Genomic DNA, 56,114 nt, shown 5'->3' with positions numbered 1-56,114 from the left:
CCCCGGAGCTCTGGGCCGCCGCCGGCCGGGCGCGTCGGGGTCGCGCTGGGGCAGGAAGGCCGTACGGCGGGCCCGGTCGCGTATCGCCTCGCGGACGCGCGCGGGGGGCAGGGCGGGGACACCGCGGGCGGCGAGCAGGGCGCTCGCGGCGAGGCCGGCGGCGACGGTGGCGGTCACGGCGAGGGCGACGGCGGCCGACAGCCCGCCGGTGCCGAGCGACGTGGCCTGGAGCAACAGCAGGTGCACCAGGACCAGCACCACGACGAGGGGACGCGGAACGGCAGCCCGGCTGCGCATCGCCACTCCCCCCTTCCGTGTCGGTCACGTCAGTATGCCCGGCACACAACACCCGGCACCACGACAACGCCCGGCACCACCAGGAGAGTTCCCCGCGCCCCGTTCATTTCGCACGCGGGGCGGAACCGGAGGAAGGAGATACCCGATCGGAGCCGTGAGCTATCCACCCGGTCCGGTACGGCGGCGGAACCGCGCCTGACCGGAAAGCACCCGAGACCAGCCCGCGCCCCCCTTCCACACCCCCACCGCGCCGCACCTCCGTCAGCGGCCGGCAGTACGGTGTCCCCCATGCGCCCCGACACGCCTGCCGAGAACGTCGACCACACCGCCGAAGCGGCACGCCTGGAGCGGACCGCCGGCCTGTACCCCGAGGACGCCGAGGTCCTCCTCCTCCGGGCGGCGGCCCACCTGGAACTGTCCGGTGACCGCCCCGCGGCGACCACCCTGTACGACCGCCTGCTGGCGACCGCCGAAGCCCTGGAGAACCCCGCCCTGGTCCGCGCCCTGAAGGCGTCGAACCTGTGGGAGTACGGTCACGAGGCCGAGGCTCGCGCGATCATCGAGGGCCTGCGCGCCTCGGCCCCGCGCGACCCGGCCCCCTGGGTGATCATCGCCGAGGCGCTGGAGGCCCACGACGAGCTGGAGGCGGCGGAGGACACGTTCACCGAGGCGGCCCGCCTGCTGCTGGCCGACCCGTCCGAGCCCGCTCCCTCCACCCACCCCCTCCTCTACGGCCGGCACCGCGTCCGCCGCATGCGGGGCCTCCCCCACGACGACTGGGACACCCTCGCCGACACCCTCCACACGTCACCGGTCACCCTGGACGAACTCCACGACCCGAAACGCGTGTGGTCCCTGGGCTCGGACAACCCGGCTGAACTGGCGGCGGAGATCTCCCGCCTCCGCGCCGAACTGGGCGCCTACCGCGAGGCCCTCTCCCGCCCCTTCCCGGTGGCCGTCCTGCACTGGCCGGCCCCCGAGCTGGCCGAGCTGCTCGCGGCGTACCCGGCCCTGACCTCGGAATACCCCTCCCACGAGGCCCACCTGTCGACCATAGAGACCTCCCTGCGCGAACTCGCCACCTCCGGCACCCCCAACCTGGGCATCGTCACCGGCACGGTCCCCTCGTACGAGGCCTTCGCGGCGTCGGAGGGCACCTCCCCGCAGGACACCACCCTCCTCCCCCAGTACGCGACCACCCTGGCAGCCCGAGGCCGAGCCATCGCCTGGCCACCGCAGCGGGGGTCGGAGTGCTGGTGCGGGACGGAGGCGGGGTACGCGGAGTGTCACGGGGCGTAGACGGAAGGGACCGAGGAGCCGGTTCTCCTCCCGGGCGCACGAGGCGCGTCGACCGCCGGCAAAATGCTCCCGTGCCAGATGTCACCCCGTCCTCTCCCGCCGTGTCCGCCCGCATGAGCAGGCAGGCGAGCAAGGACACGGCGGCCGAACTCGCCGTGCGACGGCTCCTGCACGGTGCCGGTCTGCGCTACCGCGTGGAATACCCGGTGCCGGGGATGGCCAGGCGCCGGATCGACGTGGCGTTCACGTCCGTCAAGGTGGCCGTCCTCATCGACGGCTGTTTCTGGCACGGGTGCCCGGAACACGCGACGCAGCCCAGGTCGAACGCGCAGTGGTGGCGACAGAAGCTCGACCGCAACATCGCCCGCGACGTGGAGACCACCGAGCATCTCGTGGCCGGCGGGTGGGAGGTCCTGCGGTTCTGGGAGCATGAACCACCCGAAGCGGTGGCGTCGCGCATCGTGGAGGTGGTGCAGCGACGCCGTGCGACCGGCGGACGCGGACGATCCGGGAGGAGGGCTCGATGACCGGGCTGACGTTCGTCGATGTGTGTGCGGGTGCGGGCGGGCTGGCTCTCGGGCTGGAACGGGCGGGCTTCACTCCCCGTCTTCTGGTGGACATCGAACAACGGGCCTGCGAGACGCTCCGGGCCAACCGGCCGCACTGGAGCGTTCTCAACGCGGATCTGCTCGATTTCGATCCGGTGGACCATCCCGAGGCGTACGACGTCGACCTGCTCGCCGCCGGTCTGCCCCGCGTCAGGTCGAGCGCCACGGTGACGGGGCGATCGTCGGACACGGAGATCGGTCTCCTCCGGGCGACCGCCTATCTCGTCCATGCCGTGCAGCCACGCGCGCTGATCATCGAGAACGTGCCGGCCCTGGTCGACGAGCAGGCGTTCGCGCCGGTGCGGGACTTCCTCCGTGAGGAGATGGAACACCTCGGTTACGAGTTGACCTGGTTCGTACTGAACGCATACGACTTCGGCGTACCCCAGGACCGCAGGCTGGGCATTCTCGTGGCCGTCAAGCAGCAGTGGGCGAGCGCCTTCCGACCGCCCCGCCCCACCGTCCACACGCACGTGTCGGTGGGAGAGGTGCTGGCGCCGTCGATGCGTTCGGACGGTTGGCCGGACGCCGACCGCTGGGCCGCCCAGGCGACGGGCGTGGCGCCCACTTTGGTGGGCGGGTCCAAGGCACACGGAGGCCCGGACTTCGGTCCCACCGGGACGAAGGCCGCGTGGCGGCGGATGGGGGTCTACACGAAGTCGTTCGGTGACGACCTGCCCGGTCCCGACTTCAAGTGGAACCCGGCCCTCGGCGACGAGGGACTGGTCCGGATCACCGTGGACCAAACGGCCCTCCTCCAGGGTTTTCCCGAGGACTGGCGCTTCGCCGGTGGCAAAACCGCCCGCTACCGTCAGGTGGGCAATGCGGCACCGCCGCCCGTGGGCGAGGCGCTGGGACGAGTGGTGGCCGATGCATTGCGGGAATCATCACCCGCGCACGCCGGCTACACTTCAAGCCCATGAGCCACATCGCCGAGGAAGACGTTTCACCTGTGGGTTTCCGCATTCTGGATCTTTTTGCGGGCCCCGGTGGGCTGGATGTGGCGGCACACGTCCTGGGTCACGAGGTCACCGGGATCGAATGGGACCCCGGTGCCTGCACCACCCGACGTGCGGCGGGGATGGACACCTTCCGAGGTGATGTCCGGCAGTATCGTGCCGCTTTCTTCCCGCGCGCGCAGGTCCTGACGGGGGGCCCACCCTGCCAGACGTTCACCGTGGCCGGTCACGGAGCGGGCCGCAGGGCGCTGGACCAGGTGCTCGAGTACATCGGGCGCCTGCACGAGGCCGTGCGTGCCGAGGACCAGGAGTGGACGAAGACCTTCGGGGTCTGGCGCGAGATCTCCGAGGAACTCCGTCGCAAGGAGTTCAGGGCAAGGGACGTCAAGGCCGAGAAGCGCGAGGTCGACGAGCTGCGGATCACGAAGCGCAGGGCCATCAGGCACAGGCTGGAACAGCTCGGGAACTCGGCCGACGAGATCAAGCAGGTCCTCAAAGCGCTCAGGAATCCGCAGAAACTGCCGTTCTCGGACGACGAACTCAAGGGACTCCTGAAAGAGTTCAGCGACCTGAACGACGAGCACAACGCGTTGCGGGACAAACTCGAAGAGCTGGGCGACGAGCGGACGGGCCTGGTCCTGCAACCTCTGTGGTGGGTGATCGAGAGAAGCCGTCGGCCAGGTCTGGAACCTTTCGAGGCCGTCGTCCTCGAGCAGGTGCCCGCGGTGATGCCGGTGTGGAAGGCGTACGCCGAGGTGTTGGCCTCGCTGGGTTACCGGACCGGGACACAGATGATGCACACCGAGGCCTTCGGAGTGCCTCAGACCCGACGGCGAGCGGTGCTGATGGCTCGTCTCGACAAGTGTGGCCCCTCGGGCGAGCCGCTCCCGCAGGTGCCCGAAAGTCACGAGCGCTACCGGACGGGAGGCTGCCTCACCGGTCGGACGTGGGCAGCGGGGCAACCGGACACCCTTCCGCTGGGAGTTCCGGAGGAGGACGTCGCGGAAGGCGCGAAGGACTGCTGGGTCTCCATGGAGAAGGCCCTCGCCAGGGCGCGGCAGATCTCACCGGAGAAGGTGCACGAACGTCCCCCCTATACCGTCGTCTCGAACTACGGCACCGGGGGGGATCCGGAGGCGCGCGGCCGACGCGACCACGACGCTCCTTCCGCCACGATCACGGGGAAGGTCTCCCGTAACCGTCTGGTCCGGAAGGGCACCGACGAGGATCTGCCCCGTTTCGATCGCTTCACCTTCGCCGAGGCGGGAGTGCTCCAGACCTTCCCCGTCGAGTACCCCTGGAGCGGCAACGACGTGTCCCAGCAGATCGGCAACGCGGTGCCGCCCAGGCTCGCCCTGCATGTGTTGCGGCACGTACTCGAACCGGAACTGGGCGAGACCGAGGCCAGGGCCAGGCTGAACAAGGCCGTCGAGGATCTGGAGACCTGGAAGCCCGGGCAGCCGGTGGAGAACCGCGGACATCGCCATCTGAAGGGGCACCCGCTGGCGCGGATGCCCCTCGCCGTCACACCTGAAGCGTCCGCCCCCTGACCGGGGCTGTCTCGAACAGTTCGGCGAAGTAGTCGGTGAGTGCGGCCACCGACCTCTCCGGAACGGGCTCCTCGTCGGGCCCGTCCGGCAGGGAGTGGCGCGGCACCGGGGGCGCGGACTCCGCCTCCGCGATCCACCGACGGAGCGCCTCGGGGTCACGGGGCTCGTCCGGGGCCAGTACGTCGTACACCAGGGTGGCACCGGCGGTGTTGATCGCCGTCATGAGGCCGTTGATCTCACGACCGGTGCTGAGGACCCCGCGTTCCAGGACACGCACGAGGGCCTGCGCGGTGGGTCGGTGATCGATCAGGTCCAGGCGCAGGGCGTTGTGGATCAGATCCTGGTTGGCGCAGGCGGCCTGCACCGGCGTGTAGTCCCCACCATTGCGGAACATCTCCGCCAACCACCACAGGCGTGAGAAACACTGCCGGTCCGCCGCCCCCTTGAAACGGTCCCGGTTGATGCGTGGCGGCCCACCGCCACGGCGGGGCGCCGGCGGATGACGGAACGCCACGTAGTCCGGGGCGACAGCCAGCGCCAGGTGGTTCCACAGCCTCTGATCCGCGGCCTCACGACGAGTGAGGCGCAGCGTCGCATGCAGACGAGGCGCGAGCCAGCCGTCGGCGTTCGTCCGGGCGGCCTCGAACTGGTGCATCGCGTCGTCCACCAGGTCCCTGAGCGGTTCCACCGCCCATCGGGCGTCGTCCTCGGGCAGCGGTTCGACGACCTTGGCCAGGTCCACGCCGCCGTGCCCCTGGACCCCCCGGAGAAGATCCTCGGTGAGGAAGGGGTCGGCGGCCGTCGCGGCGAGCAGGCCGAGCCGATCGGGAAGGTGGTGCGGCTTCTCGATCACGCGCTGTCCCTTCGGTTCATCTGCTGGAGTGCGCGCAGGACGTTGGCGAGCGCCTTGCCCGCACCGGCGCGGCGCACCGCGGCGTAGTGGACACGGGTCTGGAGCTCCCCCCATCCCGCGTCGTCGGTCCGACGGCGATGCACCTGCCGGAGCGCCTCCTCGACGCGGAGGCCCGGCGCGACGTCGGGCAGCATCTCCCGCAGCACTTCGCCCCGCCAGTCGCTGGGGAACACGGGTGACCCGTCGGGTTCGACCTCCAGGTCGCCCACGGCGCTGTGGAACACCGCGGTCCATACGTCGGTGGCCATCTGTGAGAGCAACAACTCGTGGACCTTGTTCTCGATCCCCCCGCTGTCACCGGCGAGGAGGTCAGAGAAGCCCTCTATGTCGGTGTTGATCATCACCAGCGGCAGCCGGCCCGAGGCGTCGATCACCCAGGGCACGTCCGAGTACGGGCGCAACCACTCCCGCGCGCTCCTGGAGAAGCTCGCCTGCTTCACATCGAGACGCAGACCACCGAGCGGCTCCTCGGCGACGACATCGACGGTCCAGTCCCCGTCCGTCTCCGTGATCGACCGACCCGGCACGTCGCCGACCGTGGCCACCGCATGGACGGCCAGAGAGGCACGGCCCACATGGTCGTCGCGGAACATCTGGATCTCACCGGACCACTCCTTGCTGTCCGGAGCGTCCTGCCGCAGGTCGAAGGACGAACGCACGTTGGTGGCGCCCTCGGTGAGCACGGCCAGCACCCGCAGGTCGCTCCACGGGGCATCCGGATCGGTGGCCCCGGGAGGCAGTGTGGCCGACAGACCGATCCTGGCCGACACCCATTCCTCGTGCTGCGCCACGCCCAGGGCCACTGTCCGCTGGGGGGTGGAGTACGCCGAGGTGTCCAGACGGTCGCGTGTGCCGTCGGGCAGCTTGAGGGAGGCCGAGGTCACCCTCACGGTGATCGGACGGTTGAGCCGCTTGTACGGATAGAACTTCATGCCTCACTCCCTGTGCCGGCACGGAGTTCGAGAACCAGCCGCGTCAGTTCGGTGCGCACCGGATGGCTCGTGACCTCCGTGGCGCCCCGGAAAACGGCGCGACGGGAGCGGGGCGTGAAACGGAGCACCCCCCTGTCGACCTCGCATCCCTCCACCGCGACGAGCTCCGCCCAGTCGAGCCTGGGGCGACTGCCCGACCGCACGTCGAGGAGGACCACCGGTGTCATCGCGGGCAGTTCCTCGGCGCGCGGCAGCTTCACCTCGGCCGTGATCCGCCACTCCCCACCGACACCGATCTCGGCCTCCAGTGCGTCGAGCTCCGGCAGAGCCGGCCCGGCGGCGCGCTTGGTCGCGGTGCCCTTGGCCGGGACGGTGAGTTTCTTGCGCAGCTTCGCGCTCTCCTGTGACCCGGTGCTGCGAGGCCGGACGACGAGGCCTTTCACCGCCGCGTTGACCTCGGTGGTCAGTCTGGAGATGCGGTGGTGTGCCGTGTGCGACCACCGGAGGGTCAGCTCCTCGGTCTGACCCCAGCGGTCGTGCTCAGGCGGTTCGGCGGCGCGCAGAAACTCCTCGGCCTCCTCGGAGAAAGGCGCGGACTCCCCGGCCGCCTTCCCCAACAACAGGACGGCCTGGAAGGAGTTGACACCCAGCGGCAGCCCGGGGACGCCGGCCTTCTTGATGGTCATCCGGTTGCCGCGCAGGGAATGGACCTGGTTCGGCACGCCGTCCCTGTCCTCCGCCTCCGTGACCAGAAGCACCCCCGGGTGTGTGCCGAGCGTGCCACCACGTCCCCCGGACAGGGGCAACCGGAGCGGGACGGTACGGAGCGCCACCTGACCGGCCTCGGTGAGACGATCCACGGTCGTCCCTTCGTAGAAGGCGCGCAGCGCCCTGGTACGGGAGGGTTGTCCGTCGGTGGGGTCGACCTTCTCCTCCTCGATGACGACCTCGCCGTTGCGCAGGGTGCGGACCGAGGTCTCCAGCAGGGGGAGCCTGCTGCCGCCTCCGGTCATGGCCGCCCAGAAATCCCGGCTCAGCGCCTCGACCAGGCGGCGGTGCATGACGCGGATGTCCCGGGTCCCGTCGTCGTCGGCCCCGTTCTCCTCGTCCTCGGCGGAGTCCGGTCTGCTCTGGTCGAGGCTCGCCACGTCATGGGCACCGACGACGAGGAAGGACGTGCCCGGCTCGTCGTTGTCACGGGTGAGATGAAGACGTTCGACCGTCTCCTCGTCCGCCCACCAGGAACGGACCACCTCCGCACCGGGTGTCTCGGGGTCGGGGCGACCCAACCATGCGGGGCCCGCGTACTGGTTGCCGTCGACGGAACGCCACGGCAGTTCCAGGCGTCCGATGACACGCCGTTCGGTGCGTCCCTCGTGCGGGACGGACAGCGTGGAGTTGATCAGCACCATGCCGAGTGCGCTGGTCGCCCAGAGGGTGGCCTTCCCCAGACCGTAGGAACCGCCCGCGCCTCGACCGGACTTGAGACTCTCCAGCTGCCGGCGGACGACAGCCGCGAACTTGCCGTCGCCGTAGTCGTCACCGGTCAGACCCGAGGCGTTGTAGTCGTCGATCCGCAGGAGGATCAGGCGACTGTTCTCGAACATGTCCCGCACACCTGCGTCCACGACGCGTCCGACCTTCTGATCGGCGGCGGACTCGGAGACCGCCCGGTAATGGGGCTGGAGCTCGTCCCACAGGACCGCGGCCCGGAACGCCTCCAGGGCCTCACCGGTGAGTTCGTGGATCGTGTACCGCACGCGGACCGGGCGGCCGTTCTGCACGATCCGCTCGTCGAGACTGTTCTGACAGGTCTCCCGGGCGAGCACCTGGACGTCCGCGTCGAACGCGAAGGCCGCGGCGTTGCCGCCGTCGCGCCCACCGTCCTGGTACCCGGGCCGGTGGTACCAGGTGACGGGAAGCCCGGCCTGGGTGTCGGTGGTACGGGTGTGCACCGTACCGAGGTCCGTGCCGAGTGCCTTCGCGATCTCACCCATGACGGACGGACGCGGCACCGAGCGACCGGTGATCCATGCCGAGACCGCGGCCCGGGTCAGTCCCAGCTCCTCGGCCAGCTCGGCCTGCGTCATGCCCGCGATCTTGAGCTGACGGGCCAACCAGGGCCCGAAGTCCTCACCGGCCTCCATGTGGCCTCCCGCTCTTCGCCGTATGTCGTTGTGTCCACGACCGCGGACAGGCTAATTTGACGGAGGGGAATCGGTCAACTGTCGCTTGACATAGCCCAGATCGAGGCCACCGACGGACGACTGTCCGATCCGTCCAATAGATCGCCTTTGATGAGCTATGTACGAAAAAGAAGCACGGAGAGCGGGTGAGGCGGTGGAGCGGACCGTCCACCGGTCGACCTCTCGGATCGCGAATGTGAACCGCAACGCGAATCGGATGCCTCAAGTCCGGTGATTCGGCCGCGAATTGGGTATGGCGCGAACCCGGAGAGCCGTCTAAGGTTCCCCATCAGCGGAAGTGTCCGCCTCACTCGGAGAACTCCTCCGTGAAACGGGTGAGTTGTGCCCTCTCGCGCTCACCCAGCCCCGAACACACTTTCCAGTGCGGGCACCCTTGACAAGGACCGGAGGACGCGACATCTCCATGGAAGACCCTCCCGAGGAACCGGAGTCCCTGCACATCCTCCTCCCTCATTCGCTGCGTGAAATCAATTCGGTGCGGTTGGCGCTTCTCACGGCCGACTCCGAGGCGGAACGGAAACAGATCCTCGACTCGTTCGGTACGACTATCGAGGAATTCACCGAGCTCTTCGACCATTGGTCCGGTCACACCGGTCCCGAGCCCGGCTGATCTTCCGGCGGCGACTCTCCCGCCACATCACCGCAGGTCGACCGAGCTCACATCGACCCACGTCCGACTCTGTCGGCTGCTCTACATGCCACTCGACGCAGGAGCCGTGAAAAATCCATGTCCGCCTTGCCACCACCGGTCGTCCGCACGGTAATCGAACAGTCCTCCCGTGTTCTGAAGACCTACGAGGTCGACCCAGGCCTCGTCCCGGAGCACGCCAACGGCGAACGCCGCATCACCCAGGGCGGATACGGCGATCGACAACTCTTCGAACTGGTGCAGAACGCTGCCGACGAGATCGCCGCGAAGCCCGGGGGCTCCGTCCAGGTCGTCCTCACCGACACGCACCTGTACTGCGCGAACGAAGGCGACCCGGTGACACCCGAGGGCACGGAGACCATTCTTCGAATGAGCATGTCGCGCAAACGGGGAGGCCAGATCGGTCGTTTCGGCGTGGGTGTGAAATCCGTTCTGGTCGTCACCGACACCCCGCAGTTCTTCAGCAGCTCCGGCTCCTTCGGCTTCGACCGCGAGTGGGCGTTCGAAACGATACGAGCCGTGCCCGGCGTGCGGGAACATCTGGGCGAGCGGTTCGAGGCGCCGGTGCTGCGCATGGCGCGCCCTCTCGACTCGGACGCCGAACGCGCCCAGGATGCGGTCCTCGACGACCTCCTGAGCTGGGCCACGACGGTGGTCCGTCTGCCTCTGCTCGCCGGGGCCGCCGGCAGGTTGGCGCTGGACATGCACGGCGGGCGGACGGCCGCCGGATCGGCCCGCGAGGAGTTCCCGCTCGGTTTCCAACTGCTCTCCCCGCACGTGGCGAAGGTCGTCCTCGAGGATCGCCGGCCCCGTACCGCCGTCCGCCGCGTGCTGACCACCGAGCAGACCGGGGACCTGCACACGGTGACGGAGGAACGGACGGACGCGACGGGAGGAGCGGCCGTCAGCGCCCGTTGGCGGGTCTTCTCCGTCACGCACGAACCCGGTTTCGCGGCCAGGGACGACGCCGGCGAACTGCACGACCGCCTCACGCTGGATCTCGCCTGGGCGGTGCCCGCCCTGGAGAAGGACGGCAGGAACGGGCTCCACGTGAGCCCGCAGTCCCGGGGCCGCGGACGGTTCTGGTCCTTCTTCCCGACCAAGTACGAGATGTCTCTGAGCGGCATCCTCAACGGGGCCTGGAAGACCAACGAGGACCGGCAGAACCTGCTCGACTCGTCCGCGTTCAACGTGGAGATGATCAAAGTCTCCGCGGCGTTGGTGGTCGACTCTCTGCCTCGCCTGGCGCCTGACGAGGACCCCGCCGCATATCTTCCGCTCCTGCCCGGTCGTGTGAAGGAGGCGATCAGCTGGGCCGACGAGTTCCTGACCCGGGAGATCTGGGAGCGAACGGCCGTCCGCCCGTCGCTCCCCGATCAGGAGGGCGTTCTGCGCGTCCCGGCCGAGTTGCGCATCCCTCCGCGTCTGGACAAGGAACGGAACGCCGATTGGCAACGGATGTGGCACGAGTGTCCCGGCCGGCCCTCGGACTGGCTGCATCCCAACGCCGACGCCGACCCGTTGCGCTCGGGCAAGGTGGAGCACATCCTCACCGCGGCCGGACACCGGCGGGCGGACGTGCGTGCCTGGCTGGAGGCGCTGGTCGAATGCGGCACCGCCGAGGCATCGGCCACGGCGATCCGCATCCTGGCCGACATTGTGGAGGCCGGGTCGTCGGCGGCCCAGGAGGCCCGTAAGGCGAAGATCGTACTGACCGAGGAGCACGGCCTGGTCCCTCCTGTCCCCGGTCAGGTCTTCCGTCGTGCGGACGAGGACGGACTTCGGGAGTCCCTCGTGTACGTGGTCGGCGAGATCGGGCGGGACCCGGACCTCGCCGCCGCCCTCAACCTCCTCGGTATTCGCGAGGCGGATGTCGAAGGTCGGTTCATCAGCGTGCTCGACCAGGGCTTCGATGACTACGGAAGCGCCGAATGGGAGCGCTTCTGGGGCCTTTTCCGTCAGGCAGGCGGACGCCGATTGACGCACGTCGTGCTCCGACAGGTCCCGAACGCCCGCGAGACCCTCCGCGTACGGACGGCCGACGGGAGGTTCCGTCCCGTGCGCGACTGCATGCTGCCGGGTGCGGTGGTCGACGCGGGACGCGATGCGAGCATCGCCGTCGACACGGACTTCCACTCCGACGACCTCGCCTTCTTCCGCGAGATCGGTTTGCGGGAGCTGCCGTCGGGGTCGGTGCGTCCGGAGGGCGAGGCCTGGTTCGAGGAGTATCGGGAGGCCGTCCACGCGTCCTACCTGCGAGGGCTGGATCGGCGCGCCCCCCGCCCGTCCCTCAACCGTACGAAGGTGGAGGGATCCGCGATCGGTGGCCCGCTGCACCTCTTCCGGTCCCTGTCCGAGGAGTCCCGTGCGGCTTTCCTGAAGGCGCTTCCGGACGATGCGGTGGTGGACAACTGGACGCGTCAGATCGGTGCCCAGTCGAGCACCCGGCAGGCCGTGATGTCACCCATCCGCTGGATGCTCAAGAAGTACGGCACCGTGCTCACCTCCCAGGGGATGAAATCCCTCGACCAGGCGGTGGGGCCCCAGCTCGCCGCCTATCGCGACGTGCTGCCGGTCGCCGACATCTCTCCCGAGAAGGCGCGCAAGCTCCGCCTTCCCACCACGATCGACGACGTGCCCGCCGACCATTGGGCGTCCCTCCTCACGGAGGTGTCCCGGAGCGAGGACGACGCCTTCGTCGGCAACACCTACGTGATGCTCACCCGGTTCGGCGCGGCCTTCCCCGAGGACTCGCTGACCCGCTGCCGGATCGGCGACGCGTGGGACACCCGCCCCGACGAGGAGATCACCGTCGCGGTGGGCCCCACCGAGTACCGGGCACTGCGCGCCGAACAGCTGCCGACCCTGCTCGTGGCGACTCCCGAGGACGCCGAGCTGATGGTCGAGAAGTGGCACATGAAGCGGTACACCGACACCGTGACCCGGGAGACCCGCGAGGTCCCGGACGGCGATGCGGTCCCCCTCGTCGAGCTGTACCCCGCCCTGCGACTGCGGCTGAACAGCGGCAACCGGAACAGCACGGTACAGCCGTGCAAAGAGCTCGAGGAGGTGACCCGGACGCCGAACGCCGCCAAGACCCGCCCCCTGGACGCGGTCCGTCAGGGATCCACGATCAAGGTCCTGGTCCCCCTGGGGCCCGAGCCGATGCTCCGCCTGATCGATCGTGAACTGGAACTCGGGCTGGGCGCCGCCGGTTGCAGGGCCGTCCTGGAGCACCAGGAGCGGATGGCGCGGGACAGCAGGACCAAGGCGGCCCTCAAGGCCGTCCGTGACGCCGACGACGTGGTCACCAAGATCGAATTGCTGGTCGGCGCGGAGGCCCTGCGGTCCGGTCTGCCCGAAGGGCTGATGGACGCGGAGCTGGAGGCCACCGGGGGTGCGGAGCCGTCCGGTCACCGCATCGCGCAGATGGCCTTCAACTCGCGCGGTGACAGGGTGCTCCACCACCACGCCAGGGACATCCAGGCCAGATTCCCCAACGCGCCCGTCGGATACGGCGGTTCGTCCGCCGCCGTGGCATTCGTGTCGAGCCTGGGGCTGCCGGTGACCTTCGCAGGTTCCCGGACGCCGTCACCACCGGCGTCCGAGACGATCGAGGGTCCGCGGGACTTCCCTCGGCTCCACGACTACCAGGAGGACCTGGTCCGCAACATCACCACGTTGCTCGACCGACTGGCCCCTCAGCGCGCCATGCTGTCGCTGCCGACCGGAGCGGGTAAGACCCGGGTCACCGCGGAGGCCGTGATCCGCTGGGTTAAGCGGGTCGGTGACCTGCAAGGCCCCCTGCTGTGGATCGCGCAGACCGAGGAACTGTGCGAGCAGGCGGTGCAGAGCTGGAAGTTCGTGTGGAGCAAGGTGGGGGCCGAGCGACCTCTCACGATCGGTCGGCTATGGGGTGGCAACGAGGTGGGGAACGTGCTGGGGCATCCGCACCTGGTCGTCGCCACGGACGCCAAGTTGGAGCGATGCCTGGACACCGAGCAGTACGAGTGGTTGCGGGGTGCCTCACTGGTGATCGTGGACGAGGCCCACACCGCCATCTCCTCCCGGTACACCGACATCCTGGGAAGCCTGGGGCTGACCCAGTACGAGACCCGCCGCCATCTCCTGGGCCTGACCGCGACGCCGTTCCGCAACACCAACGAGGAGGAGACGCGTCGTCTGGTCAACCGCTTCGGCGGCCGGCGTCTCGACGAGGGAGTCTTCCCCTCCGGTGATCCCTACGGAGACCTCCAGGAATGGGGGATGTTGGCACAGGTGGAACACCGCACCCTGGAGGGCGGCAGCATCGAGTTGACCCGTGACGAGAAGGCGCAGGCCGAGCGCATGGCCACGCTCTCACGTTCCGCCGAGCAGCGGCTGGCGGAGGACCACGCGCGCAGCCGCCGCATCGTCGACGAGGTGGTCGGTCTCGACGGCTGTCCGACCCTGCTCTTCGCCACTTCCGTCGATCACGCCAACTACCTCGCCGCGCTGTTGAACGACCGAGGTGTCCCGGCCGCCGCCGTCGACTCGACGACCAGCGCACAGGACCGACGACGACGGATCGAGGACTTCCGGGCGGGACGTCTCCGCGTTCTCACCAACTACGGCGTCCTGACGCAGGGGTTCGACGCCCCCGCCACACGCGTCGTGGTGGTGGCCCGCCCGGTCTACAGCACCAACGTCTACCAGCAGATGATCGGTCGGGGGCTGCGCGGGCCGAAGAACGGCGGGAAGCCGACCTGCCTGATCCTCGATGTCAGCGACAACATCGCCAACTTCGACACCCGGCTGGCCTTCACCCGGTTCGAGCACCTCTGGAGCCCCAAGTGACCGATGTCTACCTGGACAGTCCGCCGCTCACCGACGAGCAGCGGGCCGTGGTCGAGCAGCCCTGGGACGCCCGCGTCCTGGTGACCGCCGGAGCCGGTGCGGGCAAGACCCACACCCTGGTACGTCGACTCGACGCGCTGTGCGGCCACGAGAACCCGGAGGAGTCCCTGGAGGCTGCCGAGATCCTCGTGCTCACCTTCTCCCGGGCCGCCGCCCGGGAACTGCGGGAACGGATCTCCCGACACGGGGAGAGGGCCCGACGGGTGCGTGCCCGCACGTTCGACGCGTGGGCCCACGAGGTACTCCGCCAGGCGCATCCGGACGGTCCTTGGGAAGCGGTCGCCTTCGACGAGCGGATCGTCGCCGCGACCCGGGCGATAGAGAAGGGCGCGTTGGAGGTGGGGGACGCCGTCCCGCCGACACATGTCGTCATCGACGAGGTGCAGGATCTGCTGGGCGGCCGCCGTGAACTGGTGGAGGCACTCCTCGACCGCTACCAGGACAGCTGTGGTTTCACAGTCGTCGGGGACGCCGCCCAGTCCGTCTACGGCTTCCAGATCGAGGACCCGCGCGAACGCGCCGACGAGACCGGCCGATTCTTCGACTGGCTGCGCCACTCCTACCCCGACGATCTGGTCGAGCTGCGGCTCACCCGGAACTTCCGGGCCGACACGGCCGAAGCCCGCGTCGCGCTGGCACACGGTCCCCGCCTCCAGCAGGTCGGCAGCCCCGACGAGGCGGGAACGCTCTACGACGAACTGCGCGACCTGCTGCTGGACCCCGTGAACGGCATGGGCGACCTCGGTGACGCGTTCACCCTGGCGGGCCTGCGGGCGCTCACCGACACCTGCGTCGTCCTCACCCGTGACAACCGGGAGGCCCTCGCGGTCTCCGGCCTGCTGCACGCACATGGCGTGGAGCACAGGCTGCGACGCCCGCTCGAGGAGCGTCCGGTGCCGTACTGGGTGGCCGAACTGCTGCGCGGCACGGAGGCCACCGGCCTCACCGAGGACCGGTTCCGTTCCCTGCTCGCGGGAATCCCTCTGCCGTACGAACCGAACACCGACGCCCTGTGGGCCGTGCTGCGTCGGGTGGCCCGCGGCGCCGGGCGGGGCGTGCTCGACCTGGACCGGCTCCGCCGAGCGGTCGCCGACGGAAGGTTCCCCGACGAGGCAGTCGATCCGGAGACCGCCCCGATCGTCGTCTCGACGGTGCACCGAGCCAAGGGGCTGGAGTTCGACCGGGTGATCGTCCTGACCCCGCCGACCATCGCCGACCTGCACAGGCGGTACGAGGACGAGCTCGATCTCCCTGCGGAGGCGCGCGCGCTGTACGTGGCGATGACGCGCGCCCGCAAGGATCTGCACCATGTGACCCCGCCCGAGCTGCCGCATCTGAGGAGAGCGGGTGGCCGGCGTGACGGCCGCCGCTATCTCGGTTCCTGGCGGTCCTACGACAGGTACGGCATCGTCGCCGAGGCGGGTGACGTGTGCCGGGACAACCCGCCCGGCACGGCGACGGACGCCGTCGCCACCCAGGCGTACCTCCTGGAACGGGTCCGCCCCGGCCGGCCGGTGCGGTGGCGCAAGCGGCACGACATGCCGATGGGCGAGTCGCAGAGCCCGCCGTACGCACTCCTGCACGACGGGCGGGAGATCGGCGAGGCCTCGCAGCGTTTCCGTGAGGAGCTGTTCCAGGTGCAGAAGGTGAACCGTGACCGGGATCCCTGGTGGCCCGACGAGATCCACGACCTGTGGATCGACACCCTGGAGACCGTGACGGGCAGCACCGCCGCCGGTGCCAACGCCGGACTCGGTGAGCGGGGCGCCTGGATCGCCCCGCGGATCACGGGCATCGGCCGGTACCGGAGAGCCGACGACCACGAGGAGCAGCGCGCATGAAGCAGGTGACAGGCAGACACGCCGAGCACTACCGCGTCCGGGACGAGGAACTTCTGGTGGGGCTCCGCCGTGAACTCCTCGGTCCCGCCGAGGACGCCGTGCCGGACGACCGTGACGAGATCCTCACCCGTGACGCACCCATCGATCGCTATCCGACCGGCGTGCTCCACCCGCGTGCCGCGGGCACGACGACGCGGACACGGCAGGACGAGGCGGTCGCCGAGCAGGACGGGCTGGACGTCCCTCCGCTGCTCACCCGTGACGACGTGGAGGAGTCCGGTTCCGCGCAGGAGATCGTCACCGGGGGAGACAGGCGTCCCTCCTCGATGGGCCTCACCTTCGCGGTCGACCCGACCATGAGCGAGTCGATCGTGGTCTCGGCGCGCGCGGCCGTCTACGAGCCCACCGATGCCGACGGCAATCCGATGCCGGCCCGCCGCGCCGAGGCCCGTACCACCGCGGACCAGCGGGAGCACTGGCGGCGCAGGAAACTCGTCCTCCCGGACCGGATCGTCGACGTGACCCGGCCCGCTCCCGGGGAGCTCCTGGAACTCACCGAGGAAGCCGCGTTGCACGTCAACGTCCGGCGGCCCGATCCGACCACCGGCACGGTCACGATCACCGTCACGCTGATCAACATGCGCACGGTCGGCGAGTGGGATCTCCGGGATGCCTTCTCCCTGTTCCAGTGCGGTCTGAGGGTGCGAGCGGCCGACGGCTCCACCGCCTTCGTCGAGCGTCCCGCGCCGATCGCGGCCCACGACCCGGACATCGCCACGAGCCGACTGTTGCACCGCCATGCCCCGTCCTTCGCGATCGGTCACGGCTGTGCCGCCGAATGGGATTGGACCCCCCAGCCGATCGGCATGACCGAGACCGTCCCGGCCGCCGTCACCGAGGTGCGCAGTGCCTTCGTGCCCACAGTGGAGGTGCTGCTCACCGACTCCAACCCGGAGATCGACAGCTCGGCCCTGTCCATGCTGGGGCTCGCGGAGAAGTCCGACACGGAGGTGCTGACCGCCCTGGAGGAGCTGGCGACGGGCTACGAGCACTGGATCGCCCGTAAGGCCACCGAGGCGGCGTCCCTGGCGGAAGGCCCCCACGACAAGCCCGCGCGGGACCATGTGCAGGCCTGTCGGGAGGCACTCGACCGGATCCGCGAGGGCATCGAGCTGCTGCGGGCGAAGCCCGACCTGATGAGGGCGTTCCGGCTCGCCAATCGAGCCATGGCCGACCAGCGCGCACGCAGCGTCTGGGTGAAGAGCGGATGCGCGGGTGCCCCGGACCCGGCCACCGGTCGCTGGCGGCCCTTCCAGATCGCGTTCGTGCTGCTCTGCCTGGCCGGCATCGACGACCCCGACCACCGTGACCGGCGGATCTCCGATCTGCTGTGGTTCCCGACCGGCGGCGGCAAGACGGAGGCCTACCTCGGGCTGATCGCTCTCACGTCGTTCCTGCGACGCATCCGCAGAGGCGCCGACGGCGGCGGTGTCACCGTCCTCATGCGCTACACACTGCGGCTGCTCACCCTCCAGCAGTTCGAGCGTGCGGCGATCCTGCTCTGCGCGATGGAACAGATGCGGCGACACATGCCCGAGTTGGGGCTCGAGGAGTTCTCCATCGGTATGTGGGTGGGCCGCTCGGCCACCCCGAACACGCTGGTCGAGGCCGGCCGGAAGCTCGACGAGCTGCGCGCGAACCTCGGGAAGCGCCTCGCCACCGAGAATCCCGTCCAGTTGCATGCCTGCCCCTGGTGCGGGACCCGTCTCGACGCCCGGGACTACGAGGTCGACGAGGACGCCAGGCGGATGCAAGTCCGCTGTCCCGGTACCGACTGCGACTTCACCGGCGGCCTGCCCGTTCACCTGATCGACGAGGCGGTGTACGACGCCCGTCCGACACTGGTGATCGCCACGGTCGACAAGTTCGCCTCCATGCCGTGGCGTCCGGCTACCTCCGCCCTCTTCAATCTCGACGATCCGGACGACGGCACCCCTCCCCCGGAACTGATCGTCCAGGACGAGCTCCACCTGATCTCGGGTCCGCTGGGGACGCTCACCGGTCTCTACGAGACCGCCGTGGACGCGCTCGCGGGCCGCCCCAAGGTGATCGCCTCCACGGCGACCATCCGTCGCGCGGCCGACCAGGGTCGGCACCTCTTCGCCCGCGACGTACGGCAGTTCCCCCCCGCCGGCCTGGATGCCCGTGACTCGTGGTTCGCCGTGGAGACACCGCGCGAGGAGAAGGCGAGCCGTCGCTATGTCGGCCTCCTCGCCCCCGGCACCAGCCAGTCGACCCTGCTGATCCGCACGTACGCGACGCTGCTGCACCGGGTCGAGCACGCGAAGACCGAGGACGAGGTGCGCGACGCGTACTGGACCCTGGTCGGGTACTTCAACAGTCTGCGGTTGCTCTCCGCGGCCGAGCTCCAGGTGCACGACGACGTCGTGGCCTATCTGGAACTGCTCGCCGAGCGGGAAGGGGTGGCGGTCCGGTCGGTCGCCAACTATTCGGAGCTGACGAGCCGTGTCGACGCCAGTGAGATCCCCGCCCGCCTCAAGGGCATCGAGAAGAGACTGCCCGACGAGGACACCGTGGACGTCCTGCTGGCGACCAACATGATCGCGGTTGGGGTGGACGTCGACCGTCTCGGTCTCATGGCCGTGATGGGTCAGCCGCAGACGACCGCCGAGTACATCCAGGCCACCAGCCGGGTCGGCCGCGCTCACCCCGGCCTGGTCGCGGTCATGCTGAACTCGGCGCGATCCCGCGACCGCTCGCACTACGAGAACTTCCAGCACTTCCATTCGGCCCTCTACCGCGAGGTCGAGTCGACCTCCGTCACTCCGTTCTCCGCCCGCGCCCGCGAGCGGGGCCTGCATGCGGTGATCGTCGCCCTGGCGCGCCTCATGATTCCCGCCGCCCGGCCGAACGAGGCGGCCGGCAGGGTCGAGTCCTACAAGCATCTGCTCCGGGGCCGTATCAGGTCCGTGCTCCTGGACCGCGTCCGCGAGGTCGCCCCGGAGGAGACCGACGCGGTGTCCGAGGGCTTCGACGAATTCGTCGACTGGTGGTGCGAGGAGGCGGACATCGACAGTGGTCTCCTGTTCGAACCCCGCAGGGGCAGTCGCGCCCCTTCGCTCCTGAAGGCCTACGACGACGAGTCCGAGGACGCCGAGGCGTGGCCCACGCTGTGGAGCCTGCGCGACGTGGATGCCGAATCCGCCCTGTTCATGGAGGCAAGCCGATGACCCCGCCCCCCGCCCGTCGTCGCCGGACCGGCGCGAACGGCGCCGTCCCCGCCCACAACCTCCCGCGGCGCGGTGCGGTCCGGCGTGCCCAGGCGATCACCACGTACGGCGTCGGATCGCTCATCGCCGTCGATCACGAGTCCTTCGTCGTCTCAGGGCTGGACGAGGCCGACAGGAGTTGGCGTGCCGACGAGGCACCGCGGATCCACGAACGACGTCTGGCCCGACTGCTCGGCGTCGACCACTTCAGGCTGCCGCCCGCGTCCGACGACAGCAGCAAGGACGGTCTGCGGGTCAGGCGCTTCCCCGTGATGCACTCCTGCCCCGAGTGCAGGGAGCTCCAGCGACACCGTGACTTCGACCCACCGGCCGGTCGGAGTGTCTGCGGCGAGTGCGGGGTCGACCTGGTCCCCTCCCGTTTCGTCGTCGCCTGCGAGGCCGGACATCTCGGCGAGTTCCCGTACCGGGAATGGGTGCACCGCTCCACCGACCGGGACGTCAGGACGTCCGGGCAGTGCGGGGGAAGGCTCAGGCTGCGATCGTCCGGCCGTACCTCCTCGCTCCGCTCGATCCTCGTCTCGTGCACCTGTGGGCAGGTTCCCGAGGTCTCGATGGAAGGATCCTTCCGCAGGAACGCCCTGAAGGACCTGGGGCTGACCTGCCGGGGCCACCGTCCCTGGCTCGGTACGTCCGCCCCCGCCGAGGACTGTGGGCTCCCTCTGCGCACGTTGCAGCGCGGTTCCTCAACGGTGTGGCAACCGGTGCTGAAGTCGGCGCTCTCCATCCCCCCGTGGAGCGACGGCCGGGCGGATCCCCTCGCCGGGCACTGGAAAGCCCTGCGTCGGTACGACAGGCGCGAACACATCGAGATATACCTCGCAGGCGCCTTCCCGGAAGGATGTCCCGTACCGCTGGACGAGGTGATGACGCTGCTCGAGGCGGAGCGCGAGGAGGATCCCGACGGCGACTCGACCGCCGACTCCGACCATCATTACCGCGCCCTGCGCAACAAGGAGTACGAGCGTCTGCGTTCGGGCAACGACGAACGGGCACTTTCTCGCGACGAGCAGTTCGTCTGCGAGACCCCACGAGGTGACCGGAGCGTTCTCGGTCCGCTCGGCGTCACCGGCCCCATGCTGGTCAAGAAGCTCCGCGAGGTGCGCGCTCTGAAGGCGTTCACCCGGCTCGCCGACCCCGAGTCCACGACCGAGGCGAAGGAGATGCCGCTCTCCGACTCCCCCCTGCGCTGGCTTCCGGCCATGGAGGTGCGCGGCGAGGGAGTCTTCCTCCGCCTGGACGAGGACCGACTCGACGCCTGGGAGAAGGCTCCGGCGGTGGCGGCCCGGGTCGAGCGGATGCGTAGCGCTCACCAACGGGTGCTGGAACAGCGGGCCGGCGACCCCAGCCGGGTCGTCCCCTCCCCGGCCACCCCTCGCATGGTGCTGCTGCACACCTTGGCCCACGTGCTCATCGACGAATGGAGCCTGGAGGCCGGTTACCCGGCCGCGGCGCTGCGGGAGCGGCTCTACGCCGCCGACGACATGGCCGGGGTACTCGTCTACACGGCCACGAGCGATTCCGCCGGCAGTCTCGGCGGGCTCGTCGCGCAAGGCGAACCGGACGTCCTCGATCGCACGATCCGTTCGGCAGTCCACCGCGCCGAGTGGTGTTCCTCCGACCCGCTCTGCATGGAGAGCGAGGTGTCGGGCGCCGGTGGGACGAACCTGGCCGCCTGCCACGCCTGCGTGATGCTCCCCGAGACGAGCTGCGAGCACAACAACATCCTGCTGGACCGCGCGTTGCTCGTGGGTACCCCCGACCGCCCGGACCTGGGGTACTTCGCGCACCTGGTCGATCACTGACATCGACCGACCTGGCGGATACGACCGGACCACGGCCGACAGGGGCGCCGCCCCAGGAGCGCGGCGCCCTGTCGGGTCAGGACGTCGCTGCCAGGTCCGCTCGGCCGAAGAGGAGGGCGTAGCCCGGGGGGAGTTGGGTGAGGACGCGGGTGGTCAGGGGGCCGCCGATGTGGTCCGAGAGGACGTTGAGGACGGTGCTGACGTCCCAGCGGGCCGTCGCGGGCGTCGAGCCCTCGACGTGGGCCGCCACCGACTCGACGAACTCGCGGGCCGTGAGGGGGGTGGTCTCGGGGACCTGGGAGGCGATCAGTTGACCCGCCTCCAGGGGGAGGGCCTGGGCGAGGGCCACCCGTTCCTCGCCGGTGACGTGGGCGCCGAGGGCCGCGAGGACGGTACGGGTGACGTGCTCCGCCTCGGTCCTCGTCGGGTACTGGCCCGCCTCACGGACCGCCTCGGTCAACTCCCGCCAGCCGGCGTCCTCGGTCACGTCCTTGACGCGGGGGCGCAGGGACGGAGAGGGGGACGGGGTGGGGATGGTGGTTCTCGGCTGCGGGGTTGTCACGGTCATCGTGCTGGCTCCTCCTCCGGAACGCTTCGGGGCACCGCAAGCCCGGTACCCCATAACGCGGCGGGCATGAGCGTGAGTTCGGCCAATGCGCGGCATGTGGCGTGATGTGTGCCATGAGGCGGCTTGCGGGCCGTTGTGGTGAGTGAGTGGGTGAGTGGGGGCGAGTGGTGGGTGGGGGTGGTGTCGGGGGCCGTGCGCGGTGACGGCGGGGTGGGGCGGGGCGTGCGGTCCGGGTCGCACCGCCGATGCGGGCGTGGGCCGCGTCCCGGGGCCCGGGTGCGGGCCACGGGACGCGTCTGCGCGGCCGGCGGCGGGGACGTTGCGCGGGCCTCCAGGCCCGGCGTCAGCCGCTGAGCTGCTTGCGGTCGCCGCTCCCGCCGCTGATCCGGATGCGGCGCGGCTTGGCCTGTTCGGCCACCGGGATGCGCAGGGTGAGGACCCCGGCCTCGTACGAGGCGTCGATGCGCTCGGTGTCCAGGGTCTCGCCCAGGAACAGCTGGCGGGTGAACGTACCCGTGGGCCGTTCGGCGACCAGCATCTCGGCGCCCTCGGGAGCGGCGCCGCGGCGTTCGGCGCGGACGTTGAGGACGTTGCGCTCGACGTCGAGTTCGATCGATTCGGGGTCGATGCCGGGCAGGTCGAAGTGGACGAGGAAGTCGTCGCCGGACCGGTAGGCGTCCATCGGCATCGCGGCCGGGCGGCCACCGGGCCCGAGGACCTGCTGCGCGAGACGGTCGAGTTCGCGGAACGGGTCGGTACGCATGAGCATCACGGGTCACTCCTCTCTTCGGGAACTGGATGCGATGCCCTACGACTTCTTATATAACTCTCCGCCGGAAACTTGACAAGCCTCGACTCAGGTTCGTTTCGTCGGGTCTCGCGGACGTTAGCCTCGGAGGAGCTCTCCGGCACGCCGGGGACATCGAGCAGAGGCACAGCAGGAGCACACCCGAGGAGGCACTCATGGCCAGGGTTCCCAGCGCGGTCGTCGCCGCCACCGGGCTCGTCGGCGGTTACGGCGTCGCCCGCTGGACGAAGAAGCGGCAGCTCGGCGGGGCCGTCCTGGCCGTGGCGGGTGCCGCCGCGGCACGGCGGTGGCAGCGGCAGGCCGGCGGGACGGCCGCGGGCGCGCTGACCGCGGCGTACGTCGCCGGGTTCGCCGGCTCGCACCCGCTCGCCAAGAAGGTCGGCGCCTGGCCGTCCGTGCTCGGTGTCGCCGGCGCCGTCGCCCTCGCCTCCTGGGTCGTCGCCGACCGCAAGTCCTAGGGACGCACCGGGCCCCCGGGGCCGCGCCGGGTCGCCCCCGGCCGCTGGCCACCCCCTCGGCCGACCCCGATGGCGGCACCGACCCGGCCGACCCGGCCGGGCCGCCCGGTCCGGGTCAGGTGACCTCCCTCGCGCGGAAGGCCCGCCGATACCCCTGCGGGCTCGTGCCCGCCACGCGGCGGAAGCGTTCGCGGAAGGTGGTGGGGGAGCCGAAGCCCGTCCGGGTGGCGATCCGTTCCACCGGGTCGTCCGTGGTCTCCAGCAGGTACTGGGCGCGCCGCACCCGCGCCCGGTGCACCCAGCGCAGCGGGGTCGTGCCTGTCTGTTCGCGGAAACGGCGGTTGAGGGTGCGGGTGCTCATGCCCGCCCGCGCCGCGATCTCCCCCACGGTCAGCTCCCGGTCGCAGTGGTCCTCCAGCCAGCCCAGCAGGGGTTCCAGCATCGCGCCCGCCGGGGCCGGAGGCAGGTCGTGCACGATGAACTGGGCCTGACCGCCCTCCCGTTCCAGGGGCATCACCGACATCCGGGCGGCGTGCGCGGCGACCGCCGAGCCGAAGTCCCGGCGGATCATGTGCAGGCACATGTCGAGGGCCGCGGCGGCGCCCGCCGAGGTGAGGAACTGGCCGTTGTCGACGTAGAGGACGTCCGGGTCGACGGTCACCCGCGGGTACCGCTCGGCCAGTTGTCCGGCCGCCGACCAGTGGGTCGTCGCGCGCAACCCGTCCAGCAGGCCCGTCGCCGCGAGCAGGAACGCGCCGACGCAGACGGACGCGATGCGGGTGCCGTGCGCGGCCGCCGCGCGCAGGGCCTCCGCGACGGCCGGCGGCAGTGTCTCCGGGGGTTCCGCGACGCCCGGCAGGATGATCGTGTCGGCCTCCGCGAGCGCGTCCAGGCCGTACGGCGCCCGCACGGTGAAGGCGCCGGCGCTCACCTCCTCCCGTACCGAGCAGACCCGCACCCGGTACGGCGCCCGGCCGTCGGGCAGCCGGGCCCAGCCGAAGGTGTCGATGGGGGCGGACAGATCGAACGGGACGACCCCGTCCAGCGCCAGTACGGCCACGGTGTGCATGGCAGGAACCTAGTCGTACGCCGGCTCTCCGCCCACCGGGTCACCGGCGTGCCGGGGTGTGCGGGGCCGGTAGGCCCGCCGCTGGCGGGAATCCGTCGGCAGTCGGCATTTCCGCCACTGCCGCGCGATCTTCGCGGCCCCTACGGTCGCTCCGTGACCAAGTTCCTCCTCGCCGTCCACGTCCTCGCCGCGATCCTCGCCGTCGGGCCCGTCGCCGTCGCGGCCAGCATGTTCCCGCCCGTCGCACGCCGCGCCCTCGCCGCCCCGGTCCCCGTCCCCGGTACCGGCACCAGCGCCAGCACCGCCGACGCAGGTGCCGACGCCGGCGCCCCGGGTGCGCTCCGCCTGCTGCACCGGATATGCCGCGTGTACGCCCTCGTCGGCGTCGTCGTCCCGGTCTTCGGGTTCGCCACCGCCCGGCAGCTGGGCGTGCTCGGCAGTCCCTGGCTGGTGGTGTCGATCGTGCTGACCGTCCTGGCCGCCGTCGTCCTGGGCGCCTTCGTGCTGCCGGCCCAGTCCGCGCTCCTGGAGGGGAGTGCGGACCGGGCCGGGGCGACCGCGCGGCTGGCCATGTACACCGGGCTGTTCAACCTGCTGTGGGCCACCGTGACGGTCCTGATGATCGTCCGGCCGGGCTCGACGACGGGCGCCTAGGGCACCACGCCGTCGGCCCGTGGGGCCGGCCGACCGTCCTGTCAGGAGGTGCTAGCCGCCGTCTTCGCCCCGCCGCCGACCGCGGTCAGCGGGCGGGCCACGTCCTCCAGGGAGCGGCGTTCGGCGCGTACCGCCAGGGCCGCCGCGACCAGGCCGGCCGCGCACATCAGCCCGGCGCCGATCGAGAAGGCGAGGACCGTGTCGCCGACCTTGCCGGTGTTGGTGAGGTCGGCGAAGAGCAGCGGGCCGCTGATGCCGCCGGCCGCGGTGCCGAGGGCGTAGAAGAAGGCGATGGACATCGCCCGCGTCTCCATCGGGAAGATCTCCGACACCGTCAGGTAGGCGCTGGAGGCGCCCGCGGAGGCGAAGAACAGCACCGCGCACCAGCAGGCGGTCAGGGTGACCGCGCTCAGGGAGCCCCGGTCGAACAGCCAGGCCGTGCCGAAGAGCAGCAGGCCGGACAGGATGTAGGTCGAGGAGATCATGATCCGGCGGCCGACCGTGTCGAAGAACCTGCCGAGCAGCAGCGGGCCGCAGAAGTTGCCGATGGCGATCACGGCGAAGTAGTAGCCGGTGCGGTCGGCGGGCACGTCGAAGAACTTGGTCAGGATCGCGCCGAAGCCGAAGGTGATCGCGTTGTACAGGAACGCCTGGCCGATGAAGAGGGAGAACCCGAGGACGGCCCGCTTCCTGTACCGGCCGAAGACGGTGCGGGCGATCTCCAGGAAGGTGACGTTCTTGCGCTGGTGGATCTCCAGCTCGCCCTCGGGCCGGGGGAGCCGCTCGCCCCGTTCGGCCTCGATCCGGCTTTCGATGTCGGTGACGATGTCCTCGGCCTCCCGGTCCCGGCCGTGGATCAGCAGCCAGCGCGGGCTCTCCGGGACGTGCCGCCGTACGAGCAGGATGACCAGGGCGAGGACGGTGCCCAGCGCGAAGGTCAGCCGCCAGCCGACGTCGGCGGCCAGCAGGTCGGTGTCGAGCGCGACGATGGACAGCAGGGAGCCGCCGACGGCGCCGAGCCAGAAGCTGCCGTTGATGATCAGGTCGACGCGGCCGCGGTAGTTGGCCGGGATCAGCTCGTCGATGGCGGAGTTGATCGCCGCGTACTCACCGCCGATGCCGAAGCCGGTGAGGAAGCGGAACAGGAAGAACCACCAGGCCTCCCAGGAGACGGCCGTCAGGGCCGTCGCGGCGAGGTACACCGCCAGGGTGATCATGAAGAGGTTCTTCCGGCCGAACCGGTCGGTCAGCCGGCCCCAGAACAGCGCGCCGACACAGGCGCCCGCGACGTACAGCGCGGCCGCGGTGCCGGTGACCTGTCCGGAGCTGATCGACAGGCCGCTGCCGGGCTCCGACAGGCGGCTGGCGATGTTGCCGACGACCGTGACCTCCAGACCGTCCAGGATCCACACGGTTCCCAGGCCGATCACGATGGTCCAGTGCCAGCGGGACCAGGGCAGCCGGTCCAGCCGTGCGGGTATGTCGGTGGTGATGGTCCGGCCTCTTTCGGCCTGCGCTGTGCTCATGGGCTCCCTCCTCGCCGAGGACGGGATACCGGGTGCCCGGACGGCGCGGGAACAGTCCGGGCGGGCGTCCGGGCGGGGCCGGGCGGGTGCCCGTCAGGCGCCCAGTCCGCGCGAGACCGTGTAGATCAGCAGCCCGGCCAGGGAGCCCACGACCGTGCCGTTGATCCGGATGAACTGGAGGTCGCGGCCGATGTGCGCCTCGATCTTGCGGGTGGTGTGCTCGGCGTCCCAGCCGGCGACGGTGTCCGTGATCAGTGAGGTGATCTCCTTGCGGTAGGTCGTGACGACGTGCACCGCCGCGCCCTCCACCCAGCTGTCGACCTTGTCCTGCACCTTGGCCTCGGTGGCCATCCGGGTGCCCAGCGACAGCAGCGCGGCCCGCACCCGCAGCCGCAGTTCGCTGCGCTCGTCGTCCGCCGCCGCGACGATCATGGACCGTACGGCGGTCCACGCGGAGGCGATCAGTTCCTGCACCTCGCCGCGGCCGAGCACCTCGGTCTTGAGCCGTTCCACCCGGGCGCGGGTGTCCGTGTCGGACTGGAGGTCGGCGGCGAAGTCGGTGAGGAACCGGTCGAGGGCGCCGCGCGCCGGGTGGGAGGGCATGTCCCGCGTCTCGGTGACGAAGCGCAGCAGTTCCTTGTAGACCCGCTCGCCGACCTTGCGGTCCACGAACCGCGGGGTCCAGCCGGGGGCGCCGCCCTCCACGGCCACCATCACGTCGTCACGGTGCAGCACCAGCCAGTCGTGGGCACGGTTGACCACCAGGTCGACCACGCGGCGGTGGCCGCCGTCGGCGACGACCTTCTCCAGCATCTTGCCGAGTCCGGGGGCGATCTCCCGGGCGTCGGCCCGGCGGGTGATCGCCTCGCCGACCACCGCCTGCACGTCCGAGTCGCGCAGCACCGTCAGCGCGCCGCGCAGCGCGGTGGCCAGCTCGGCCGTGACCCGGTCGGCGTGCTCCGGCTCGGCCAGCCAGCCGCCGAGCCGGCTGCCGATCCCGACGGCGCGCAGCCGCTGCCGCACGACGTCCTGGGAGAGGAAGTTCTCCCCGACGAACTCGCCCAGGGAGACGCCCAGCTGGTCCTTCTTGTGGGGGATGATCGCGGTGTGCGGGATGGGCAGGCCCAGCGGATGCCGGAAGAGGGCGGTGACCGCGAACCAGTCGGCGAGCGCGCCCACCATGCCCGCCTCGGCCGCCGCCGCCACATAGGCCGTCCACGTCCCGGCTCCCGCGTGGCCGGCCACCTTGGCCAGCACGTACACCACGGCCACCACCAGCAGCAGCCCCGTCGCCGTGAGCTTCATCCGGCGCACCCCGCGCCGGCGCTCCTCGTCGGCCGGGGTGAAAGCCGTCATGGCCCGGTACGACGTGCCCCGGTCGGTCGTTCCCGTATCGGTAGGTTCCATCAGCTCCACCCGTTCGGTGATCCCGCACACAATTGTCCCTTCCTGACCGACTCCTGGAACGAAACCGACGTTCCCGGCGTCTGTCTGGACGGGAGTAGTGGCAGGGTCCTGTCAGACTTCCCCGGCCCATGACGGATCATGGGCTCAGCAAGATCGGAGCCTCGGGCTCCCGTCTCCCGAGGAGAACAACACAAGCATGACCAAGCGTCATGGTTATGCCGTCCTGTGCGCACTCGTCGCGCTGGTCGTGGCCCTGTCCGCCGCCGTCTACGGCACCGTCGCGGCCGACGACGGGAGCACCGGCGCCGTCCGCGGCACCCTCGCCGACAGCCGTCCGCACCGCGACTCCGCCGCCGCCCCCGCCTCCACCGGCACCTGGGTGGGCGCCTGGGCCACCGCCCCCGTCGGCGGCGAACCCGGCACGGAGACGGCCGGCCTCGCGGGCCGCTCGGTCCGCAACGTCGTGCACGCCGCCACCGGCGGTACGAGTGCCCGCATCACGCTCTCCAACCTGTACGGCCAGTCACCGCTGACCCTCACCCACGCCACGCTCGCCCTCTCCGCGGGGGACGGCACCGCGGCGGCCGACGCGGCGACGATGCGGCGACTCACCTTCGGCGGCGCCACCGGTGTGGTCGTCCCGGCCGGCGGACAGATCGTCAGCGACGCCGTGCGCCTCACCATCCCGCGCGGCAGCGACGTCCTCGTCACCACGTACTCCCCCACCCCCTCCGGGCCGGTCACCTACCACCCGCACGCCCGCCAGACGTCGTTCGTCGCCGACGGGGAGCGCGCCGAGGACACGACCGGCGACCCGTACACCGAACAGACCCCGTACTGGCGGTACCTGACGGCGCTGGACGTGCTCAGCAACGAGGCCGACGGCACGGTCGTCGTCTTCGGCGACTCCATCACCGACGGCATCACCTCCACCGTCGGCGCCAACCACCGCTGGCCCGACATCCTCGCCGGCCGGCTGCGCGCCGCCCTGGAGAGCGGGCGCCGGCTGCCGCGCTACAGCGTGGTCAACGAGGGCATCAGCGGCAACCAGGTCCTCGCCGACGGTCTCGGCCGGCCCGCCGAGAACCAGAGCGGCCTCGGCCGCTTCGGCCGGGACGCGCTCTCCCGCACCAACGCCAGGGCCGTCGTCATCGACCTCGGCGTCAACGACATCCTGCGCAACCCGCGACTGGCCGACCCCGACCGCATCGTCGCGGGTCTGCGCACCCTCGTCCGCCAGGCCCACGCCCGCGGTCTGAAGGCCGTCGGCGCCACCCTGATGCCGTTCGAGGGCCACCGCGGTTACACCCCGGCCCGCGAGGCCGTACGGCAACAGGTCAACGCCCGGATCCGGGCCGGCGGCGTGTACGACTCCGTCGTCGACTTCGACCGGGCCCTGCGGGACCCCTACGCCCCCCGCAGGCTGCGTGCCGCGTACGACTCCGGCGACCATCTGCACCCCAGTGACCTGGGCTTCGCCAGGATGGCCGAGGTCTTCGACCTCGGTACGCTCCGCGGGGCGGGGCAGACGGAGCTGTGAGCGGGGGGCGGGGAATACTGGCGGGCATGACCCGCTTGATCCTCGCCACCCGCAACGCCGGAAAGATCACCGAGCTGAGGGCGATCCTCGCCGAGGCCGGACTGCCGCACGAACTGACCGGCGCGGACGCCTACCCCGACGTCCCCGACGTCAGGGAGACCGGCGTCACGTTCGCCGAGAACGCCCTGCTGAAGGCCCACGCCCTGGCCCGGGCCACCGGTCTGCCCGCCGTCGCCGACGACTCCGGGCTGTGCGTCGACGTCCTGGGCGGCGCGCCCGGCATCTTCTCCGCCCGCTGGGCGGGCCGGCACGGCGACGACCGCGCCAACCTGGAACTGCTCCTGGCCCAGCTGTCCGACATCGCCGACGAACACCGCGGCGCCCACTTCGCGTGCGCCGCCGCCCTCGCCCTGCCGGACGGCACGGAGCGGGTGGTGGAGGGCCGGCTGCGGGGCGTCCTGCGGCACGCCCCCGCCGGCACGAACGGCTTCGGCTACGACCCGGTCCTCCAGCCGGAGGACGAGACCCGTACGTGCGCGGAGCTGAGCCCCGCGGAGAAGAACGCGATCAGCCACCGGGGGAAGGCGTTCCGGGCGCTGGTCCCGGTGGTCCGGGAACTGGTGGGCTGACCCGGACAGCGTGAAGGCCCGTCCGGGCGTGCCGGACGGGCCTCGTGCTCATGTGTGCGGCCGGAGGGACTCGAACCCTCAAGGGATTTCTCCCACAACATCCTAAGTGTTGCGCGTAGGCCAATTCCGCCACGGCCGCGTGCCACGCACATGCTACCGGTCACCGGTGCCGCGCTCCGGGGGTTTCCCGGTCACCGCGCGACACCGGACGCCGCGTCCGGCGCGGTGGGGCCGTGGAGCGGGACGGTCAGATGCCCAGGTCCTTGATGATCTTCGCCACGTGGCCCGTCGCGCGGACGTTGTACAGGGCCCGTTCGACCTTGCCCCGCTCGTCGACGACGACCGTGGAGCGGATGACGCCGAGGTAGGTCTTGCCGTAGTTCTTCTTCTCGCCGTAGGCACCGTAGGCCTCGGTGACCCGCTTGTCGGGGTCGGCCAGCAGGGTGATCCGCAGGGACTCCTTGTCGCGGAACTTCGCGAGCTTGGCCGGCTCGTCGGGGGAGATGCCGATGACGTCGTAGCCGGCGGCGGCCAGGACCTCCAGGTTGTCGGTGAAGTCGCAGGCCTGCTTGGTGCAGCCGGGGGTCAGTGCGGCCGGGTAGAAGTAGACGATGACCTTGCGGCCCTCGTGGTCCGACAGGGAGACGTCGTTGCCGTCGGCGTCGGGGAGGGTGAAGGCGGGGGCAACATCCCCGGGCTGGAGTCGCTCGCTCATCGGACCAGCCTAACCGGGGGGCCTTGCGGTGCGGTGCGGGCAGGAGCTGACAGACTGTCCGGAACAGCATCAGCAGACTTCGGAGGCCGTACGGTGGCGGACACGTCGGACACCAGAACCCCGGCGCAGATCGAGGCGGACATCAGGCGCCGCCGCGAAGTGCTGGCCGAGACGCTCGACGAGATCGGGGTGCGGGTGCACCCGAAGACGATCGTCGGGGATGCGAGGGCCAAGGTCGTCGCGAACGTCGATCACACCCTCGGCCGCGCATACGTGCAGGTGAACCAGGTGGTGAGCGAGGTACGGGCGCAGTTCGTGGACGAGGAGGGCGCACCCCGGCCCGAGCGGATCGTGCCGGCCGCGCTGGCCGTCGTGGGGGTCGTGGGACTGCTGGTCCTCGCGTCCCGGCGGCGCCGGGGCTGAGGACGGCGTGACCCGGGCGCGTACGGGCGGGGCGAGGACAGGTAGGTTCACAGCGTGAGCGCCAACAGACACGAGCACAGCACTCCCCATCACGACAAGCTGCCCATCCGGATGCTGCACGACCGGGTTCTCGTGCGGCAGGAGACCGGTGAGGGCGAGCGGCGGTCGGGGGGCGGCATCCTGATCCCCGCCACCGCGGCCGTCGGCCGACGGCTGGCCTGGGCCCAGGTCGTCGCGGTCGGCCAGAACGTCCGCACGGTGGAGCCCGGGGACCGCGTCCTGTTCGACCCGGAGGACCGGGCCGAGGTCGAGGTGCGGGGCGTGGCGTACGCGCTGATGCGCGAGCGGGATCTGCACGCCGTGGCCGCGGACCGGTTCGAGGGGTCGGAGGACTCCACGGGCCTGTACCTCTAGACGCTCCACGCGGCGGGCGGACGACGGCGAAGAGGGCCGGTGACCATCGTCACCGGCCCTCTTCGCCGTGTTCTTGCTAGGTTCGAAAGGAACCCGACGAGACGCGCCGTACCGGGTCGAAGGCAAAGACGACGCACCCGCGAAATCGTCGCCGCGTCTCGGAGGTGCCTGTCATGGCCTGGGTTCTGCTCGTCGTCGCCGGTCTGCTGGAGGTCGGCTGGTCGGTCGGGATGAAGTACAGCGAGGGGTTCACCCGGCTGGTCCCGAGCCTGTTCACCGGCGCGGGCATCGTCGCCAGCATGGTCCTGCTGTCCTGCGCCGCCCGGTCCCTGCCCATCGGCACGGCCTACGGCGTGTGGGTGGGCATCGGCGCGGCCGGTGCGGCGGTGCTCGGCATGGTGGTGCTCGGTGAGCCGGTCACCGCCGCCCGGATCTTCTTCGTGTGCCTGCTGCTGGTCGCCGTGGTGGGGCTGAAGGCGACCGGCGGCCACTGACGTCAGGTGCCGGTGAAGCCGCCGGGGCCGCCGCCGGCGTCGGTGCCGGTGGTGTTGCCGCCCGGCGTCCCGCCGCCGCCCGTCGTGCCGCCGCCGGTGGCCGTGCCCCCGCCGTCGGTGGTGCCGCCGCCGGTGGGGGTGCCGCCGCCCGTGGTCGTGCCCCCGCCGCCGGTCGTCGTGTCACCGCCGGTGGTGGGGGTGCCTCCGCCGCCGGTCGTGTCCCCGCCGGTGGTGGGGGTGCCGCCCCCGTCGGTGGCGGTGCCGCCGTCGGTCGGGGTGCCGGTGGTGCCGCCGTCGCCCGGGGTGGCGGTCGCGCCGCCGCCGTCGGTGCCGCCGTTCGTGGCGGTGCCGCCGGTGTCCTGCCCGGCGTCGGTTCCGGGCTGGGTCGGGACGCCGGTGCCGGGCGCCTGGGGCTGGTCGGCGCCGCTCTGGAGCCGGAGGTCGAAGTCGCCGGCCGGCTCGCCCTTCAGCGCGTCCCGCGTGTACTGCGCCCAGATCTGGGTGGGCGGCCCGCCGCCGTTCATGCGGGCCACGCCGAGGGCGCCGTACAGCGGCACGTGCTTGGCCGTGACCGGGTCCTGGCCCATGACGGACACCACGGTGGCCAGGTCGGGGGTGTACCCGGCGAACCAGGCGGCGGTGTCGCTCTCGGCGGTACCGGTCTTGCCGGCCGCCGGCCGGCCCGCGCCCTGCGCGGCGGTGGCGGTACCGCTCTGGACCACGCTGCGCAGCACGGAGGTGGTGGTGTCGGCGGCCTCGCGGCTGACGGCCTGCCGGACCGCCTGCGCGGGCAGCCGCAGCGCCTCGGTGCCGTCCTTGGTGATCTTCTTGATCAGCGTGTACGTACCGTGCTTGCCGTGGTTGGCGAGCGTGGCGTAGGCCTGCGCCATGTCCAGGACGCTGGCGTTGGCGGTGCCGAGGGCCATGGACGGGGACGGGTAGAGGTCCGGGGTGCCGGCGGGGATGCCGAGGTCGACCGCGGTCTGCTTGACCTTGGGGGGACCCACGTCGGCGGCCATCTGCGCGTACACCGAGTTGACCGACAGGTCGGTGGCCTTGCCGACGGTGATCGGGCCGTACGACTTCTGGTCCTCGTTCTCCGGGTTGTACGGCGCGCCGCTCCAGCCCTGGACGAGGCGCTTGTTGGTGCCGTCGTAGATGGTGTTCGGGGTGATCGTGCGGCCGTCCTGGGTGGTCGAGCCGTTCTCCACCGCCGCGGTGAACACGAACGGCTTGAACGTCGAGCCGACCTGGAAGTCACCGCGGGTCGCGCCGTTGGTGTACTGCTTCACGTAGTCGACGCCGCCGTACATGGCGACGACCTCGCCGGTCTTCGGGTCGACGGAGGCGCCGCCGGCCCGGACGTAGGTGTCGGCCTTGCGGTTCTTCTTGTCCAGCTTCGCCATCAGCTGGTCGTCGACGGCCCTGACGAAGGCGTTCTGCTTCTTCTTCTGGATGGTGGTGGTGATGCGGTAACCGCCGGCCTCCAGCTGGTCGGCCGTGACGATCTTGTTGGTGATCAGGTAGTGCCTGACCGCCTCGACGAGGTAGCCGCGCTGGCCGGACAGGCCCGTGGAGAGGATCTGCTGCCTCGGCATCGGGAACTTCACGCCGGCGCGCTTCGACTCGCTGAGCCAGCCCTTCTTCACCATGCCGTCCAGGACGTAGTTCCAGCGGGCGACGGCCGCCTTCCGGTTCTCCGGGTGCGCGACGACGTCGTACTCGCTGGGCGCGTTGACGAGCGCGGCGAGGTAGGCGGCGCGGGCCGGGTCGAGGTCGGCGGCGTCACGGCCGTAGTAGGCCTGGGCGGCGGCCTGGATGCCGTAGGCGCTGCGGCCGAAGTAGCTGGTGTTGAGGTAGCCCTCGAGGATCTCGTCCTTGGTCTTCTCTCGGTCCAGCTTGATCGAGATGAAGAACTCCTTGGCCTTGCGGGTGACCGTCTGCTCCTGGCCCAGGTAGTAGTTCTTGACGTACTGCTGGGTGATCGTGGAGCCGGACTGCTTGCCCTTGCCGGTCGCGGTGTTCCAGCCGGCGCGGAGCATCGCCTTGGGGTCGACGGCGGACTCGGTGTAGAAGTCCCGGTCCTCGGCGGCCAGTACGGCGTGCTGGGCGTCCTTGGAGATCTCGGCGAGACCGACGTTCTCGCGGTTGACCTGGCTGTCGCGGGTGTCGCGGGCGATCTGGGAGCCGTCGGCGTAGAGGTAGACGTTGGCCTGCTTGGTGGCGAACGCGTTGGCCGACGGGATCTTGACCAGGGAGTAGCCGACGACGAAGACGCCGAGCACGAGGAGCACGCCGACGACGAAGGTGCCGAGCACCATGCGCCAGGTCGGCAGCAACCGCCGCCATCCGCTCCGCTTGGGCCGCTTGCCCTTCTTGCCCTTGCCCTTGCCTCCGCCGTCACCAGCGCCGCTGCCGCTGCCGTCGCCGGCGGCCGGGCCGCCCGTGGCGGCGAGCGCGGTGGTCGGGGCCTCGGCGGCCCCGGTACGTGCGGCACCACCGGCACCGGCACCGGCGGGGGACGCCTGGGCGGCGGCTCCGGCGGCGGCACCGGCGGGGGACGCCTGGGCGGCGGCTCCGGCGGCGGCACCGGCCGCTCCGGCGGCACCCGCGGCGCGGGCGGCCCGGGCGGCACGCGCGGCGGCCGGGGAGGACGGAGCGGCGCCGGTGCTCTTGGCCGCGGCACCGGTGCCGGAGTCCTGACCGGCCGGGCGGGGCACGGAGGTACGGGGCGTACGGCCGGCGGCGGGGTCCGGCTTCGCCGCCGGGGCGGCTCCGGAGCCACCGGGCTCCCCCGGGCGGGGCGCGCCGACGCGACGCAGCACCTGCGTGGCCTCGGGCACCGGCGCTCCCCCGGCACCGGCCGCCTTGCCCGCACCGGACGCCTTGTCCGGGGCCCCGGCGGTCCCGGCGGCGCCGGACGCCCGGCCGGTCCGCTGCTCCCGGCGGTCCTCGGCGGCCTCGGACGCGGACGCCTCGGGCTTGCGCGGCGGGGTGATACGACGGAGCACCTGGGTGCTCTCGGCCGGCTGCTCCCGCCCCGGCGCGGACGCGCCCGCGGCGGAACCCTTCTCGCCGGCACCGGCCGCCTTGTCCGGGGCCCCGGCGGCGCCGGAGCCCGCGGGGGCGTCCGGCTTCCCGGGCCCGCCGGTGCCCGGCTGCTCCGACCGGGACCGGGCGGCCTGGCGGGCACGGGACACGGAGGCCGTACGGTCCGGGGCGGCCGGGGCGCCCGCCCCGGTGTCCCCGGCGCCGGAACCCGGACCGGCACCGCTGCCGGTCCTCGTGGGGCCGGCCGGACCGGTCGCCGCGCGCGGGGGCCGGCCCGCGCTGTCGCCGGGCTCGCCCTTCCCCCCGCGCGGCCCACCGGCCGTCTCCTCGCGGCGCCCCGGCTTCCCGGGCCCTTCAGCCGGCAGCGGCTTTTTCGGTGCCGCGCCCTCGTTCGGCTGCTGCGGCTGCGGCTCGTCGCTCATGTCGTGCACGGACTCCTGTTTCGCGTCGTACGTTCCCGTACGCCTCGTACGCCTTCTGCGCCCCCTGTTTGAAGACTCTCGCACCCGGCGTTCCGTTCCCGGATTCCGGCACGCTTCCGGCCGATAATGCGTGGCCGGCCACCGGGACCCCGGACTAGGCTCCTGCGCTTCGGTGTCGAGCAGTCCGAGGAGGTCGACCGGCGTGGGCGCGGAACGGTTGTATGCGGCCGTCGCGGCAGGGGGATTCAGACGGTACGCGACCTACCGGGCCGCCACTGCGGCAGGGGTGTTCACCAACACGGCCTTCGGGCTGATCCTCGTCTACACCTACCGCGCGCTGTGGGACCAGAAGCCGCACCTCGGCGGGTACGACCAGGCGCAGGTCGTCACCTATGTCTGGCTCGGCCAGGCGTTCCTGTCGACGCTCGCGATCGGGGGCGGCGGCGTCGAGGAGGAGCTGATCGAGCGCATCCGCACGGGGGACGTGGTGATCGACCTGTACCGGCCGGCCGACCTCCAGCTGTGGTGGCTGGCGGCGGACCTGGGCCGGGCGCTGTTCCAGCTGCTGGGCCGGGGAGTGGTCCCGTTCCTGTTCGGCGCCCTGTGCTTTCCGGCCTACCTGCCGTCCGACGCCGGCACCTGGCTCGCCTTCCTCGTCGCCGTGCTGCTCGCGATGCTGGTGGGCTTCGGCATCCGGTACCTGGTGGCGCTGAGCGCGTTCTGGCTGCTGGACGGCACCGGTGTGGGGCAGATGGCGTGGCTGCTGGGCTACTTCTGCTCGGGGATGCTGCTGCCGCTGAACGTGTTCCCGGGCGCGTTGGGCGAGGTCGTACGGGTGCTGCCGTGGTCCGCGCTGCTCCAGGCGCCGGCGGACATCCTGCTGGGGCGCGGGGACCCGCTGCCCACCTATCTGTTCCAGGCGGCGTGGGCGGTGGCGCTGCTGGGCGCGGGACGGCTGGTGCAGTCGGCGGCGACGCGCCGGGTGGTGGCGCAGGGTGGCTGAGGCGGTGCCGGGGGCGCTGGCGCGCCTGGCCGGGTGGGTGCGGGCGTACCGGCTGGTCGCGGGGATGTGGGTGCGGTCCACGATGGCGTACCGGGCGTCGTTCGTCATGACCACGTTCGGGAACTTCGCCGCGACCTTCTTCGACTTCCTCACGATCATGCTGATGTTCTCCCGGGTGGAGACGCTCGGCGGTTACTCGCTGCCCGAGGTGGCGTTCCTGTACGGGCTGTCGGCGACCTCCTTCGGGCTGGCGGACCTGGTGATCGGTTCGATGGACCGGCTGGGGCGGCGGGTGCGCGACGGCACGCTGGACACGCTGCTGGTGCGGCCGGCGCCGGTGCTGGCGCAGGTGGCGGCCGACCGGTTCGCGCTGCGCCGGCTGGGCCGCGTGACGCAGGGGGCGCTGGTGCTGGGCTGGTCGCTGTCCCGGCTGGACGTCGCGTGGACGTGGCCGAAGCTGCTGCTGATGCCGGTGACGGTGGTGAGCGGCTTCGGGATCTTCGCGGCGGTGTTCGTGGCGGGGGCGGCGTTCCAGTTCCTGGCGCAGGACGCCTCGGAGGTGCAGAACGCGTTCACGTACGGCGGCACGACGCTGTTGCAGTACCCGCCGACGGTGTTCGGGAAGGAACTGGTGCGCGGGGTGACGTTCGTGCTGCCGCTGGCCTTCGTCAACTGGCTGCCCGCGTGCTATGTGCTGGGGCGGCCGTACCCGCTGGACCTCCCGGCGTGGACCGCGTTCACGCCGCCGCTGGTGGCGGCGGGGTGCTGTGCGCTCGCGGGACTGGCCTGGCGGGCGGGGCTGCGGTCGTACCGCGGGACAGGGAGTTAGCGTGGACGGGTTCATCGCTCTGGAGCAGGTGGAGAAGGTCTTCCAGGTACGCCGGAAGACCGGGTTCCTCAAACGGGAGCGGCGCGAGGTGCGGGCGGTGGACTCGCTGTCGTTCACCGTGGCCCGCGGGGAGATGGTCGGGTACATCGGGCCGAACGGCGCGGGGAAGTCGACCACGATCAAGATGCTGACCGGCATCCTGACGCCGAGCGCGGGGCGGCTGCGGGTGGCCGGCATCGACCCGGCGCGGGAGCGGACTCGGCTGGCGCACCGGATCGGCGTGGTGTTCGGGCAGCGGACCACGCTGTGGTGGGACCTGCCGCTGATCGACTCCTACCGGCTGGCGCACCGCATGTACCGCGTCCCGGACGCCCGTTACCGGCAGAACCTGGACCGCCTGGTGGAACTGCTGGACCTGGGCGACCTGTTGGACGTGCCGGTTCGGCAACTCTCGCTGGGCCAGCGGATGCGCGGGGACATCGCGGCGGCCCTGCTGCACGATCCGGAGGTGCTGTACCTGGACGAGCCGACGATCGGCCTGGACGTGGTGTCCAAGGCCCGGGTGCGGGAGTTCCTGCGGGAGGTGAACGCCGAGCGCGGTACGACGGTGCTGCTGACCACGCACGACCTCCAGGACATCGAGCAGTTGTGCTCCCGGGTGATGGTGATCGACCACGGGCGGCTGGTGTACGACGGCTCGCTGGCGGGCCTGCACCTGGCCGGGGAGAGCGAACGGACGCTGGTGGTGGACCTGGAGCGGGAACTGCCCCCGGTCGAGGTGGCGTCGGCGCGGGTGGTGCGGGTGGAGGGGCCGCGGCAGTGGCTCGCGTTCCCTGCGGGGCAGTCGGCGGCGCCCCTGGTGGCGGATCTGGCGGCCCGCTATCCGCTGGTCGACCTGTCGGTGCGGGAACCGGACATCGAGGCCGTCATCGCCAGGATGTACGCGGAGAGGGCCGTCTCGTAGGGTGACGCCATGAGCGACGACGCAGCCCCGGACCTCCGGGCGTCCGACGCCGACCGCGAGCGGGTCGCCGAGGTCCTGCGGGACGCCCTGGCCGAGGGACGGCTCGTCATGACGGAGTTCGAGGAGCGGCTGGAGGCGGCCTACACCGCGCGGACCTACGGTGAGCTGGCGCCGCTGACGCGTGACCTGCCCGGGCCCGACGTCGTGGCCCCGGCCCCGGTGTCCTTCGCCAAGGCGCCGGTGGGCGAGGGGCGTTGGGCGGGCCGGATCACCGGGGGCGCGGAGTCCTCGACGGCGGTCGCGATCCTGTCGGGGTTCGAGCGCAAGGGCCGCTGGACGGTGCCCAGGCGATTGACCTGCCTCGCCTTCATGGGCGGCGGTGTCATCGACCTCAGGGACGCGGACTTCGCCGATCGTGAGGTCGAGATCGTCTGCGTGGCGGTCATGGGCGGTCTCGAGGTCCGCGTGCCGCCGGGGGTCGAGGTCGTGGTGCGCGGGATCGGTGTGATGGGTGCCTTCGAGCATCCCGGGGAGGGCGGCCCGCCCGAGCCGGGCGCCCCGCGGGTGATCGTCGGCGGGTTCGCGTTCTGGGGCGGGGTCGAGGTGGAGCGCAGGCTCCCGCGCGCGGAGCGGCAGCGGCTGAAGGAGCAGCGCCGGCGGGAGAGGCTGGAGCGCAGGGAGTCCCGGCACGAGCTGCGGCGGGCACGGCGCACGGCGCGGCACGAGCTGGACCCGGCGCGCCGGGTGGGGCGCCGGGAGGAGTGGCCGGAGCGGGAGCGGCACCGCGACGTCGAGCGCTGAGTCGGCCCGCCCGGACAGGAGCGGGCCGGGTCGCCCCCGGGGCCGTCAGGACAGGCCCTGGGCCGTCATGACGTGCAGACCTTGGTGAGTTCACCGGCCGCGTCGGTGACGGGGCCGACGTCGGGGGCGTGGTCGCCGTCCCGGACGGCGGCGCGGACGTTGGCGATGGCCCGGTTCAGGTCGTCCACGGCCTTGTTCACGTCGGTGTCGTCCGTCCGGTCGCCGATCTTGCGCAGGCTCTTCTCGATGGAGTCGAGCGAGGCGTCGGCCCGGGAGGGGTCGTCGGCGGCGTTCTCCACCGCCTGCTGGAGGTCGGTCACGTCGTCGGCGATGGTGTCGGCGGTCTGCACGCAGTCCAGGGCCTTGTTCACGGCGTCGCAGCCGGTGACCAGGCCGGCGGTGAGCGTGGCGGCGGCCACGGCGGCCATGGCGGTGACGCGGCGCCTGCGTGGGCGTCGGCTGGCGGCCATGATGGGTTCCCCTCCCTGGTACGGCTGGCCGGGCGCACACCGGTAGGTCGTGCGCCCGTACCCACAGGGACGCCGGAGGGGGTCGCCGGGTTGCCGCGGGTGCCTCGAGGCCGCTCCGGCGCCGCATGAAAACTTTGCGCCATCTTGCGCAAGGAATTTCAAGGCTCTTCCAGGGAGGCGGGCGGCGGCCGTGCGGGACCGATCGGTGGTGGGCCGGAGCGGCGTGGGGCGACTCCGCGCCGCTCCCCGGCCCGTGGGCGGGTGACCGCTCCACCCCACGCGATTCGTTCAAGGCTTTGATGAAGCCACCGGGAAATCGCGGGCAACGCGGCCGAATCGCATGCCTGCTTGAACGATCGACGCACGTTCGGCCACCTTTCTACTCCACCTTGTGTTGGGATGTGCCGCGGAAGCGGGGCACGCATCCGCTTCCGCCCGCGGGTGGCGACGACCGTCGCCCGCCACCGAAGGAGATGACATGCCCTTGACAAAACTTCGATTCCCGGTCGCCTGGCGGTCGACGCTCCTGCTCGGCGCGCTCCTCGCCGCCCTGTTCGCCGCCACTGCCCCGCACGCCCGCGCGGCCACGGCGGCGGACGCCCGGGTCAGCTTCCGCGTCCAGGCCACCACGCAGGGAGAGACGCTCCTGGTCTCCGGCAGCGCCCCGCAGCTCGGCTCCTGGGACCCGGCCAAGGCCGTACCCCTCGGCACCACCGCCAGCGCCTACCCGCACTGGTCGAGCAGCGTCCAGCTCCCCGTCGGGACCACGGTGCAGTACAAGTACATCAAGCGGTCCCCCACCGGCGAGCTGACGTGGGAGAGCACCCCCAACCGGACCCTGACCGTCTCCGCCGGCACCACGGGCACCGACGACCGCTGGAACGTCCTTCCGTGACCGCCGCCTTCGACGCCGCCACCGGCCCTCAGCGGTCGGGCACCCGGCGGCGCTGACGCCCCGGGTGTCGGGGGCCGGGCGGTAGCGGGACGGATACCGCTCGGCCCCGGCCCCGTCGGTGCTCCCGCCCCGCGCCCGGCCACCGGCGACTCGGGCACCGGCCCTGCCCCCCACGCCGGACGGGACCCCTAGCCCTCCCGGGTCCGGGCCAGGGCGGCCTGCTGGAGGGCGGCCAGGTCGGCGCAGCCGGCGACGGCGAGGTCGAGCAGGGCGTCGAGTTCGGCGCGGGCGAAGGGCTGGGCCTCGGCGGTGCCCTGGACCTCGACGAAACGGCCGTCACCGGTGCAGACGACGTTCATGTCGGTCTCGGCGCGCACGTCCTCCTCGTAGCACAGGTCGAGCAGCGGGACGCCGCCCACGATGCCGACCGAGACGGCGCTGACCGTGCCGGCGAGCGGCTGCCGGCCGGCCTTGACCAGCTTCCTGCCCTGGGCCCAGGCGACGGCGTCGGCCAGCGCCACGTAGGCGCCGGTGATGGCCGCCGTGCGGGTGCCGCCGTCGGCCTGGAGGACGTCGCAGTCGAGGACGACGGTGTTCTCGCCGAGCGCCTTGTAGTCGATGACGGCGCGCAGGGAACGGCCGATGAGCCGGGAGATCTCGTGGGTGCGGCCGCCGATCCGGCCCTTGACGGACTCGCGGTCGCCGCGGGTGTTGGTGGCGCGGGGGAGCATGGCGTACTCGGCGGTGACCCAGCCCTCGCCGCTGCCCTTGCGCCAGCGCGGGACGCCCTCGGTGACGGAGGCGGTGCAGAGGACCCGGGTGTCACCGAAGGAGACGAGGACGGAGCCCTCGGCGTGCTTGCTCCATCCTCGTTCGATGGTGACCGGGCGGAGCTGTTCGGGGGTACGGCCGTCGATGCGAGACATGCCGACGAGCCTATCGGCACAGGCGGAAGGGGCTCCTCCCGCGTGCGGGAAGAGCCCCTTACGGGGTGAACCGGAGTTCACCGGCGGGCGGGGCCGCTCACATCATGTCCTCGATCTCCGCGGCGAGCGGGTCGGCGTCGGTGCCGATGACGACCTGGACGGCGGTGCCCATGCGGACGACGCCGTGGGCGCCGGCGGCCTTCAGGGCGGCGTCGTCGACCAGCGAGGGGTCGGACACCTCGGTGCGCAGCCGGGTGATGCAGCCCTCGATCTCCTCGATGTTGTCGATTCCGCCGAGGCCGGCGACGATCTTCTCAGCCTTGCTGGCCATGTTCCTTCTCCCTGATCCGAACCGCTTTGTCGCAGTAACCCACAGTTGGCCCATCTTCGCGAGCGGTCATGCCGTCCGCGCCGGATGATGGCGTTCACGACAGCGGAACCGTCCGCCGACTGGTCTACACCACCCTGGGGAAGGTCGCCAAACCGCCTCCCGGTCGGGCGCCCCGGAAAGGACGCCATGAGTGCCGAGAGCGCGGCCGGCCCCCACCGGGTCCACCTCCAACGGCTTTTCCAGGGCCTCCAGAAGATGGGGCGCAGCCTCCAGCTGCCCATCGCGGTGCTGCCGGCCGCGGGCATCCTGAACCGGCTGGGCCAGCCCGACGTCTTCGGCGACCAGGGTCTGGGCTGGACCGACGTCTCCAAGGTGATGAAGGGGGCCGGCGGCGCGCTGCTCGACGGCTCCCTGGGGCTGCCGCTGCTGTTCTGCGTGGGCGTGGCGATCGGCATGGCGAAGAAGTCGGACGGCTCCACGGCGCTGGCGGCGGTGGCGGGCTTCCTCGTCTACTACAACGTGCTGCACCAGTTCCCCGAGCGGTGCCCGGGCGGCTCCACGGCGATCCCGGACGTCGGCTGCCAGGTGAGCGTCGGGTCGGGCGTCGGCGCGGTGACGCCGTACGCGTTCCAGAACCCCGGCGTGTTCGGGGGCATCGTGATGGGTCTGCTGGCGGCCTACTTCTGGGCCCGCTACCACCGCACGCGCCTGGTGGACTGGCTGGGCTTCTTCAACGGCCGCCGCCTCGTCCCCATCGTCATGGCGTTCGTCGCGATCGGGTTCGCGGCGCTGTGCCTGTGGGTCTGGCCGCCGATCGGCGGCGCCCTGGAGGACTTCGCGGACTGGCTGCGCGACCTGGGCGCGTGGGGCGCCGGGCTCTTCGGCCTCGCCAACCGCGGTCTGCTCGTCATCGGCCTGCACCAGTTCCTGAACGTGCCGGTGTGGTTCCAGTTCGGCACCTACACCCCGCCGGGCGGCAAACCCGTACACGGGGACATCAACATGTTCCTGGCGGGCGACCCGCACGCCGGCCAGTTCACCACCGGCTTCTTCCCCATCATGATGTTCGCGCTGCCGGCGGCCGCGCTGGCGATCACGCACTGCGCCCGGCCGGAACGCCGCAAGGAGATCGGCGGCCTGATGCTCTCGGTCGCGCTGACCTCGTTCGTGACCGGCATCACCGAACCGCTGGAGTACTCCTTCCTGTTCGTCGCGCCCGCGCTGTTCGCCGTCCACGCGGTGCTGACCGGTGTCTCCCTCGGGGCGAGCTGGGCGCTCGGGGTGCACGACGGCTTCAGCTTCTCCGCCGGACTGATCGACTACGTCATCAACTGGAACCTGGCGACGAGACCCTGGGCGATCATCCCGATCGGTCTGGTCCTCGCGGCGGTGTACTACGCGGTCTTCCGGTTCGCCATCACCCGGTTCGACCTGCGGACGCCGGGACGGGAACCGGCCGAGGTGGCCGAGGAGATGGAGCGCGACAACGTGAGGTGAGCGGGGGCCGGCCGGCCGGCCGGACGAGCACGCGCTGTAGCGCCGTGACCGCGTATTCGTGGGTTCCTTATCCCGCGTTCATCGTGCTACAACAGGTCTACACCACTGAGTGGTGTAGACCAGAGACGCTGCCGTCCCCCTCCATGGTTCCCGGGCGGCGCCCTGCCCTCCCCCGGATCTTCGTCCGGGGGCGTCCCCAGGAGGAAGTTGTGACCACGGCCAGCGCCGCTCCCCCGGCCGACCAGAAGAAGAAGGGCGCCGGCGTGATGGCCGTGCTCCAGCGTATCGGGCGCAGCCTGATGCTGCCGGTGGCCGTGCTGCCGGCCGCCGCCCTCCTGGTGCGCCTCGGCAACACCGACATGCTCGGGCGCCCGTCCTTCCCGGACTTCCTGACGAAGATCGCGTCCTTCATGGCCGCCGGCGGCAACGCGATCCTCGACAACATGGCGCTGCTCTTCGCGGTGGGCATCGCCATCGGCTTCGCGAAGAAGTCGGACGGCTCCACCGCCCTCGCGGCGGTCACCGGTTACCTGGTCTTCAAGAACGTGCTCGCCACGTTCACCGACAAGAACCTGCCGAAGGTGGCCACCGTCGTCGACGGCAAGGTCGCCATGGTGAACGCCCCGGTGGACGCCAAGGTCCTCGGCGGCGTGGTGATGGGCATAGTCGTGGCCCTGCTGTACCAGCGCTTCTACCGCACCAAGCTGCCCGACTGGGCGGGCTTCTTCGGCGGCCGCCGTCTCGTCCCGATCCTGTCGGCCTTCGCCGGTCTCCTCCTCGGCATCGTCTTCGGCTACGTCTGGCCGTTCCTCGGCACGGGCCTGCACAACTTCGGCGAGTGGCTGGTCGGCTCGGGCGCGGTGGGCGCCGGCATCTTCGGTGTCGCCAACCGGGCGCTGATCCCGATCGGCATGCACCACCTGCTGAACTCCTTCCCGTGGTTCCAGGCGGGCGAGTACCACGGCAAGAGCGGTGACATCGCGCGCTTCCTGGCGGGCGACCCGCACGCGGGCCAGTTCATGACCGGCTTCTTCCCGATCATGATGTTCGCCCTGCCGGCCGCGTGCCTGGCCATCGTGCACTGCGCCCGGCCCGAGCGCCGCAAGGTCGTCGGCGGCATGATGTTCTCGCTGGCGCTGACGTCCTTCGTCACCGGCGTCACCGAGCCCATCGAGTTCACGTTCATGTTCATCGCGCCGGTGCTGTACGCCATCCACGCGGTCCTCACCGGTCTGTCCCTGGGGCTGACCTGGGCGCTGGGCATGAAGGACGGCTTCGGCTTCTCGGCGGGCGTGGTCGACTTCGGCCTCAACCTGGGCATCGCCAGCAACCCGTGGGGCCTGGTCGTGGTCGGCCTGTGCTTCGCGGTCGTCTACTACGTCGTCTTCCGCTTCGCCATCACCCGGTTCGACCTGCCGACGCCGGGCCGCGAGTCCGACGAGGAGATCGCCGAACTCCAGAAGGCCGAGGGCAAGTAGCCCGGCCGGCCCGCACAGCGCGAGGGCCCCGGAACCGTGACGGTTCCGGGGCCCTCGCGCGCAGCCGGTCAGATGTCGTACGTCTGGCCCGTCGCCGCCAGCGCCACCGGCCCGGCGAACACCTCGCGGGCGTCGCGCAGGTTGACCAGCGGGTCGGTCCACGGCGGGATGTGGGTGAGCACCAGCCGGCGGGCGCCCGCGCGGGCCGCCGTCTCACCGGCCTCGCGGCCGGTGAGGTGCAGGTCGGGGACGGTCTCCTTGCCGTGCGTGAACGCGGCCTCGCACAGGAACAGGTCGGCGTCCCGGGCCAGCTCGTCCAGCGTCGCGGTGACGCCCGTGTCGCCGGAGTACACCAGGGACCTGCCACCGTGCTCGACGCGGATGCCGTACGCCTCCACGGGGTGGCGGACCCGCTCGGTGTGGACGGTGAACGGGCCGATCTCGAACGTGGACGGCTTGACCGTGTGGAAGTCGAAGACCTCGCTCATCGAGGAGGCGGAGGGGGTGTCCGCGTAGGCCGTGGTCAGCCGGTGCTCGGTGCCCTCGGGGCCGTAGACCGGGACGGGCCCGCACCGGCCGCCGTCGTGGCGGTAGTAGCGCGCCACGAAGTAGGCGCACATGTCGATGCAGTGGTCGGCGTGCAGGTGGCTGAGGAAGATCGCGTCGAGGTCGTAGAGACCGCAATGGCGCTGGAGCTCGCCGAGGGCGCCGTTGCCCATGTCGAGAAGCAGCCGGAAGCCGTCGGCCTCGAGGAGGTAGCTCGAACAGGCCGATTCCGCGGACGGGAACGACCCCGAGCAGCCGACGACGGTGAGCTTCATGAAGCAGAAACCTCCGCGGGCGGGTAACCGGTGGGCGGGACGGGGAGGGCCAGTCAGGATGGGGGCTGACGGGGGTCGTGCGGTGCGTCGAGCGTAAGGCGCCGGAGCGCGGGTCGCTCCTTCGCCAGGGGCCGTTGTGGGCGAACTCACCTGTGCTGTCACCGGTTCGGCTGGACCAGGGGCGTGCAGGATTCACCAGAGGGCGCGCGGTGCCCGGCGCACGCCGGTAACGTCGTCGTATGGACACGTCCTGGTGGCTGGCGCTCGCGGCGGTGGTACTGCTGGCGCTGGTCGCCACGCTCGTCGACGGCTGGGGCCGCGGCCGGCGACCGGGCGGGCGGCGGCTGCGGCCCCCGGGCCGCCCGGGCACCCGCACGGCGCACGCGGCACGGCCCTCCCCCGGCGACATCTGGTGGGCGGACGTGCCCTACGAGGACCGGGCGGCGGTGAAGGACCGGCCCTGCCTGGTGCTGGCCGTGCGCGGCGACCGGGTCACGGTCGCGAAGATCACCAGCAAGTACCACGACGAGCGCGGCGGGGTGATCCCGCTGCCGCCGGGCGCGGTCGGCGACGCCCGGGGCCGGCCCAGCTTCCTGGAGACCGACGAACTGCGCGAGGTGCCGGTGGGCGGCTTCCGGCGCCGGGTGGGCGTGGTCGACCCGGTCCTGTGGGACCAGGTGCGCCACCTCGCGGGCTAGATCCTGCCGGACCGGGCCCGGATCAGCCCTGGGCGGGGCCCGGCCGGCCGACCCGCACGGTCACCGTCCACTCCTCGACGCCCTTGCACGAGACCCGGCCCGGCGCGGTGGCTCCGGCGCACAGCGGGCGGGACGAGGTGAGGCGTACGGTGCCGGTGCCGGTGCCCGCCGCCCGGTACGCGGCCGTGGCGTCGCCGGGCCTGAGCACCAGACCGGCGTTGACGGCCCGCAGCGCGGTGCCGCTCGCGGTGACCGGCTTCCAGGGGCGGGCCCGGGTGCCGTCCAGGGTGAGGCGGACCTCGCCGCCCCCGGTCACGCAGACGGTCCGCCCGCGGTCGGCGGCCGTCAGCTCCGCGCGGGCGGCGCACGCCCCGGCGGACCGGGAGGGCGACGGCGGCACCGGCGCCTTGCCGGCGCTGCCGGTGTCCGCCCGGTGCGAGCCGCAGCCCGCGAGGAGCAGCGCTGCCGCCGTGAGGGCGAGGGGCGTCGTACGGCGCATGGGGTCCGCCTTTCTGCCGGGTGCTGGTACGGATGTGACGTACCGGCGGCGCGGCCGGATCCCCTACGCCCAGAGCTGGCCCTGGAGCGTCTCGATGGCCTCCTCCGTGGTGGCCGCCGTGTAGACGCCGGTGGAGAGGTACTTCCAGCCGCCGTCGGCCACGACGAAGACGATGTCGGCGCTCTCCCCCGCCTGGACGGCCTTGCGGCCGACGCCGATCGCGGCGTGCAGGGCCGCGCCGGTGGAGACGCCCGCGAAGATGCCCTCCTGCTGGAGGAGTTCGCGGGTGCGGGTGACCGCGTCGGCGGAGCCGACGGAGAAGCGGGTGGTGAGCACGGAGGCGTCGTACAGCTCCGGGACGAAGCCCTCGTCGAGGTTCCTGAGGCCGTACACCAGGTCGTCGTAGCGGGGTTCGGCGGCGACGATCCGGACGTCCGGGCGGTGCTCGCGCAGGTAGCGGCCGACGCCCATGAGGGTGCCGGTGGTGCCGAGGCCGGCCACGAAGTGGGTGACGGAGGGGAGGTCGGCGAGGATCTCGGGGCCGGTCGTGGCGTAGTGGGCGCCCGCGTTGTCCGGGTTGCCGTACTGGTAGAGCATCACCCAGTCCGGGTGCTCGGCGGCCAGTTCCTTCGCCACGCGCACGGCGGTGTTGGAGCCGCCGGCGGCCGGCGAGGGGATGATCTCGGCGCCCCACATGCCGAGCAGCTCCCGGCGCTCCTGCGAGGTGTTCTCCGGCATCACGCACACCATGCGGTAGCCCTTGAGCTTGGCCGCCATGGCGAGGGAGATGCCGGTGTTGCCGGAGGTGGGCTCCAGGACGGTGCAGCCCGGGGTGAGCCGGCCGTCCTTCTCCGCCTGCTCGATCATGTGCAGGGCGGGGCGGTCCTTGACCGAGCCGGTGGGGTTGCGGTCCTCCAGCTTGGCCCAGATGCGGACGTCGGAGGACGGCGACAGCCGCGGCAGGCGCACCAGGGGGGTGTTGCCCACCGCGGCCAGCGGGGAGTCGTAGCGCATCGCTGGTCAGCGGCCGATCAGCGCATGCCGCCGGCCACGGCCGGCAGGATGGTCACGTTGTCGCCGTCGGACAGCTTGGTGTTGATGCCGTCCAGGAAGCGGACGTCCTCGTCGTTCAGGTACACGTTGACGAAGCGGCGCAGCTGGTCGCCGTCCACGATGCGGGCCTGGATGCCCGTGTGCCGGGCCTCGAGGTCGGCGAAGAGCTCGGCGAGGGTGTTCCCGCTGCCCTCCACCGCCTTCTGGCCGTCGGTGTACTGGCGGAGGATGGTGGGGATGCGGACCTCGATGGCCATGGCTCAGGGCTCCTGTCGGATGGTGTCGGGTCGGTGGGCGCGCGGCGGCGCGGGGCGCACGGGTGGCGTACGCGGGTCCGGACGCCGCGGCTCACGGCCGTACGGCGGCGGGGCCGGCGTCAACAGAGGGCGCCGGCGAGCCTGCACAGGTCGACGTGCAGCCGCGCCACGAGCAGCGTGCCCGGCGTCTTCTCGCTCACGTCGTGGAAAACCATGCGCTCATCGTATCGATTCCCCCGTCGCTTTCCGGAGGGTCTTCCCACATCCCGGACTGGATTCGTTCACCAGGTGGGACGAGGGGCTCCTGATGTCACTGGGACGGGTAGGCGTCCACCACCTCGACCTCCTCCTCGGTGACCTCACCGGCCAGTATGCGGAACGAGCGGAACTGGAACTCGCCGGCGCCGTCGGTGTCGGCCGTGGAGACCAGGACGTAGTGGGCGCCGGGCTCGTTGGCGTAGGAGATGTCGGTGCGGGAGGGGTAGGCCTCGGTCGCGGTGTGGGAGTGGTAGATGATCACCGGCTCCTCGTCGCGGTCGTCCAGCTCCCGGTAGAGCTTGAGCAGGTCCTGGGAGTCGAACTCGTAGAAGGTGGGCGAGCGGGCCGCGTTGAGCATGGGCACGAACCGCTCGGGGCGGTCGGAGCCCGCCGGGCCGGCGACCACGCCGCACGCCTCGTCGGGGTGGTCCTCGCGCGCGTGGGCGACGATGGCGTCGTACAGGGCCTGGGTGAGGGTCAGCATGGGGGTCAGGATAAGCAGAGGGGCCGTTCCGTACCGGGGGTCGGTACGGAACGGCCCACATGCCGGACGTCCTGAGCGGCGGCCGCCGGGGGCGCCACGAGTGCTCCCGGCGGCCGGACGTCCCGGGAAGGTGTCCTTGGGGGGTGCCGGCGCCGTCAGCGCTTGCGGAAGGCGGCGGCCTCGGGGTTGCGCCGCTTGAGCACCAGGTAGGCGACACCGAGGATGAGCGCCCACAGCGGCGCGCAGTACAGCGAGACCCGGGCGTCCTTGTCGATGCCCATCATCACGATGACCATGCCGATGAAGGCGAGCGCGAACCAGCTGGTCCACGGGGCGCCCGGCGCGCGGAACTCCGAGCGGGGCAGTTCACCGCGGTCGGACCGGGCGCGGTAGCGGATCTGGCAGAACAGGATGACGATCCACGCCCACATGCCGGAGATGGTGGCGAAGGACACCACGTAGTCGAACGCCTTGCCCGGCCACTGGTAGTTGATCCACACGCCGACCAGCATCAGCGCGGCGGAGACCGACGTGCCGACGAGCGGGGTGCCGCTGGAGGTCAGGCGGGTGAAGACCTTCGGACCCTGGCCGTTCTGCGCGAGGTCGCGCAGCATGCGGCCGGTGGAGTACATGCCGGAGTTGCAGGAGGACAGCGCCGCGGTGAGCACGACGAAGTTCACGATGCCGGCGCCGGCGGCCAGGCCCATCTTCTGGAACGCGGCCACGAACGGGCTGACGCCCGGGTGGAAGTTGGTCCACGGCACGACCGACAGGATCATGATCAGCGCGCCGACGTAGAAGACGGCGATGCGCCACGGCACGGTGTTGATCGCCTTGGGCAGCACGGTCTTGGGGTCCTTGGACTCGCCCGCGGTCACACCGACCAGCTCGACGGCGAGGAAGGCGAACATGACCATCTGGAGCGTCATCAGGGTGCTGCCGACGCCGTGCGGGAAGAAGCCGCCCTCGTTCCACAGGTGGCTGACGGAGGCGGTGTCCCCGGCGTCGGAGAAACCGATCGTGAGGATGCCGGCGCAGATCAGGATCATGCCGATGATGGCGGTGACCTTGACCATGGAGAACCAGAACTCCAGCTCACCGAAGAGCTTCACGGAGATCAGGTTGGCGCCGTACAGGATGACCGTGAAGATCAGCGCGGAGATCCACTGCGGGATGTTCCACCAGTACGTCATGTAGGCGGCCGCGGCGGTGACCTCGGTGATGCCGGTGACCACCCAGAACAGCCAGTACGTCCAGCCGGTGACGAAACCGGCGAACGGGCCGATGAACTCGCGGGCGTACTCCGAGAACGAACCCGACACCGGGCGGTACATCAGCAGCTCGCCGAGGGCCCGCATGATGAAGAAGATGACCAGGCCCGCGATGGCGTACGCCAGGATGAGGCTGGGCCCCGCCTTGGAGATGCCCTTGCCCGCGCCGAGGAACAGGCCGGTGCCGATGGCACCGCCGATGGCGATCATCTGGATCTGCCGGGCACCGAGCCCGCGCTGATACCCGTCGCCGCCCTCGTGCTCCTCGCCCCGCGTGGCCTCGTTGCCGTCGCGATGCTGGTCGACCTGCGCTGAGGTCATGTGTGGTGCGCCTTTCTCCATGCCGATCCGGGCCTTTCGTCGGCCACGGACCGGGTCTCGATCCCCCTGGATTTCTGGAGCTGTTGCCTGGCCGACGGTCGTCGGCTCGGTGGCGCACCCGGCCGAGACGTGGGTGGTCTTCGCCGGGCGGTCGTGAAGATTTATCACGGCCGCAACACTGATCACCCAAGCGGGGTGTGGCGCATCGCACAAGAAGAAGTGGACAAAAGGTGCTCGAATGCGTCAAAAACGGCCGCAATGGTGACGGGATCGTTATCCGGATTTGAGCGTCCTCTGAGCGAACGCGATCGAAGCGATATGGCCGGTTTATGGCATGAGGGTGGTGACCAGGGTCTCCTGGAGACCGCCCAGCCACAGGTAGGCCATCACCATGGGCTTGCGCGGGTCCTCGTCCGGGAGCCGGTAGAGCAGGTCGGTGTCGTCCTCGTCGGTGATGTCCAGGCGGGCGCCGACCGCCAGCCGGAGGTCGTTGAGGGTCCTGAGCCACTGCTGGGACTGCGGCGGCGACAGCTCGAGCACCGCCCCGCCGTCGTCCACCGGCGCGAGCGCGTCCAGGGTGCGGATCACCGTCAGCGCGCTCTCCCGCTTGCCGGCGCGCAGGTCGTTCTCGGTGAAGCGGCGGAACTCGGCGGAGTGCGCCCGCCGCTCCTCGGCCTCGGCAGGCGAGGCGGGGGCCTGTTCGGGGTCGCTGTAGGCGTCCGGGAAGAGCCGGCGCAGCACCGGGTCGGCCGGCGGCTCGCTCGGCCCCTCGGCGAACAGCTCGGCGAGCGGGTCGTCGGAGGCGTCGGCGGCGGGGCCGGGTCCGATCAGCTCCAGGAGCTGGACGGCCAGCGACCGGATGATGGAGATCTCGACGTCGTCGAGCGCGACGGCCGCGCCGCCGCCGGGGAGCGGTTCGAAGTGTCCGGGCATATGTGGTCGGTCGCTACTTCCGGTCCTGCTGGAGGGTGGCCCACAGACCGTAACCGTGCATCGCCTGCACGTCGCGTTCCATCTCCTCGCGGCTCCCGCTGGAGACGACCGCCCGGCCCTTGTGGTGGACGTCGAGCATGAGCTTGGTGGCCTTGTCCTTGGAGTAGCCGAAGTACGTCTGGAAGACGTACGTCACGTAGCTCATGAGGTTGACCGGGTCGTTGTGGACGATCGTGACCCAGGGGACGTCGGGCTCGGGTACGGCGAAGACCTCCTCCGCCGACTCGGTGCGTTCGATCTCTACGGGCGCGGGTGACGTCACAGGGCCATGCTGCCACGCGCGCGACAAATCGTCACACTGACGAGATGGGGGTACTATCTTGCCATGAACACAGCGGACCTTGGGCTGCCGGTGGACGTTCCCTCGACGGCACTCTTCACGGACCAGTACGAGCTGACCATGCTGCGGGCCGCGCTGAAGGCCGGCACGGCCGAGCGGCGCAGCGTGTTCGAGGTCTTCACCCGGCGGCTGCCGGACGGGCGGCGCTACGGCGTGGTGGCCGGAACCGGACGCGTCCTGGACGCGGTCGAGAACTTCCGCTTCGACGCCGGCGTGCTCGGCTTCCTGCGCGAGCAGGGGATCGTCGACGAGGAGACCCTCGCGTGGCTCGCCGACTACCGCTTCGGCGGCGACATCTGGGGCTACCCCGAGGGCGAGGTCTACTTCCCGGGCTCGCCGATCATGCGCGTCGAGGGCAGCTTCGCCGAGTGCGTCCTGCTGGAGACCGTGATCCTGTCCATCCTCAACCACGACTCGGCGATCGCCGCGGCGGCCTCCCGCATGGCCTCCGCCGCCGGTGACCGCCCCCTGATCGAGATGGGGGCGCGGCGCACCCACGAGCTGGCCGCCGTGGCCGCCGCGCGGGCCGCCTACGTCGGCGGTTTCACGACCACCTCCGACCTGGCCGCCGGCTTCCGCTACGGCATCCCCACCGTGGGCACCTCGGCACACGCCTTCACCCTGCTGCACGACCGTGAACGCGACGCCTTCCGCGCCCAGGTCGACACCCTCGGCAGCGGCACCACCCTGCTGGTGGACACCTACGACGTCACCGAGGCCGTCCGGGCGGCCGTGGAGGTGGCCGGACCCGAGCTGGGCGCCGTCCGCATCGACTCCGGCGACCTGCTGCTGGTGGCCCACCGGGTGCGCCAGCAACTGGACGAGCTGGGCGCGACCGGCACCCGGATCGTCGTCACCTCCGACCTGGACGAGTACGCCATCGCCTCGCTGGCCGCCGCGCCCGTGGACGCGTACGGCGTCGGCACCCAGCTGGTCACCGGCTCCGGGCACCCGACCGCGTCCATGGTGTACAAGCTCGTCGCCCGCGCCGAGAACGCCGACCCCAAGGCGCCGCTGGTGCCGGTCGCGAAGAAGTCCAGCGGCGGCAAGACCTCCGTCGGCGGACGCAAGTGGGCCGCGCGCCGCACGGACGCGGAGGGCGTCGCGGAGGCCGAGGTCGTCGGCACCGGCCCGGTCCCGGCCGCGCTGGCCGGCCGCGAGCTCCAGGTGCAGCTGGTCAAGGGCGGCGAGGTGATCGCCCGCGAACCGCTGGACGTGCCGCGCGACCGCCACATCGCGGTCCGCGCGCGGCTGCCGCTCTCCGCCACCCAGCTGTCCCGGGGCGAACCCGTCCTGCCGACGGAGTACGTCCACGGGGGCTCGGGTAGCTAGGACCACACGGCGCTGGGCGGGGCGCCGTCCGCCCCCTCCCGCACCGGTCCGCCAGTCCCTAGGCTCAGTCACCCGCCCCCTCACCCGGAGGACACCCACCATGCGCCGCGCCCTGATCGTCGTAGACGTGCAGAACGACTTCTGCGAGGGGGGCAGCCTCGCGGTGTCCGGCGGCGCGGACGTGGCCGCCGCCGTCACCGAGCTGATCGGCCAGGCGGCGGGCACCGGGTACCGGCACGTGGTGGCCACCCGCGACCACCACATCGCGCCCGGCGGCCACTTCGCGGACGACCCCGACTACGTCCGCTCCTGGCCCGCGCACTGCGTCGCGGGCACGGAGGGCGTGGGCTTCCACCCGAACTTCGCCCCCGCCGTCGCCTCCGGCGCGGTGGACGCCGTGTTCGACAAGGGGGCGTACTCGGCGGCCTACAGCGGGTTCGAGGGCACCGACGAGAACGGGGTCGCGCTCGCCGACTGGCTGCGCGCCCGGGAGATCGACGAGGTGGACGTCGTCGGCATCGCCACGGACCACTGCGTGCGCGCCACCGCGCTGGACGCCGGGCGGGAGGGCTTCCGCACCCGGGTCCTGCTGGACCTCACCGCCGGGGTCGCGGCCGGGACGACGGAGCGGGCCCTGGCAGACCTGCGCGAGGCCGGCATCGAACTGACCGGCGCCCCGGTCACCCCGGCCTGACCGTCCCGGCGCCGGTCACGGCTGGAGGAGGGGTGGGCGGAGCAGGGAGCGGATGGGGCGCCAGAGCTCGGGGACGCCGGCGGCGCCGTCGGGGGCCGTGCGCCATATCAGGCCGTCGGGGTGGTGCAGCACCGCCGTGACCTCGTCCGGCGTGGGGGGCTGCGCGTTGCCCCGCAGGTAGACCGCCCGCATCCCCAGGTTGCGCAGCCGGGTCAGGGCGCGCGCCCGGTTCTGGGCGTGGACCAGCACCCGTACGCCGCCCGGTCCGCCGGCGGGCCTGGGCAGGTTCAGTGCCACCACCACCGTGCCGTTCGGCAGCTTGCAGAAACCTCCTGCGGCCATGCGCGTCACATCCCCGTCCCGGTCGGTGTCAATAAGCGAGCCACAGGACGCACCTAAACACGATCGGCGGCAACCCGCCAGGGGGTTGCCGCCGATACGCCTTTGACCTGCGCGGATGTGGACTACTTCACCGCGGGGCCGACCTTGAGCTGGATCGTGGAGCCGTCCTTGGCCGCCTTGACGATCGAGATCTTGGTGTTGGTGTCAGTGATCTTGACGCCACCGGTGGGGTTCGACGGGTCGTAGTAGGTGTTCGTGTGGTCGTTGAAGACCGACACGCCCTTCTGCGACTTGATCTTGGTCGCGACACCCGCCTGGTGCAGCGTGATCGCGTCCGTGGGCTCCAGCGTGAAGGGGGAGTCGTAGGCCTGCGCGCGGTTGCGCAGCAGCGTGCCGTCGGACCACTTCAGCGCCTTGGGGTGGGCGTCGACCGGCAGGATCAGACCGGTGCCCGGGTGACCGCCGGCGGTGTTGTTGGTGTTGTTGTCCGCCTGGGAGGTGTCCCACTTCCAGATCAGCAGACCGTTCTGGTACGGGTAGTGCTCCACCCAGTCCGGACGGCTGGTGTTCAGGAAGCCGAAGTTGTACGGGCCGGTCTTGAGCGTCTTGTCGTACGACACGTACTGGCGGTTCTCGGCGAGGTAGTACTGCGCGTAGTCCTTGGTGAAGGACGCGCCGACCCGGGAGAAGCCGGCCGCGGTCCAACCGGCGTCCGCGGTCTCGGCGTTGTCCGAGAAGACCGGGGCGCCGTCGGCGGTCACGGTGATCTCGTCGGCCGTGAAGCCGTTCTCCGCGACACCGCCGTCGGTGGCGTAGCGGAAGCGCACGTCGATCTTCTTGCCCGCGTAGGCGTCGAGCGGGAACGACAGCTTCTTGTGCGTCTGCGAGAAGCCGGTCAGCGCCGGCTTGCCGCTGGCGTCACGCGGGAGGGCCTGGCCGTCCGCCGTGCCGTCCAGGGCCGTCCAGTTGGCGCCGCCGTCGGTCGAGACCTCGGTGTAGACGTAGTCGTAGCCGTCCTCGGTGGCCCACCAGCCGTCCAGGCTGAGGTCGGCCGACGTCTTGCCGGTGAGGTCGACGGTCCGGGTCAGCGTGTTCTTCAGGTCGTTGCCGCTGCCGCTCCACCACTGGGTCGAACCCTCGGCGGGCTGGGTGATGGTGGTGCTGACGGCCTTGTCCGGCAGGGACACCACGAGGGCCTGCTTGTCCCACGTGTTGTACTCGGCCACACCCAGCTTGTGGGTGGACTGCTTGCCGGCCTTGGCGCTGTCGTAGTTGAGCCAGCCGAGCTGGAGCTTGTCCCAGGCGTTCATGTCGCCGGGCAGGTCACCGATGGACTCCTTGCCGGTGCCCAGCCAGGAACCGGAGGACATCAGGGTCCAGAAACCGGTGGAGTTGTCGCCGCCGGCGGTGTCGTACTCGTCCGGCAGACCGAGGTCGTGGCCGTACTCGTGGGCGTAGACGCCGAGGCCGCCGTTCTCCGGCTGGATCGTGTAGTCGCCGACCCAGACACCGGTGTCGCCGACCTGCGCGCCGCCCAGCTTGTTGCCGGCCGGACCGGTGGCGCCGGCGTCGGTGCCGAAGGCGTACCAGCGGTGGGCCCAGATCGCGTCCTCGCCCTGCGCGCCGCCGCCGGCGGACTCGTCCTCACCGGCGTGCACGATCTGGAAGTGGTCGACGTAGCCGTCCGGCTCGTTGAAGTTGCCGTCGCCGTCGTAGTCGTAGCGGTCCCACTGATCGTACTTGGCCAGGTCCGCCTTGATGGCGGTGTCGGACTTGCCCGCCTTCTTCTGCTGGGCGACCCAGGCGTTCAGGCCGTCGCTGACGACGTTCCACACGCTCGGGCAGTTCTTGGAACCGCAGGCGTTGTTGCCGTAACGGGCCTCGTTGTAGGGGACCTTGACCCAGTCGCTGACCTCACCGGAGACCGAGTAGCGGCCCGAGGACTGCTTCTCGTAGTACTTCTTCAGCGACTCGGTCTTCTTGCCGGTGCCGAAGTAGAGGTCCTGGAAGTGCTTCTGGTTGTAGTCCTTCTGCCAGGCCGTGGAGTTGTCCTTCTTGCGGTCCGGCGCGGCGATCTTGTTGTGCAGCGGGCCGGGGGTGCCGCCGAACTTCGGG

General features: G+C 71.3%; 51 protein-coding genes, 1 tRNA gene and 1 riboswitch (2 of these 53 only partly in view). Of the genes, 26 read left to right on the top strand and 26 right to left on the bottom strand.

The window, feature by feature from the left end:
- Positions 1 to 297, bottom strand: the 5' portion of a protein-coding gene (locus ACIQVT_RS31830) for a DUF6412 domain-containing protein (protein WP_403762078.1). The gene continues 27 nt to the left of window position 1, outside the view; 297 of the gene's 324 nt are visible here — the first part of the coding sequence; its start codon is at positions 295 to 297; its stop codon lies off the left edge, out of view.
- Positions 298 to 585: 288 nt separating this feature from the next.
- Between ACIQVT_RS31830 and ACIQVT_RS31825 the strand changes: the two genes are divergently transcribed.
- The 4 genes from ACIQVT_RS31825 (at position 586) to ACIQVT_RS31810 (ending at position 4,713) form a co-directional block, all read left to right on the top strand.
- On the top strand, positions 586 to 1,596 hold the full coding sequence (locus tag ACIQVT_RS31825) for a hypothetical protein (RefSeq protein WP_403762075.1): 1,011 nt from the start codon (positions 586 to 588) through the stop codon (positions 1,594 to 1,596).
- A gap of 113 nt (positions 1,597 to 1,709) precedes the next feature.
- Positions 1,710 to 2,123 (top strand): very short patch repair endonuclease, encoded by a 414-nt coding sequence (locus tag ACIQVT_RS31820; RefSeq protein WP_403762216.1) that lies wholly within the window; start codon positions 1,710 to 1,712, stop codon positions 2,121 to 2,123.
- Entirely contained in the window at positions 2,120 to 3,127 is a 1,008-nt protein-coding gene (locus ACIQVT_RS31815; protein WP_403762072.1) for a DNA cytosine methyltransferase, read from the top strand. Before ACIQVT_RS31820 ends, ACIQVT_RS31815 begins: the two co-directional genes overlap by 4 nt.
- On the top strand, positions 3,124 to 4,713 hold the full coding sequence (locus tag ACIQVT_RS31810; RefSeq protein WP_403762069.1) for a DNA cytosine methyltransferase: 1,590 nt from the start codon (positions 3,124 to 3,126) through the stop codon (positions 4,711 to 4,713). Before ACIQVT_RS31815 ends, ACIQVT_RS31810 begins: the two co-directional genes overlap by 4 nt.
- On the opposite strand, the gene ACIQVT_RS31805 is transcribed toward ACIQVT_RS31810, so the two are convergent.
- From ACIQVT_RS31805 to ACIQVT_RS31795, 3 genes are read right to left on the bottom strand one after another with little or no spacing between them, the layout of a single operon-like run.
- On the bottom strand, positions 4,688 to 5,566 hold the full coding sequence (locus tag ACIQVT_RS31805) for a DUF6339 family protein (RefSeq protein ID WP_403762066.1): 879 nt from the start codon (positions 5,564 to 5,566) through the stop codon (positions 4,688 to 4,690). The two genes, ACIQVT_RS31810 and ACIQVT_RS31805, sit on opposite strands and share 26 nt — an antisense overlap.
- Positions 5,563 to 6,558 (bottom strand): hypothetical protein, encoded by a 996-nt coding sequence (locus ACIQVT_RS31800; protein ID WP_403762063.1) that lies wholly within the window; start codon positions 6,556 to 6,558, stop codon positions 5,563 to 5,565. Before ACIQVT_RS31800 ends, ACIQVT_RS31805 begins: the two co-directional genes overlap by 4 nt.
- Positions 6,555 to 8,705: a helix-turn-helix transcriptional regulator gene (locus ACIQVT_RS31795; RefSeq protein ID WP_403762060.1), complete on the bottom strand. Its 2,151-nt coding sequence runs from the start codon at positions 8,703 to 8,705 to the stop codon at positions 6,555 to 6,557. Before ACIQVT_RS31795 ends, ACIQVT_RS31800 begins: the two co-directional genes overlap by 4 nt.
- Before the next feature lie 463 nt (positions 8,706 to 9,168).
- On the opposite strand from ACIQVT_RS31795, the gene ACIQVT_RS31790 reads away from it, so the two are divergent.
- From ACIQVT_RS31790 to drmB, 5 genes are all read left to right on the top strand, one after another.
- A complete protein-coding gene (locus tag ACIQVT_RS31790; protein ID WP_403762057.1) occupies positions 9,169 to 9,375 on the top strand; it encodes a hypothetical protein in 207 nt (68 codons plus the stop codon).
- A 117-nt stretch (positions 9,376 to 9,492) separates the two neighbouring features.
- Complete coding sequence (locus tag ACIQVT_RS31785; protein ID WP_403762054.1) at positions 9,493 to 14,250, top strand: DEAD/DEAH box helicase; 4,758 nt, start codon at positions 9,493 to 9,495, stop codon at positions 14,248 to 14,250.
- Positions 14,247 to 16,151: a UvrD-helicase domain-containing protein gene (locus ACIQVT_RS31780; RefSeq protein WP_403762051.1), complete on the top strand. Its 1,905-nt coding sequence runs from the start codon at positions 14,247 to 14,249 to the stop codon at positions 16,149 to 16,151. Before ACIQVT_RS31785 ends, ACIQVT_RS31780 begins: the two co-directional genes overlap by 4 nt.
- Complete coding sequence (locus ACIQVT_RS31775) at positions 16,148 to 19,402, top strand: helicase-related protein (protein ID WP_403762048.1); 3,255 nt, start codon at positions 16,148 to 16,150, stop codon at positions 19,400 to 19,402. Before ACIQVT_RS31780 ends, ACIQVT_RS31775 begins: the two co-directional genes overlap by 4 nt.
- Complete coding sequence (drmB, locus tag ACIQVT_RS31770) at positions 19,399 to 21,264, top strand: DrmB family protein (RefSeq protein ID WP_403762045.1); 1,866 nt, start codon at positions 19,399 to 19,401, stop codon at positions 21,262 to 21,264. Before ACIQVT_RS31775 ends, drmB begins: the two co-directional genes overlap by 4 nt.
- A 76-nt stretch (positions 21,265 to 21,340) precedes the next feature.
- On the opposite strand, the gene ACIQVT_RS31765 is transcribed toward drmB, so the two are convergent.
- Together ACIQVT_RS31765 and ACIQVT_RS31760 are read right to left on the bottom strand one after the other, a co-directional pair.
- Positions 21,341 to 21,832 (bottom strand): DUF2267 domain-containing protein, encoded by a 492-nt coding sequence (locus ACIQVT_RS31765; RefSeq protein ID WP_403762043.1) that lies wholly within the window; start codon positions 21,830 to 21,832, stop codon positions 21,341 to 21,343.
- A gap of 343 nt (positions 21,833 to 22,175) precedes the next feature.
- Positions 22,176 to 22,601, bottom strand: coding sequence for an Hsp20/alpha crystallin family protein (locus tag ACIQVT_RS31760; protein WP_403762040.1), 426 nt, complete (start codon positions 22,599 to 22,601; stop codon positions 22,176 to 22,178).
- Between the two features lie 194 nt (positions 22,602 to 22,795).
- Between ACIQVT_RS31760 and ACIQVT_RS31755 the strand changes: the two genes are divergently transcribed.
- A complete protein-coding gene (locus ACIQVT_RS31755) occupies positions 22,796 to 23,098 on the top strand; it encodes a hypothetical protein (protein ID WP_403762037.1) in 303 nt (100 codons plus the stop codon).
- 115 nt (positions 23,099 to 23,213) lie between these two features.
- Here ACIQVT_RS31755 and ACIQVT_RS31750 read toward each other — a convergent pair whose 3' ends face one another.
- Positions 23,214 to 24,167 (bottom strand): GlxA family transcriptional regulator, encoded by a 954-nt coding sequence (locus tag ACIQVT_RS31750; protein ID WP_403762034.1) that lies wholly within the window; start codon positions 24,165 to 24,167, stop codon positions 23,214 to 23,216.
- A gap of 153 nt (positions 24,168 to 24,320) precedes the next feature.
- On the opposite strand from ACIQVT_RS31750, the gene ACIQVT_RS31745 reads away from it, so the two are divergent.
- The gene (locus tag ACIQVT_RS31745; RefSeq protein ID WP_403762031.1) at positions 24,321 to 24,821 is read left to right on the top strand and encodes a hypothetical protein; all 501 of its coding nucleotides are present in this window, start codon (positions 24,321 to 24,323) and stop codon (positions 24,819 to 24,821) included.
- Between the two features lie 41 nt (positions 24,822 to 24,862).
- On the opposite strand, the gene ACIQVT_RS31740 is transcribed toward ACIQVT_RS31745, so the two are convergent.
- Positions 24,863 to 26,347, bottom strand: a complete 1,485-nt coding sequence (locus ACIQVT_RS31740; RefSeq protein ID WP_403762028.1) for an MFS transporter — start codon at positions 26,345 to 26,347, stop codon at positions 24,863 to 24,865.
- Between the two features lie 93 nt (positions 26,348 to 26,440).
- Positions 26,441 to 27,784 carry a DUF445 domain-containing protein gene (locus tag ACIQVT_RS31735; protein ID WP_403762025.1) on the bottom strand — a complete coding sequence of 448 codons (1,344 nt, stop codon included), beginning with the start codon at positions 27,782 to 27,784 and terminating at the stop codon, positions 26,441 to 26,443.
- 166 nt (positions 27,785 to 27,950) lie between these two features.
- On the opposite strand from ACIQVT_RS31735, the gene ACIQVT_RS31730 reads away from it, so the two are divergent.
- Together ACIQVT_RS31730 and rdgB are read left to right on the top strand one after the other, a co-directional pair.
- A complete protein-coding gene (locus ACIQVT_RS31730; RefSeq protein WP_403762022.1) occupies positions 27,951 to 29,294 on the top strand; it encodes an SGNH/GDSL hydrolase family protein in 1,344 nt (447 codons plus the stop codon).
- A 26-nt stretch (positions 29,295 to 29,320) separates the two neighbouring features.
- Positions 29,321 to 29,923: an RdgB/HAM1 family non-canonical purine NTP pyrophosphatase gene (rdgB, locus tag ACIQVT_RS31725; protein ID WP_403762019.1), complete on the top strand. Its 603-nt coding sequence runs from the start codon at positions 29,321 to 29,323 to the stop codon at positions 29,921 to 29,923.
- A gap of 55 nt (positions 29,924 to 29,978) precedes the next feature.
- Here rdgB and ACIQVT_RS31720 read toward each other — a convergent pair.
- Together ACIQVT_RS31720 and bcp are read right to left on the bottom strand one after the other, a co-directional pair.
- Positions 29,979 to 30,062, bottom strand: a tRNA-Leu gene (locus ACIQVT_RS31720).
- 108 nt (positions 30,063 to 30,170) lie between these two features.
- Entirely contained in the window at positions 30,171 to 30,638 is a 468-nt protein-coding gene (gene bcp / locus ACIQVT_RS31715; protein WP_403762016.1) for a thioredoxin-dependent thiol peroxidase, read from the bottom strand.
- Between the two features lie 93 nt (positions 30,639 to 30,731).
- Between bcp and ACIQVT_RS31710 the strand changes: the two genes are divergently transcribed.
- The 3 genes from ACIQVT_RS31710 (at position 30,732) to ACIQVT_RS31700 (ending at position 31,969) form a co-directional block, all read left to right on the top strand.
- A complete protein-coding gene (locus ACIQVT_RS31710) occupies positions 30,732 to 31,061 on the top strand; it encodes a DUF3618 domain-containing protein (RefSeq protein ID WP_403762013.1) in 330 nt (109 codons plus the stop codon).
- 54 nt (positions 31,062 to 31,115) lie between these two features.
- On the top strand, positions 31,116 to 31,475 hold the full coding sequence (locus ACIQVT_RS31705) for a GroES family chaperonin (RefSeq protein WP_403762010.1): 360 nt from the start codon (positions 31,116 to 31,118) through the stop codon (positions 31,473 to 31,475).
- A gap of 67 nt (positions 31,476 to 31,542) precedes the next feature.
- Positions 31,543 to 31,613, top strand: a riboswitch (guanidine-III (ykkC-III) riboswitch).
- Between the two features lie 35 nt (positions 31,614 to 31,648).
- Positions 31,649 to 31,969, top strand: coding sequence for a DMT family transporter (locus ACIQVT_RS31700; protein WP_403762007.1), 321 nt, complete (start codon positions 31,649 to 31,651; stop codon positions 31,967 to 31,969).
- Positions 31,970 to 31,971: 2 nt separating this feature from the next.
- On the opposite strand, the gene ACIQVT_RS31695 is transcribed toward ACIQVT_RS31700, so the two are convergent.
- The gene (locus ACIQVT_RS31695) at positions 31,972 to 34,812 is read right to left on the bottom strand and encodes a transglycosylase domain-containing protein (protein WP_403762212.1); all 2,841 of its coding nucleotides are present in this window, start codon (positions 34,810 to 34,812) and stop codon (positions 31,972 to 31,974) included.
- 832 nt (positions 34,813 to 35,644) lie between these two features.
- Between ACIQVT_RS31695 and ACIQVT_RS31690 the strand changes: the two genes are divergently transcribed.
- From ACIQVT_RS31690 to ACIQVT_RS31675, 4 genes are read left to right on the top strand one after another with little or no spacing between them, the layout of a single operon-like run.
- Positions 35,645 to 36,445, top strand: a complete 801-nt coding sequence (locus ACIQVT_RS31690; RefSeq protein ID WP_403762004.1) for an ABC transporter permease — start codon at positions 35,645 to 35,647, stop codon at positions 36,443 to 36,445.
- Complete coding sequence (locus tag ACIQVT_RS31685; protein ID WP_403762001.1) at positions 36,438 to 37,274, top strand: ABC transporter permease; 837 nt, start codon at positions 36,438 to 36,440, stop codon at positions 37,272 to 37,274. The genes ACIQVT_RS31690 and ACIQVT_RS31685 overlap by 8 nt, the downstream gene beginning before the upstream one ends.
- Before the next feature lies 1 nt (position 37,275).
- A complete protein-coding gene (locus ACIQVT_RS31680) occupies positions 37,276 to 38,238 on the top strand; it encodes an ATP-binding cassette domain-containing protein (RefSeq protein WP_403761998.1) in 963 nt (320 codons plus the stop codon).
- 9 nt (positions 38,239 to 38,247) lie between these two features.
- Entirely contained in the window at positions 38,248 to 39,039 is a 792-nt protein-coding gene (locus ACIQVT_RS31675) for a DUF1707 domain-containing protein (RefSeq protein ID WP_403761995.1), read from the top strand.
- Positions 39,040 to 39,104: 65 nt separating this feature from the next.
- Here ACIQVT_RS31675 and ACIQVT_RS31670 read toward each other — a convergent pair whose 3' ends face one another.
- Positions 39,105 to 39,509: a hypothetical protein gene (locus tag ACIQVT_RS31670; RefSeq protein WP_403761992.1), complete on the bottom strand. Its 405-nt coding sequence runs from the start codon at positions 39,507 to 39,509 to the stop codon at positions 39,105 to 39,107.
- Between the two features lie 484 nt (positions 39,510 to 39,993).
- Between ACIQVT_RS31670 and ACIQVT_RS31665 the strand changes: the two genes are divergently transcribed.
- On the top strand, positions 39,994 to 40,404 hold the full coding sequence (locus ACIQVT_RS31665) for a CBM20 domain-containing protein (protein WP_403761989.1): 411 nt from the start codon (positions 39,994 to 39,996) through the stop codon (positions 40,402 to 40,404).
- Between the two features lie 188 nt (positions 40,405 to 40,592).
- Here the strand turns inward: ACIQVT_RS31665 and rph are convergent, their stop codons facing one another.
- Together rph and ACIQVT_RS31655 are read right to left on the bottom strand one after the other, a co-directional pair.
- Positions 40,593 to 41,330: a ribonuclease PH gene (gene rph, locus ACIQVT_RS31660; protein WP_403761986.1), complete on the bottom strand. Its 738-nt coding sequence runs from the start codon at positions 41,328 to 41,330 to the stop codon at positions 40,593 to 40,595.
- Between the two features lie 97 nt (positions 41,331 to 41,427).
- Positions 41,428 to 41,661: a glucose PTS transporter subunit EIIB gene (locus ACIQVT_RS31655; RefSeq protein ID WP_403761983.1), complete on the bottom strand. Its 234-nt coding sequence runs from the start codon at positions 41,659 to 41,661 to the stop codon at positions 41,428 to 41,430.
- 186 nt (positions 41,662 to 41,847) lie between these two features.
- Here ACIQVT_RS31655 and ACIQVT_RS31650 point away from each other — a divergent pair, with 186 nt between their 5' ends.
- Positions 41,848 to 43,158 (top strand): PTS transporter subunit EIIC, encoded by a 1,311-nt coding sequence (locus ACIQVT_RS31650; RefSeq protein WP_403761980.1) that lies wholly within the window; start codon positions 41,848 to 41,850, stop codon positions 43,156 to 43,158.
- Positions 43,159 to 43,367: 209 nt separating this feature from the next.
- Positions 43,368 to 44,636 carry a PTS transporter subunit EIIC gene (locus ACIQVT_RS31645; RefSeq protein WP_403761978.1) on the top strand — a complete coding sequence of 423 codons (1,269 nt, stop codon included), beginning with the start codon at positions 43,368 to 43,370 and terminating at the stop codon, positions 44,634 to 44,636.
- 68 nt (positions 44,637 to 44,704) lie between these two features.
- Here the strand turns inward: ACIQVT_RS31645 and ACIQVT_RS31640 are convergent, their stop codons facing one another.
- Positions 44,705 to 45,457 carry an MBL fold metallo-hydrolase gene (locus ACIQVT_RS31640; RefSeq protein ID WP_403761975.1) on the bottom strand — a complete coding sequence of 251 codons (753 nt, stop codon included), beginning with the start codon at positions 45,455 to 45,457 and terminating at the stop codon, positions 44,705 to 44,707.
- Positions 45,458 to 45,696: 239 nt separating this feature from the next.
- On the opposite strand from ACIQVT_RS31640, the gene ACIQVT_RS31635 reads away from it, so the two are divergent.
- The gene (locus ACIQVT_RS31635) at positions 45,697 to 46,155 is read left to right on the top strand and encodes a type II toxin-antitoxin system PemK/MazF family toxin (RefSeq protein ID WP_403761972.1); all 459 of its coding nucleotides are present in this window, start codon (positions 45,697 to 45,699) and stop codon (positions 46,153 to 46,155) included.
- A 22-nt stretch (positions 46,156 to 46,177) separates the two neighbouring features.
- Here ACIQVT_RS31635 and ACIQVT_RS31630 read toward each other — a convergent pair whose 3' ends face one another.
- The 8 genes from ACIQVT_RS31630 to clpS form a co-directional block, all read right to left on the bottom strand.
- On the bottom strand, positions 46,178 to 46,654 hold the full coding sequence (locus ACIQVT_RS31630) for a hypothetical protein (RefSeq protein ID WP_403761969.1): 477 nt from the start codon (positions 46,652 to 46,654) through the stop codon (positions 46,178 to 46,180).
- A gap of 63 nt (positions 46,655 to 46,717) precedes the next feature.
- Complete coding sequence (locus ACIQVT_RS31625; protein WP_403761966.1) at positions 46,718 to 47,668, bottom strand: PLP-dependent cysteine synthase family protein; 951 nt, start codon at positions 47,666 to 47,668, stop codon at positions 46,718 to 46,720.
- A gap of 17 nt (positions 47,669 to 47,685) precedes the next feature.
- Positions 47,686 to 47,964 carry a MoaD/ThiS family protein gene (locus ACIQVT_RS31620; RefSeq protein WP_403761962.1) on the bottom strand — a complete coding sequence of 93 codons (279 nt, stop codon included), beginning with the start codon at positions 47,962 to 47,964 and terminating at the stop codon, positions 47,686 to 47,688.
- A gap of 119 nt (positions 47,965 to 48,083) precedes the next feature.
- Positions 48,084 to 48,179, bottom strand: a complete 96-nt coding sequence (locus tag ACIQVT_RS31615) for a putative leader peptide (protein WP_403761959.1) — start codon at positions 48,177 to 48,179, stop codon at positions 48,084 to 48,086.
- Positions 48,180 to 48,274: 95 nt separating this feature from the next.
- Positions 48,275 to 48,706, bottom strand: a complete 432-nt coding sequence (locus ACIQVT_RS31610; RefSeq protein ID WP_403761956.1) for a Mov34/MPN/PAD-1 family protein — start codon at positions 48,704 to 48,706, stop codon at positions 48,275 to 48,277.
- Between the two features lie 155 nt (positions 48,707 to 48,861).
- Positions 48,862 to 50,298, bottom strand: coding sequence for an amino acid permease (locus ACIQVT_RS31605; protein ID WP_403761953.1), 1,437 nt, complete (start codon positions 50,296 to 50,298; stop codon positions 48,862 to 48,864).
- A 327-nt stretch (positions 50,299 to 50,625) separates the two neighbouring features.
- A complete protein-coding gene (locus tag ACIQVT_RS31600; protein ID WP_403761950.1) occupies positions 50,626 to 51,231 on the bottom strand; it encodes a DUF2017 domain-containing protein in 606 nt (201 codons plus the stop codon).
- 13 nt (positions 51,232 to 51,244) lie between these two features.
- A complete protein-coding gene (clpS, locus tag ACIQVT_RS31595; protein WP_189294522.1) occupies positions 51,245 to 51,553 on the bottom strand; it encodes an ATP-dependent Clp protease adapter ClpS in 309 nt (102 codons plus the stop codon).
- A 63-nt stretch (positions 51,554 to 51,616) separates the two neighbouring features.
- Here clpS and ACIQVT_RS31590 point away from each other — a divergent pair, with 63 nt between their 5' ends.
- A complete protein-coding gene (locus ACIQVT_RS31590; RefSeq protein ID WP_403761947.1) occupies positions 51,617 to 52,963 on the top strand; it encodes a nicotinate phosphoribosyltransferase in 1,347 nt (448 codons plus the stop codon).
- 100 nt (positions 52,964 to 53,063) lie between these two features.
- Positions 53,064 to 53,657: a nicotinamidase gene (locus tag ACIQVT_RS31585; RefSeq protein ID WP_403761944.1), complete on the top strand. Its 594-nt coding sequence runs from the start codon at positions 53,064 to 53,066 to the stop codon at positions 53,655 to 53,657.
- A 15-nt stretch (positions 53,658 to 53,672) separates the two neighbouring features.
- On the opposite strand, the gene ACIQVT_RS31580 is transcribed toward ACIQVT_RS31585, so the two are convergent.
- Together ACIQVT_RS31580 and ACIQVT_RS31575 are read right to left on the bottom strand one after the other, a co-directional pair.
- The gene (locus tag ACIQVT_RS31580; protein WP_403761941.1) at positions 53,673 to 53,999 is read right to left on the bottom strand and encodes a hypothetical protein; all 327 of its coding nucleotides are present in this window, start codon (positions 53,997 to 53,999) and stop codon (positions 53,673 to 53,675) included.
- 122 nt (positions 54,000 to 54,121) lie between these two features.
- Positions 54,122 to 56,114, bottom strand: partial view of an immune inhibitor A domain-containing protein gene (locus tag ACIQVT_RS31575; RefSeq protein WP_403761938.1) — the 3' portion only. It continues 374 nt past the right edge of the window; 1,993 of the gene's 2,367 nt are visible here — the last part of the coding sequence; its start codon lies off the right edge, out of view; it ends in the stop codon at positions 54,122 to 54,124.

Source organism: Streptomyces sp. NPDC100445 (genome assembly GCF_044759735.1).
In the GTDB taxonomy this organism is placed as follows: domain Bacteria; phylum Actinomycetota; class Actinomycetes; order Streptomycetales; family Streptomycetaceae; genus Streptomyces.
The sequence above is the reverse complement of the archived record's forward strand: the minus strand, read 5'-3'. Positions and strand labels throughout refer to the sequence as shown.

Bases quoted from the DNA above. Each gene is read 5' to 3' on its own strand.
- ACIQVT_RS31590 (WP_403761947.1), top strand. From the start codon at position 51,617: ATGAACACAGCGGACCTTGGGCTGCCGGTGGACGTTCCCTCGACGGCA.
- ACIQVT_RS31585 (WP_403761944.1), top strand. From the start codon at position 53,064: ATGCGCCGCGCCCTGATCGTCGTAGACGTGCAGAACGACTTCTGCGAG.
- ACIQVT_RS31775 (WP_403762048.1), top strand. From the start codon at position 16,148: ATGAAGCAGGTGACAGGCAGACACGCCGAGCACTACCGCGTCCGGGAC.
- ACIQVT_RS31740 (WP_403762028.1), bottom strand. From the start codon at position 26,347: ATGAGCACAGCGCAGGCCGAAAGAGGCCGGACCATCACCACCGACATA.
- ACIQVT_RS31790 (WP_403762057.1), top strand. From the start codon at position 9,169: ATGGAAGACCCTCCCGAGGAACCGGAGTCCCTGCACATCCTCCTCCCT.
- ACIQVT_RS31750 (WP_403762034.1), bottom strand. From the start codon at position 24,167: ATGCACACCGTGGCCGTACTGGCGCTGGACGGGGTCGTCCCGTTCGAT.
- ACIQVT_RS31800 (WP_403762063.1), bottom strand. From the start codon at position 6,558: ATGAAGTTCTATCCGTACAAGCGGCTCAACCGTCCGATCACCGTGAGG.
- ACIQVT_RS31810 (WP_403762069.1), top strand. From the start codon at position 3,124: ATGAGCCACATCGCCGAGGAAGACGTTTCACCTGTGGGTTTCCGCATT.
- ACIQVT_RS31600 (WP_403761950.1), bottom strand. From the start codon at position 51,231: ATGCCCGGACACTTCGAACCGCTCCCCGGCGGCGGCGCGGCCGTCGCG.
- drmB (WP_403762045.1), top strand. From the start codon at position 19,399: ATGACCCCGCCCCCCGCCCGTCGTCGCCGGACCGGCGCGAACGGCGCC.
- ACIQVT_RS31675 (WP_403761995.1), top strand. From the start codon at position 38,248: ATGAGCGACGACGCAGCCCCGGACCTCCGGGCGTCCGACGCCGACCGC.
- ACIQVT_RS31635 (WP_403761972.1), top strand. From the start codon at position 45,697: ATGGACACGTCCTGGTGGCTGGCGCTCGCGGCGGTGGTACTGCTGGCG.
- ACIQVT_RS31730 (WP_403762022.1), top strand. From the start codon at position 27,951: ATGACCAAGCGTCATGGTTATGCCGTCCTGTGCGCACTCGTCGCGCTG.
- ACIQVT_RS31580 (WP_403761941.1), bottom strand. From the start codon at position 53,999: ATGGCCGCAGGAGGTTTCTGCAAGCTGCCGAACGGCACGGTGGTGGTG.
- ACIQVT_RS31650 (WP_403761980.1), top strand. From the start codon at position 41,848: ATGAGTGCCGAGAGCGCGGCCGGCCCCCACCGGGTCCACCTCCAACGG.
- ACIQVT_RS31795 (WP_403762060.1), bottom strand. From the start codon at position 8,705: ATGGAGGCCGGTGAGGACTTCGGGCCCTGGTTGGCCCGTCAGCTCAAG.
- ACIQVT_RS31760 (WP_403762040.1), bottom strand. From the start codon at position 22,601: ATGCTCATGCGTACCGACCCGTTCCGCGAACTCGACCGTCTCGCGCAG.
- ACIQVT_RS31670 (WP_403761992.1), bottom strand. From the start codon at position 39,509: ATGGCCGCCAGCCGACGCCCACGCAGGCGCCGCGTCACCGCCATGGCC.
- ACIQVT_RS31615 (WP_403761959.1), bottom strand. From the start codon at position 48,179: ATGGTTTTCCACGACGTGAGCGAGAAGACGCCGGGCACGCTGCTCGTG.
- ACIQVT_RS31610 (WP_403761956.1), bottom strand. From the start codon at position 48,706: ATGCTGACCCTCACCCAGGCCCTGTACGACGCCATCGTCGCCCACGCG.
- ACIQVT_RS31825 (WP_403762075.1), top strand. From the start codon at position 586: ATGCGCCCCGACACGCCTGCCGAGAACGTCGACCACACCGCCGAAGCG.
- ACIQVT_RS31655 (WP_403761983.1), bottom strand. From the start codon at position 41,661: ATGGCCAGCAAGGCTGAGAAGATCGTCGCCGGCCTCGGCGGAATCGAC.
- ACIQVT_RS31605 (WP_403761953.1), bottom strand. From the start codon at position 50,298: ATGACCTCAGCGCAGGTCGACCAGCATCGCGACGGCAACGAGGCCACG.
- ACIQVT_RS31820 (WP_403762216.1), top strand. From the start codon at position 1,710: ATGAGCAGGCAGGCGAGCAAGGACACGGCGGCCGAACTCGCCGTGCGA.
- ACIQVT_RS31625 (WP_403761966.1), bottom strand. From the start codon at position 47,668: ATGCGCTACGACTCCCCGCTGGCCGCGGTGGGCAACACCCCCCTGGTG.
- ACIQVT_RS31785 (WP_403762054.1), top strand. From the start codon at position 9,493: ATGTCCGCCTTGCCACCACCGGTCGTCCGCACGGTAATCGAACAGTCC.
- ACIQVT_RS31755 (WP_403762037.1), top strand. From the start codon at position 22,796: ATGGCCAGGGTTCCCAGCGCGGTCGTCGCCGCCACCGGGCTCGTCGGC.
- rdgB (WP_403762019.1), top strand. From the start codon at position 29,321: ATGACCCGCTTGATCCTCGCCACCCGCAACGCCGGAAAGATCACCGAG.
- ACIQVT_RS31815 (WP_403762072.1), top strand. From the start codon at position 2,120: ATGACCGGGCTGACGTTCGTCGATGTGTGTGCGGGTGCGGGCGGGCTG.
- ACIQVT_RS31620 (WP_403761962.1), bottom strand. From the start codon at position 47,964: ATGGCCATCGAGGTCCGCATCCCCACCATCCTCCGCCAGTACACCGAC.
- rph (WP_403761986.1), bottom strand. From the start codon at position 41,330: ATGTCTCGCATCGACGGCCGTACCCCCGAACAGCTCCGCCCGGTCACC.
- ACIQVT_RS31630 (WP_403761969.1), bottom strand. From the start codon at position 46,654: ATGCGCCGTACGACGCCCCTCGCCCTCACGGCGGCAGCGCTGCTCCTC.
- ACIQVT_RS31640 (WP_403761975.1), bottom strand. From the start codon at position 45,457: ATGAAGCTCACCGTCGTCGGCTGCTCGGGGTCGTTCCCGTCCGCGGAA.
- ACIQVT_RS31700 (WP_403762007.1), top strand. From the start codon at position 31,649: ATGGCCTGGGTTCTGCTCGTCGTCGCCGGTCTGCTGGAGGTCGGCTGG.
- bcp (WP_403762016.1), bottom strand. From the start codon at position 30,638: ATGAGCGAGCGACTCCAGCCCGGGGATGTTGCCCCCGCCTTCACCCTC.
- ACIQVT_RS31765 (WP_403762043.1), bottom strand. From the start codon at position 21,832: ATGACCGTGACAACCCCGCAGCCGAGAACCACCATCCCCACCCCGTCC.